Below are 55237 nucleotides of genomic sequence, written 5' to 3'. Positions count from 1 at the left end.
AGCTTTTGTGGATCACGAAAGCAAGAAGGTTGATATTCCCTTGCCTCCTGGCCCATTCAAGCCCTTGCTAGAGGCCTTACATAGGCTACAACGCTCCACCAGTGAAAACGGTATGCGCATTCGGACGGCATTAGTGACAGCACGCTCTGCACCCGCTCATGAACGTGCTATTCGCACGCTGATGGCATGGGGTATTGATGTGGATGAAGCAATGTTCTTAGGCGGCCTCTCTAAGAGCGAATTTTTACGAGAATTTGAACCAGATTTTTTCTTTGATGATCAAACCGGTCATTGCCAATCAGCAGCTTCTGTAGCCCCAACTGGACATGTTGTATCCGGCGTATCGAATAAGCCAAAAAACTAAAAACATAACGAGTCAAAACGAAAAGAAACAAAGTCATTCATGGCAACAATCCCACTCGGACAATCAACTCAATACCCAGATCAATATGATCCGAGTGTGTTGTTTCCCATCCCAAGATCTGAGAACAGAAAAAAGCTTGGCCTCAAAAAAGATCAGGCATTGCCATTTGTAGGTGTTGATATTTGGAATGCTTTTGAACTAAGCTGGCTTAATCCAAAAGGTAAACCGCAGATTGCCTTAGCTGAGTTTCAGATTCCCGCAGACTCACCAAACATGATTGAGTCCAAGTCATTCAAGCTGTATCTCAACAGTCTTAACAGCGCACGCTTTGAGGATGAAAATGAAGTTAAAGAGCGGCTTATTGCAGATCTCTCAGTAGTTGCTGGCAGCAAGGTCACCACCCGCATCAACCCAACAGAAGCAGTCTCCAAAAAAGGGATGCAAGAAATGGGTGGCATTTTGATGGATAGATTAGATATTGAAGTAGATCCAAACCTACCCGCAGACCCAGGCCTACTTGGCGTCAATGAATCCTTTGGCCCAATAGAGCAGTGTCTTGTCTCGCACCTTCTTAAGTCTAATTGCCCAGTGACCGGTCAACCAGACTGGGCGAGCGTGCAAATTCGTTACCAAGGCAGGCCGATCCTTGAAGAGGGTTTATTACGCTACCTCATTGGCTTTAGACAGTTAGGCGAATTCCATGAGCATTGCGTGGAAACCATCTTTACCGATATCAAACGTCAGTGCAAACCGGAGAAGCTATCCGTATATGCACGCTACACACGACGCGGCGGCTTAGATATCAACCCTTTCCGCACAGATCACAATTCACCCTGGCCAGATAACATTCGGCACGCAAGACAGTAGATTTATTGAAATGCAGGCAAATAAAAACCCCTTGTAGGAAATCCTAGAAGGGGTTTTTGCTATTTAACTCACCAGCTTATGACTAGGGAGTTTTTAGTAATACTTAAAACGGAATATCGTCGTCCATTGCACCTAATGATGCAGCGTTTGATGCTGCTGGAGCAGACTGCTCAGCCGGCTTTGAGCGGCTATAGCTCTCGCCACCATCACCACTTCCACCTACTGGCTTGCCACCAAGCATTTGCATTGTTTCTGCAACAATCTCTGTGGAATACTTTTCTTGGCCACTAGCGTCAGTCCATTTGCGTGTTCGCAAACGACCCTCAACATAAACCTGTGAACCTTTTTTGAGGTACTGACCAGCGATTTCTGCAAGTTTGCCAAAGAATGCAACACGGTGCCATTCTGTGGTTTCTTTCATTTCGTTAGTTTGTTTGTCTTTGTAGCGATCAGATGTTGCTACTGAGATGTTTGTAACTGCGTCGCCACTTGGCATATAACGCGTCTCTGGATCACGTCCTACGTTACCTACGATGATGACCTTATTTACCGAAGCCATGTTGTCTCCCGAAGAAAAATACTACTGTTATTACTGCTAAAAAATAAACTGCTCGCTTTAATTGAATCAATAAAGCTGCGGTTATGTCGTTGTGCTTACATCCTTGGAGCCTGTTGCTCTCGTTGGCATTTCACCCATCGACCAAGCAATTATAAGCCAGCAAACGAGGAGTGCTGCACCCATGGCAAAGACCGATAAATCACCGTGGCTATCCATCAAATAGCCCCCAATGACCGCCCCTGAAAACAAGCCAATGGATTGCGTAGTGTTGTAAACACCTAATGCGGTCCCTTTAGATTCTTTAGCAAAACGAGACACCAAAGAAGGTTGTAAGGCTTCGAGCAGATTAAAGCCTACAAAATAAACCAGTAATGCAGCTGCAATCGTCATGACTGAATTGGCTTGCGTAAAAATCAATTCTGCAACCAGCAATAAAACAATCGCGACTAACAAAATGGTTCTTAACTTCTGCTTCTTTTCACCGTAAATAATTGCGGGTGCCATGAAGACAAAAGACAGCAGCACGACAGGAAGATAAATTTCCCAGTGTGCAGAAAGTGGTAATCCCGCTTGCACTAACAATCTAGGAACCACCAAGAACATCGCGACTTGAGTTGCATGCAATACAAACACACCAAGATTCAAACGCATCAACTCTGGACGAAAGAAAACTTCTTTCAATGAAGCCTGCTGAACTTTCGCTTCAGACTTACTCGTTGGCAAAACATAATAAGTAACGAACATGGCAATCACGCCCAATGCCGCCAGAACGATAAAAATTCCACTAAGACTAATTGCGCGATAAATCGGTGCAGCAATGACTAAGGACAGCGCAAATGAAAGGGCAATACTGCCGCCCACCAATGCCATTGCTCTAGTGCGAACTTGCTCGCGAGTCAAATCAGCTACCCAGGCAGAAATCGCTGCTGAGACGGCGCCGGCGCCCATGACTCCCCTGCCAATCGCAATCCAAAGCAAATCATCTTTGGCAGCACAAATTAAAGCTCCAGCCACAAACAGGGATAGACCCCATAAAACAACGGGTTTACGGCCAATTCGGTCCGATAAACGACCTAAAGGGATGTAAAAACAGGCCTGCACAATATTGAAGATTCCAAGAGTCAAACCGACCCAGAGGGCATGCTCACCACCCGGCAATCCCCGTGCATGAATGCTAAAGATCGGCAATAGCAAGAAAAGGCCCAGCATACGGAGACCAAAGATGCCTGCTAAGGCCAGAGTGGAGCGGAGTTCAGAAGGATTCATGGGAAAGAGCTATATTAACAAGTTACGCTAAAAAATCATGAATAACGAAATCAAGATCCGCGGTGCCCGCACCCACAACCTCAAAAACATCAATCTAGACATCCCTAGAGAGAAACTCGTCGTCCTTACTGGCCTATCTGGCTCAGGCAAAAGCTCATTGGCTTTTGACACGCTGTATGCAGAAGGCCAACGCCGCTACGTAGAATCTCTCTCAGCTTATGCCCGTCAGTTTTTGCAACTCATGGAAAAGCCAGATGTCGATACGATTGAAGGGCTTTCTCCAGCGATCTCGATTGAACAAAAAGCAACTAGCCATAATCCGCGATCAACCGTGGGTACCGTTACTGAAATTCATGATTACTTGCGGTTGTTATTTGCACGCGCAGGCACGCCCCATTGCCCAGACCATGATCTGCCTTTAGAAGCGCAGAGCGTTTCTCAAATGGTAGACACCGTACTCTCGATGCCAGAGGATACGAAGTTGATGATTTTGGCTCCCGTCGTGAGCGAACGTAAAGGTGAATTCGTTGATCTCTTTCAAGACCTGCAAGCACAAGGCTTTGTTCGATTCCGTGTACGCTCTGGTGGTGGCACAGCAAACGTAGCAAAAGCCGAGATTTTTGAAGTGGATCAATTACCAACTCTCAAAAAGAACGATAAGCACTCTATTGAAGTAGTAGTAGATCGCATTAAAGTGCGCCCCGATATTCAGCAACGTCTTGCAGAATCTTTTGAGACAGCCTTACGTTTGGCGGATGGCAAAGCCATGATCGTCGATATGGATACCGGCAAGGAAATGATTTTCTCAAGCAAGTTTGCTTGCCCAGTTTGCTCATACTCTTTGCAAGAATTAGAGCCTCGCCTCTTCTCATTTAATAACCCAATGGGCGCCTGTCCATCATGTGACGGCCTGGGTCACCAGTCTTTCTTTGATCCTAAGCGCATCGTTGCTCATCCTGATTTGTCACTCGCTTCTGGCGCTATTAAAGGCTGGGATCGTCGTAATCAGTTCTACTTCAAACTCCTTCAGACCCTGGCCAAACATGGTGGCTTTGATGTAGAGAAACCATTTGAGACGCTGAATAAGAAGCAACAAGATTTGATTCTTTTGGGCTCTGGTGATGTCACCATTCCTTTTGAGTACATCAACGAGCGCGGGAAGAACAGTATTCGTGAACATGCCTTCGAAGGCATTGTTGCCAACTTTGAAAGACGCTATCGCGAAACCGATTCCATGACAGTTCGCGAAGAACTATCGCGTTATCAGAATGTACAAACCTGCCCAGAATGTAACGGCAGCCGTTTACGTAAAGAAGCGCGCTTTGTCAAAGTGGGTGAGAAGAAACAATCTCGTGCGATATACGAGATCAGCGCCCTCCCTCTCAAAGAAGCCAAAGAATATTTTGAAACACTGGAACTCAAAGGCGCAAAACGAGAAATCGCTGACAAGATCGTCAAAGAGATTGGCGCACGTTTACGCTTCTTAAATGACGTAGGCCTAGACTACCTTTCACTAGAGCGTAGTGCCGACACTCTTTCTGGTGGAGAAGCCCAGCGTATTCGCCTGGCAAGTCAGATTGGCTCTGGCTTAACGGGGGTGATGTATGTGTTGGATGAACCTTCAATTGGCCTGCATCAACGCGATAACGATCGCCTGATTGGCACCCTGAAGCACCTGCGTGATTTAGGTAACAGTGTTTTAGTTGTTGAACATGATGAGGATATGATTCGCGCCTCTGACTGGGTGATTGATATCGGCCCTGGTGCTGGCGTTCATGGTGGTGAGGTGGTAGCACAAGGCACACCAGCAGAAGTTGAAGCAAACCCGAATTCCTTAACCGGTGCTTACCTTGCCGGCCGTGAAGCAATTGCGGTTCCAGAAAATCGTATTCCTGTAAATGATCGCTTTTTAGAAATCATTGGCGCGCGCGGCAATAACTTGCAATCTGTTCATGCAAAAATCCCCGTTGGTTTGTTAACTTGCGTTACTGGTGTATCAGGCTCCGGCAAATCCACCTTAATTAATGACACCCTGCATCATGCTGTTGCTCAACACCTCTATGGTTCTAATGCAGAGCCTGCTGCGCACGATGCGATAAAGGGTTTAGAGCATTTCGATAAAGTCATTAGCGTTGACCAATCCCCGATTGGTAGAACACCGCGCTCTAACCCAGCTACCTACACAGGACTATTTACCCCGATTAGAGAGCTCTTTGCTGGTGTTCCTGCCTCACGCGAGCGTGGCTATGAAGCGGGTCGCTTCTCCTTTAACGTTAAGGGTGGTCGCTGTGATTCTTGTGAAGGCGATGGCGTACTCAAGGTAGAGATGCACTTCCTGCCAGATGTCTATGTTCCTTGTGACGTTTGTCATGGGAAGCGTTACAACCGTGAAACTTTAGACATTCGCTACAAGGGTAAGAATATTCATGAAGTACTGTCGATGACTATCGAACAGGCCCATGAGTTCTTTGAAGCGGTGCCCGTTGTTAAGCGCAAACTCAAAACATTACTGGACGTAGGCCTTGGCTACGTGAAGCTTGGGCAAAGCGCAACCACCTTATCCGGCGGCGAAGCGCAACGCGTAAAACTCTCTCTTGAACTCTCTAAGCGTGACACCGGTAGAACCCTATATATTTTGGATGAGCCAACTACTGGTTTGCATTTCCATGACATTCAGCTTCTGCTAACGGTAATTCAGACACTCAAGAAACAAGGTAATACGATTGTCATCATTGAGCACAACCTTGATGTCATTAAGACTGCGGATTGGATTATTGACTTAGGGCCTAAAGGTGGCGCTGGGGGCGGACAAATCATTGCTACTGGCACACCAGAAGATGTAGCTAAAAATGAATTGAGTTTTACTGGTCACTACTTAGCGCCATTATTAACTCGCAAAGCGCCTACCCCTGTAGCCAGCAAAAAGAAAAAGTAATGCGCCAAAAGATCTCAGAGTAATTTAGCTTCAGCCAAATCGGTTGCTTCCGAATTGCCTGAGATCACCAAAATATCGTTGGCCTCAAGCTTGAGATCCGGAATGGGGTCCAACTTTACATAATCTGCGTTTCGGCCCTTACGACGCACTGCCTGAACATTGACGCCTTCCTTCTCTAACTCGAGCTCGCCTAGCGTTTTACCAATTGCTTTTGAATGGGGCAGCAGCGTAATGGCATGTAAACGCCAAGACTCATTGGAACCAAAGTCATCGTCCGCAGATCCACGGAAGTAGCCCCTCAGCAAGCTATAACGCTCTTCCCTTGCTGTTGTGATGCGTCGTACTACCTTACGCATTGGCACACCCATGATCAATAGAACATGGGAGGCGATCATTAAGCTGCCTTCAATTAACTCAGGGACAACTTCGGTAGCACCCGCTGCCTGCAACTTGGCGATATCTGCATCATCTCTGGTGCGCACCAATACCGTCATCCCTGGGCGCAAGTGTTCGACTTGACGCAACACTCGCATACTTGCTGCGGTATCGGCATAAGTAATCACAACTGCCTTTGCCCTTGAAAGGCCAGCGGCTACTAAATAGTTTTCACGACTAGCGTCGCCATAAACCACATTATCTCCAGCAGCCGCAGCCTCTTTAACGCGATCAGGATCTAAATCCAAGGCAATATATGGAATTTTTTCTTGATCAAGCATGCGGGCCAAACTTTGGCCTGAACGACCAAAGCCGCAAATGACCACATGGTTTTCATTACGAACACTCTTGGCGGCAACACGAGTTAATGCAAGCGATTGCAACAACCATTCATTGCTGGAGAAACGCATCGCAATGCGATCGCTATATTCAATGAGGAATGGTGCGCAGAACATGGAGATCAACATCGCTGCTAATACTGCTTGACTTAAGGTGGGGTCAATTAAATCTAGGCCATCAATTTGATTCAACAACACAAAGCCGAATTCACCCGCCTGAGCCAAGCACAGTCCGGTTCTAATCGAGATGCCAGGACTAGAGCCAAAGCCTCGTGATAGCAAAGCAATAAGGCCAAACTTGAAGATGAGTGGCCCAACCAGTAAAACCAAAACTAATAACCACTGCTCACGAATGACGTTGAAATCCAGCAACATGCCAATCGTCACAAAGAAGAGGCCAAGTAAAACGTCGCGAAACGGCTTGATATCCTCTTCCACTTGATGGCGATAAGGCGTCTCAGAAATCAACATGCCAGCTAAGAATGCGCCAAGTGCTAATGACAAACCAAAGTGCTCAGTAAGCGCTGCCATTCCCAAAACAATCAACAATAGATTGAGCATGAACAACTCTTGTGAGCGCAACTTGGCAACCAGCCTAAACCAATGACTCATCACACTTTGGCCAATGAAGAAAATCAATACCAAGGCAACAATAATTTTGATAGACGCTGCAGTTAACGCAACGAACAAATCGGAAGGATTTTTTCCAAGGGACGGCAAAAGGATTAATAGGAAAACAACCGCCAAATCCTGGAATAGCAAAATACCCACGACATTACGACCATGCTCTGTCTCTAATTCCGCGCGATCAGAAATCAGCTTAGTCACAATTGCGGTTGATGACATTGCCAGCGCACCACCTAAAGCGATCGCAGCATGCCAAGAGATGGGATAAATCCAATTCATTAGCAAACTGGCAGGGATTGCTAAAAGCATTGTCAGAATGACTTGACTGCCACCAAGGCCAAATACGATCGATCGCATTGCCCTTAATTTATGCAGGTTAAATTCCAAGCCAATCGAGAACATCAAGAAAACCACGCCAAATTCAGCCAAATACTTCACTGTGGCTGAATCATTCGCCAAGCCCAGGGCATTAGGCCCAATCAGCACGCCAATGGCCAAATAGCCCAAAATGGGGGGTAAGCCAAAATAGCGGAAAATAACCACTCCGGCCACACCCGAGGCCAGGAGAATGAGAGTTAATTGAAGGACTGACGGCATATACTTACTCGATGATAGCTAAGACTCGTGAACGTACCCTAAAGCTTGCGCGCGACACCCTCACCATTGAGGCTGCTGCACTGCAAACCATGCGTGATCGCCTTGAAGGCGCGAATGCAGATGCCCTCGTCCTGGCGGTTGAGCTTTTACACGGCTGCAAAGGCAGAATCGTCGTTTCTGGAATCGGCAAATCGGGTCATATTGCCCGCAAAATTGCCGCTACTTTTGCTTCCACAGGTTCCCCTGCATTTTTTGTTCATCCCGCTGAAGCCAGCCACGGTGACTTAGGCATGGTTACTAGAGATGATGTTTTTGTTGCACTTTCTAATTCCGGCGAGACCGATGAGCTTTTGACTATCGTGCCAATCGTGAAACGCACTGGCGCAAAACTTATTGCCCTCACTGGCGCTCCAAATTCTTCTCTTGCCAAATTGGCAGATGCGCATCTTGATACCAGCGTTGAAAAAGAGGCTTGTCCTTTAAATCTGGCGCCCACAACCAGCACTACTGCTGCACTAGCTATGGGCGATGCACTAGCTGTTGCCTTACTAGATGCACGCGGCTTTGAAGCCGAAGACTTTATTCGCTCTCATCCTGGTGGCAGACTAGGTCGCAAGCAATTGATGCATGTCAGCGAAGTGATGCGCAGCCTTGCAGACACACCTAAGATCTCCATTGATGCATCGCTACAAGATGCCTTATTAGAGATGACCTCAAAACGCATGGGTATGGTGGTGATCCTAGATGCCAACAAAAAAGTATTTGGCATATTGACCGACGGTGACTTGCGTCGCCTTCTGGAAAAAACTACCGACCTTGGCGGCATCAAGCTCGAGAGCGCAACCACTGCTGATCCTCGCACTATTCCAGCGGAGCTTCTGGCTGAAGAGGCCATTGAGATGATGGAAAAACATCGCATCAATCATCTAGTGGTCACGGACAACCAAGGTCATTTATTGGGCGCATTAAATCTGCATGATTTATTTGCAGCCAAAGTCATTTAACTTCCATTAGCAATCGAGTTTCCCTTTCATGCCTAGCGCTTTCAATACTCACAAGACCAACCCTCTAACCCAATATCCACAAGCTTGGGAGCGCGCAGGCAGAGTGAAGCTTTTGGTTTTGGATGTTGATGGCGTGTTAACAAATGGACAAGTTTGGATTGGCTCTGACGGCAAAGAATCTTTAAAAGCCTTCGATATTCAAGATGGCTTAGGTATCAAATTATTAGAGCAATGCGGCATTCCGACTGCCATCATCACCGGTAGAAATTCCAAAATGGTTTTGGCGCGCTGCGAAGAGCTTGGCATTAAACATGTTCACATGGGTGTTGAAAATAAAGCCATTGCTTTGGAGGAAGTTATTAAATCCTTAGGACTGACTTCAGCCGATTGCGCTGTTATGGGTGACGATTGGCCAGACATGCAAATGATGAAAAATGCAGGCTTTCGAATTTGTCCGGCACAAGGTCACGAAGCTGTCCAAGAATTTTCCCACTTGGTGACGACACGCAATGGCGGTAATAGTGCGGTACGTGAAGTATGTGACCTGATTCTCAAAGCACAGAATCGCTATGAAGAATTACTCAACAAAGCTCTTAGCTAAGCAATGCAGTTAAAGCCTCAGCAAATTAAAGCTGGTATCGGTCGCACCCTGTTGCGCCTACTGCCCTTGATTTTGATGGGGGCACTCACGCTGGCCACTTTTTGGCTCGTCCAAAAAAACACCCCCCCAGAAAAGTCTCCCTTAGAGCGGGTGCGCCTACATGAGCCTGACTACACCATCAAAGATGGTGCACTGTCGGCCTTAAATGAATTGGGCAATACTAAATACCGAGTGTTGGGGGTCAAAGTCACTCACTATGATGACGATGCCTCTATTGATATCCTCACGCCGCGCATGCGCCTGTTCCAAGCTGAAAAAGCACCTGTAACAGTGAAATCGGATACCGGACATCTCGACGGCGATCTCACCATCCTCGATTTATACGATAACGCTAGCATCTTTCGCCCGGCTCAAGAGGCGACTGCATCACAGCCAGCTACTTTAAGAATGTTGGCCAGCTCAAGCTATTTTAAAGTGCTCATTAACGATGACATTATTGAAACCGATCGGCCAATTACCCTTGAGCAGGGCATGTCGATTATGAATTCCACTGAAGGTGGTGTATTTAACAACGTCGAACAAAGTATGGTGCTCAGCGGCCAAGTTAAAGGACGTATTGAACGCGCCCCACGGAGTCACCAATAAAATGGTGTCGATGAAAATCGTATCGGTTCGCCTTGCATTCCTGACCTTGGGGCTCTCCCTTGCATCCCTGTCGTTCGCGGAAAAAGCAGATCAAGATAAACCCGTCATTCTGGAAGCGGAAAAAGTTTCTGTAAACGACGTTAAGCAAATCTATGACCTCAATGGTCAGGTGCTATTGATCAAAGGCAGCATTATTGTGACTGGTGAGGATGGCCACATTGAAGTGGATCCTCAAGGTTATGAGTTTGTCGATGTCGTGGGCACTCCGGAAGCGGTTGCAAGCTTTAGACAACGTCGCGAGGGCCTTGCAGATGAGTTCATGCAAGGCCGTGGTGCCCAGGTTACCTATGATGCCAAGACTGAGTTTCTGACGTTGACAGGCGATGCCAGCTTGAAGCGCTTGCTCAATATGCAAATGCTCGATCAATTAAAGGGCTGGAAAATTGAGTACGATGATGTAAAGCAGTACTATCATGTCACGCCCCCTAAAGATGCAAAACCAGATGATCTGCCCTTAGCAAGAGCAATCCTTTCACCAAGACGAAAAGCAACCCTAGAGAAATGACAGCGGATTTAGCCCACATAGATAATGCGCCCACACTAAGCGCCCATAACCTACAAAAACGGTATGGCTCAAGAACCGTAGTTCGTGATGTATCCGTGCAAGTTAGATGCGGTGAAGTGGTAGGTCTACTCGGCCCAAATGGAGCAGGCAAAACAACTTCGTTCTACATGATTGTTGGACTAGTCCCACTCGATGGTGGAAATATCGTTTTAGATGGCGCAGATATTACGCATTTACCGATTCATGAACGCGCAAGAATGGGTCTCTCCTATTTGCCGCAAGAAGCCTCTGTATTTAGAAAGCTCAATGTCGCCGAAAATATTCAGGCAGTCTTAGAACTTCAGGCTCAAGGTGGTAAACCCCTTACTAAGGCTGAAATTGCCAACCGCCTAGATGAGCTCTTGGGCGAACTCCAAATCAGTCATCTGCGCAATAATCCAGCCCTTTCCCTGTCGGGTGGTGAACGTAGACGGGTGGAAATTGCGAGAGCGCTAGCTTCCCAGCCAAAATTCATCTTGCTAGATGAGCCCTTTGCTGGTGTTGACCCTATTGCCGTTGGGGAAATCCAGCGTATTGTGCGCTTCCTGCGGGACCGCCAAATTGGGGTGCTTATTACCGACCATAACGTCCGCGAAACCCTAGGTATCTGTGATCACGCTTACATCATCAGTGAAGGTAGCGTATTGGCCGAAGGCAAGCCTGATCAGATTATTCAGAACGATGCCGTGCGCAGAGTCTATCTGGGCGAAAACTTCAGGATGTAAGCCAGACAAGGCTTCCCGCTTTTAAAGTAATAAAAATTGCACTTCCCTCTTGGTTTTCGGCAAATTCGCTGATACGCTGGAGGCTCATGGTTTATTTTCCAAAAAAAACAGCACAAAAAATTTCAGGGGCTTGCTGCGTACCCCAGGCATGACTATGCGCACGCATCTATAAAAGGAGTCGCTAATGAATTTGAAAATTAATAGCCGTCACGTGGAAGTTACCCCTGCCATGCGCTCTCATCTTGAGGCGGGACTAGCCAAAATTCGTAAGCACTTCGATCACGTCATTGATGCGTCTGCCTTCCTGGTAGTAGATAAAGCCAAGGAGAAGGACCTACGTCAAAGCGCCGAGATCACCATTCACCTTAAGGGGAAAGATCTGTTCGCTGAAGCACACAATGCTGACCTCTATCACGCTATGGATGCAGTGGTTGATAAGTTAGAGCGTCAAGTTGTTAAACACAAAGAAAAGATCCAGGATCATCATCACGAAAAGCATTTTGAGTGATGAAGTTTGTCAGGACACCTATAATCAATTCACATGAATGCCCTGACCAATCTTTTTATTCCCGACTGCATTGCATTAGACGTCCCCGCCACAAGCAGGGCTGATGCATTTGCAGCCGCCGGAGAACTGTTTTCTAAACAAACAGGAATAACAGCTAACTCCGTTATAGAGTTCCTCAATGCTCGTGAAGATTTAGGCTCCACCGCCCTCGGTGCTGGCGTGGCCATCCCTCACGGTCGCGTGAAAGGCTTAAAGCAGCCGAGCGCAGCTTTTATGAGACTGCAAAATCCCATTGAGTTTGCAGCTCCGGATGGTGAAGCGGTGTCCATCTTGATCTTCTTGCTGGTACCTGAAAAAGCTACGCAACAACATTTAGAAATTTTGTCTTCGATTGCACAGTTACTGTCTGATGCCGATGTGCGCCAGACTTTATCGTCTACTGCAGACCCCTTAAAGGTTTGCGAACTCTTACAACACTGGGGTACAGCAAAATGACTCAGCCATTACTCCTAGAGGGAGTAACTGCTCAGCAGATTTTTGATGACAACGTTTCAGAATTAAAGCTGTCTTGGATTGGCGGTCTTGAGGGTGCCGACCGCACCTTCCCACCAGAAGCCGTAAAAATAGCTGCGGCCAGCTCCGACTTAGTAGGTCACTTAAACCTTATTCACCCAAGCCGTATTCAAATCTTCGGCGAGCAAGAGGTTGAATACCACGCAGATCTAGAGCCAAAACAAAGGCAAGAGCAAATTGCCAGCTTGATCTCCAAGATGCCTCCTTGTGTCATTGTGGCTGATGGTAAGAGCGCAGATCCAGACTTACAACTATTCTGCCAACGCTCCTCAACACCGCTATTCACCACCGCTATTTCTGCCGCGGAAGTCATTGATCATTTACGTACTTACTTAACCAAAATTGGTGCGCCTCAAATCACAATGCATGGTGTCTTCATGGACATTCTAGGCTTGGGTGTGCTCCTTACTGGCGAATCCGGCCTAGGTAAAAGTGAATTAGGTCTCGAGCTCATTTCTCGTGGACATGGATTAGTAGCCGATGATGCGGTTGACTTTGCACGTCTTGGGCCTGATTACATTGAGGGTCGATGCCCAGTCATCTTGCGCAACCTCCTTGAAGTACGCGGACTGGGATTGCTCGATATTCGGACAATCTTTGGTGAAACCGCAGTACGTCGTAAATTAAAACTACGCCTGATTGTTCAGCTTGTTCGCAGAACCGATGGCGAATTTGAGCGTTTACCCCTTGAAGCCCAGCATATCGACGTACTAGGCATCCCCATTCGTACGGTCAAAATTCAGGTAGCTGCAGGTCGCAACTTAGCCGTACTAGTTGAAGCTGCTGTACGAAATACCATTTTGCAATTGCGCGGCATAGATACCTTAAAAGAATTTATCGAGCGTCAACGCATTCAGATGAATGCGGAGTCAGAATCCTCAAAGTCCCAAGGACGCCTACTCTAAGCCATGCAGATTAATCTGATTACCGGAATCTCAGGCTCAGGTAAATCAGTAGCCCTGAGGGCTTTTGAAGATGCAGGCTATGACTGCGTTGACAATCTTCCTGTCTCACTTCTCGAAAACCTCATCTCCACACTTGAAAAAGAAAAGTGCGAGCAAGTTGCAGTCGCTATAGATGCTCGTCGCGGTCAATCTATTGCAAACTTGCCGTCCATTCTCGAGAATCTACGCAAAAATCATCAGGTCAGAGTGGTATTTCTAAATGCCGATACCAATACCTTGGTGCAACGCTTCTCAGAAACCCGTCGTCGTCACCCCTTATCTACTAATGGCAAACAATCTCAATCGGCAACTCTGATTGAGGCAATTGATAAAGAGCGTAATTTGCTCGAGCCCTTGCGTGCCCAAGCGCACAGCATCGATACGAGCAACCTACCCGCCCATGCATTGCGTTCCTGGATTCAGGATCTCCTCAAAGACAAGCCAGTAGGCCTTACGGTAGTGTTTGAATCATTTGGCTTTAAAAAGGGCGTGCCCAGCGAAGCGGACTTAGTTTTTGATGTGCGTTGTCTACCAAACCCCCACTATGACAAAGCGCTCAGACCACTTACCGGCAATGACAAGCCCGTTAAGGAATTTCTTGAAAAAATTCCAGAAGTCATGAGCATGGAATCAGATATCACCCAATTCATTAACAAGTGGTTGCCCCATTACATTGCTGATGGTCGCAGTTATTTAACGGTTGCTATTGGTTGTACTGGCGGCCAACATCGTTCTGTCTATCTCGTAGGCCGCCTGAGCGAACACTTCCGCGCCCAAAAAGACCTGATGGACTTGCAGCTTAATTTTTTAGATCGTCACCGCGAACTAGATTCAATCCCTGCAGCAAAAGCTTAATCGGCTGCGGCAGGCCATGGCGCCCTAGCTGAGCCAAGGGGACCCACTTCAGATCTGGATTTAAAAAGGCTAACTCCTTTGGAGCGCTTACCTGCCATATTTGCATCCACAAGCGTCTGTGCGTAAAGACATGCTTAATTTCTTCGGCTCGCTTTAATGATTTACAAGCTTTTGTAAGGGCTGCCAATTTTTCTTCGGGCAATGTAGCTGCAAACAATTCCTGTGGGCTTATCTCAACAACTTTTGCACGAGCTACCCTAGGGCTCCACGGCCCTTCAGGCAAAGACCACAGACCGCCCCAGATAGCTTTACTTGGGCGCTTTTGCAAGAGGATGGAGTTACCCGAACGCATCAACAACATATTGCAATCAAATTCTGGGGATTTGGTCTTCTTGGTTTTTTGTGGAAGCAAAAGGACTTGATCGCTTAAATTGGCTTGGCAGTCTTTTGCGAATGGGCATTTTTTTTCAGACCCCAAACACACTGGTTTGCGTGATGTGCACCAAGTGGCGCCAAAATCCATCAGCGCCTGGGTATATACCGGCATATCTGTAGACTTAATTGGTAGCAAATCGATTGCTAAATCCCATAAGCGATCGTTGATCCTCTTATCTTGTATCGCACCATCAATCGCAAATAGACGCGCCAGAACACGTTTCACATTGGCGTCCAAAATAGGAGCGCGCTCATGAAAAGCAAAAGCAGCAATCGCACCTGCAGTAGAGCGGCCGATACCTTTCAACTGCTCAAGTAAGGTAGGATCACTTGGAAACTTGCCGCCAAACTCTGTCATGACCTGCTTTGCACACGCGTGTAGATTTCTAGCGCGCGAGTAATACCCTAATCCCGCCCACTCGGCCAATACTTCATCGATATCAGCGGAAGCTAATTTTTTGACCGTAGGAAAGCGTTTCATAAAACGTGGGTAGCGCTCAAGGACTGTAGCAACTTGAGTTTGTTGCAACATGATTTCTGAAAGCCACACTGCATAAGGATCTCGATTGCCTTGCCAAGGCAAGCCTGAGCGCCCACTGATCGCATGCCAAGCAACAAGCTTTGATGCAAATGTGTTGATCAGCGTTTTTGACATTGAGTACAAAAATAAGTGGAGCGTTGACCCTGCACTATCTGACTAATAGGCGACTTACACACCTTACACGGCAAGCCTTTGCGATCATAGACCTTGGTTTGGACCATAAAGTGCCCAGGATCACCATCGCTATTTACAAAATCTTTCAAACTACTGCCGCCAGCTGCAATGGCTTTTTTCAGAATCAATCTCACCGCTTCAGCCAGGCGAGAGCATTGTGGACGTGTGAGTTTTCCTGCAGCTTTAGCTGGATGAATGCCAGCCTCAAACAAACTTTCAGAACAATAAATATTGCCAACACCGACAACCGCTTGCCCTGCCAAAAGAAACTGCTTCACAGCGACACTGCGCTTGCGGGATTTTTGATACAGAATGTCTGCTCCCAACTCACCCGCAAACTCCGGAGAAAATGGCTCAACGCCTAACTTTTGCAAAAGCGCAAATGTTTCAATGGGACCTTTTGATTTGGGATGCCATAAGACGGCGCCGAATTTTCGTGGGTCATGCAGACGCAAACTCAACTTACCAAACTCCAGCGTTACTCGATCATGAATCTTGAGAGGGTCTGAGCTTGGAAGGACACGCAAAGTTCCCGTCATCCCCAAATGAACCAGCAAATAGCCCGTATCCATTTCCAATAGAAGATACTTCCCACGCCTCTCAATGGCATGCACTGTTTGCCCAGGCAAGCTTTTAGAGAGGTTGGCGGGCACTGGCCAACGCAAGCGTCCATCAATAATCTTGACGGCGCTGACCTTGCGCCCCTTAAGATGGGGAGCGATTCCTAATCGGGTGACTTCTACTTCTGGAAGTTCTGGCATAAATGGATTGTAGATTCGCGGATTAGAATGTGCTTATGAGTAAATTCACAATGAAACCCCTATTAAAGGGTTTATTCTTGGCGGCCTTAGCTGGTGGAGTCATTTCATCAGCCCATGCCCAAACCCAGGCAAATGGATTGCAAACTGGCGAAGCGGTCTTTGAGGTACTCGCCTCCGAAATCGCCCTTCAACGGGGTGAGGCTGGCTTGGCTTACAACACCTATCTGGAGATGGCGCGCCAATACCAGGACCCCAGGCTTGCCCAAAGAGCGATGGAAATTGCGATTGCAGGCGGCTCCCCAGATTTAGCCATGCAAGCAGCGAAAACTTGGGATGAACTCTCTCCAGCCTCAGATACCAAACCTAAAGAAGTCCTGGTAACACTATTGATCTTAAGCAATCGTTGGTCTGATGCTATCAAGCCAGCAATTACTTTATTGCGCCAACAAACTCCCGCCCAACAAGAAAACACTCTTTTGCAATTGCAAGCATTGCTTGCTAAAGCGAAAGATGAGTCAGATGCTTTGCGCGCTTTTTATGAAATCGCATCTACTGTCAAGATTCCACCCAAAGATCCGGGCCTTCTTTATACCTATGCCATGTCTGCTGAAAAAGTAGGTCGCATGGATGTGATGGAAAAAACTTTGCGCGATATTTTGCGGAAGAACCCTAACGATGTAAATTCCCTGAATGCTCTTGGCTATTCTTTAGCCGACCGCAATATGAAGTTACCTGAGGCATATGCGCTCATCAGTAAAGCGCATCAACTATCTCCAAAAGATAGTTTTATTTTGGACAGCTTGGGCTGGGTGAATTTTCGTCTTGGTAAAAACGCCCTTGCGTTAGAGCAATTACAACAAGCCTTCGCTATGAAACCAGAAGCTGATATTGCTGGTCATACTGGTGAAGTATTGTGGGTCATGAATCGTCGCGCTGAAGCCGAAGATATATGGCGTCAGGGACAAAAATTAGACGCTAATAATCCAACCCTGAAAGAAACCTTACAACGCTTAAAGCCAGACTGGACAAGAGATGATCAATCCTCTAAGGGCTCATGGGATGGACGTTTTGCCGTCAAAGTCATTGGCCTAACCGAGTCACAAAACCAAGGCGGATCCGGTGGCTTCACCTTAACCCAAGAAGCTTTAAAAGATGTTTTAGAGATACGCAATCCTATGGGTGGATCGATTGCAAAAATTACGATTACGCCCGGTGAAGCCACTCTCGAAAGTGATGGCAAAGTAGTTACTGCAATTGATGCAGACACCTTGATGCAAAACACATTGGGCCTACCACTTCCTGCGCGCGGATTATCAAACTGGTTAAGAGGTGAAGTACGCCCAGGAAGTGAAGCAAGCGTTGATAGAAACGCGAAGGGCCAAGTGAACAAAATTAGCCAGGATGGCTGGGACTTGGTATACACATGGAGCAACGCCAATCGCCTCGAAAAACTCACCATGACACGCAGCTCGAATATCGGCTCGATTGATATTCGCCTCGTGTTTGACCGACCGAATGACTAAGCAAAATATCAATGGCGAAACTCGATTCTTTATCTCTTCGTTCGCCCGCTAAGCTCAATCTTTTTTTGCACATCGTCGGACGTAGAGCAGATGGCTATCACCTACTCCAATCCGTCTTTCAACTGATTGATTGGTGCGACACAATCCACTTAAAAAGAATTTCTGAAAATGAAGTGCGCCGCATTAATCCCATTCCCGGAGTTCCGCCCGAACAAGACTTAGTGGTTCGCGCAGCAAACTTACTTAAGGATTTTTGCAAGATTGAGGCTGGTGTTGAAATCCATCTTCACAAAGAAATTCCGATGGGTGCAGGCATGGGGGGTGGATCCTCTGACGCAGCAACTACATTGATTGGTCTAAACACCCTTTGGGATCTCAATCTCCCCAAAGAAACGCTTAGCACCCTAGGGCTTCAGCTCGGGGCCGACGTCCCCTTCTTCATTTTTGGTCAAAATGCCTTTGTTGAAGGCATCGGGGAGAAAATTCAAGGAATTCCCCTCCAAACCCCTGACTTTTTGGTGATATTTCCCAATCAGGGCATCGCAACCGTAAGCATTTTTCAAGACCCGGAATTGACCCGAGATCACGCTCAGATTACAATTGATGGCTTTCTTGCATCGCCATTGTTATATCAATCGAATGATTGTCAGGCTGTAGCGATGCGGATTTGCCCAGAAGTGAAGCAAGCTTTGGATTGGATTACCCAGGCAGTACCGGGCTCTCAGCCCCGAATGTCTGGTTCTGGAAGTAGCGTTTTTGCAGCCTTAGACTCTAAGACTGATACCGCAAAACTAGAAAATCTTCTGCAAAATCTTCCTGAAGGGTGGGTAGGTCGGGTTGTTCGGGGGCTAAATAAAAATCCCGCTTACAATTTGATTTCTTCAGATTGACCTGTAGGGGAATCGCCAAGCTGGTTAAGGCACTGGATTTTGATTCCAGCATGCGAAGGTTCGAATCCTTCTTCCCCTGCCAAGTACTGTAGAAACGATAAAGATAACCTTTTGACCCCACAAAACCCATAAGACTATGTCCTCCACAAACGCAGATTTATTGACTCTTTTCACAGGCAACGCAAATCCCGTTTTGGCTGAGGCTGTAGCCAAAGAACTCAAACTCCCAATGGGAAAAGCCTTTGTTGGCCGATTCTCTGATGGTGAGATTCAAGTAGAAATTCAAGAGAACGTCCGCGGCAAAAATGTCGTGGTGATCCAATCAACCTGCGCACCTACAAATGACAGCTTGATGGAACTCATGATCATGATTGATGCTCTGAAACGAGCATCTGCAAGCCGCATAACCGCAGTGATTCCTTACTTCGGTTATGCCCGTCAAGACCGCCGCCCTCGCTCTGCTCGCGTAGCTATTTCCGCTCGCATTGTGGCCAACATGCTTCAGTCAGTAGCTGGCATTGAGCGTGTTTTGACCATGGATCTGCATGCCGACCAAATTCAGGGTTTCTTCGATATCCCGGTAGACAACATTTATGCTTCCCCAGTCCTTTTGGCTGACTTAGAAGCGCAGAAAACTAAAAAAGATCTGATCATCGTGTCTCCAGACATTGGTGGTGTGGTTCGAGCCCGTGCAATGGCTAAGCAATTGGGCACTGATTTGGCGATTATTGATAAACGCCGTCCTAAAGCAAACGTATCCGAAGTAATGCACCTTATTGGCGAGGTAGAAGGTCGCCATTGCGTCATCATGGATGACATCATCGATACCGGCGGAACCCTCTGTAAAGCCGCTGAAGCGCTTAAAGAGCGTGGTGCTAAGGGCGTTACCGCCTACTGTACTCACGCCGTGCTCTCAGGCGGCGCTGTAGCTCGTATTGCTGCTTCTGAATTGGATGAGCTAGTTGTCACCGATACCATCCCCCTAACCGCAGAGGCAATGAAAGTATCCAAAATTCGCCAATTGACCGTAGCCCCGCTACTAGCTGAAACCCTTTCCCGCATTAGTAAAGGTGATTCAGTAATGTCTATGTTTGCTGAATAAGCCAAAAATCACCGCTTTACCCCGGTTTTTGGCAGTTTTAAGCCTTTTGTAGGCAAAAATATCCTTTCCCACGATATAATTGAAGGCTTTTCTGTTTGGTCGCGAACGGAAATTAACCTTAACTAGGAAATTCATCATGAAAGTAGTTGCCTTTGAAAGAAGCGTACAGGGAACGGGTGCGAGCCGCCGTCTGCGCAATTCCGGAAAAACTCCGGGAATCGTTTACGGCAGTAAAGATCCAGCCTTGGTCATCGAGTTAGACCACAACGCGTTGTTCCATGCTCTCCGCAAGGAAGCATTCCACTCATCCATTTTGGATTTGGAAATTAGCGGCAAGACACAAAAAGTGTTGTTGCGCGATTACCAAATGCATCCATTCAAGCCATTGGTATTGCACATTGACTTCCAGCGCGTATCTGCGACTGAGAAAGTTCATATGCGCGTTCCATTGCACTTCACTAATGCTGACACTTCAGCTGCTGTGAAATTGCAAGGTGCAGTAGTTAGCCACATCATGACTGAACTCGAAGTTTCTTGCTTACCAGCAGACTTGCCAGAGTTCATTGAAGTGGACTTGGCGAAGATTGAAGTTGGTCACGGTATTCACGCTAAAGACATCGCATTACCAAAAGGCGTTACTTTGGTATTGCATGTTGAGCAAGAAAACCCAGTGCTTGCAAACGCACGTGTCCCTGCAGCTAAATCTGCTGAGCCTACTGATGCGCCTGCTGCACCAGCAGCGGCAGCTCCTGCAGCTGAAGCACCAAAGGATAAAGCTTAATTATTTAGCTCAATCGCTTGTACAAGAAGGCCTGCGCAAGCGGGCCTTTTTTATTGCCCCAAGTTTTCATTCTTTTTTGGCGAAATGCTTTTATATCTTTAAACTCTCAGCATGACTAAATTAATTGTTGGCCTAGGCAATCCTGGAGATGAGCACGTAGAAGATCGGCACAATGCTGGCTTCTGGTTTGTTGACGCCCTGGCAAAAAAACTCAGCACTCGTTTTGAATCCGAAAAACGCTTTCATGGCAAAGTGGCTAAAGCTAAATGGGAAGGTGAAGATCTTTACTTACTAAAGCCCAGCACTTATATGAATCTCAGCGGTCAATCTGTAGGCGCGCTGTGCCGCTTTCACAAAATCACCCCTGCAGATATTTTGGTAGTCCAAGATGAGCTGGATTTAAAGCCTGGTACTGCACGACTGAAGTTAGGTGGTGGCACTGGCGGTCACAATGGCTTAAAAGATATCCAAGCGCATTTAAGTACCCCAGATTATTGGCGCTTACGCTTAGGTATTGGCCACCCCAGAGATGTGGCTGGTGATGGACGCCCTATGGATGTTGCAGATTATGTATTACGTAGACCTCAATTAGCCGAGCAAAAACTCATTGATGCCAGCATTGAAAATGGCCTACAAATTTTGCCACTCTTTTTGAAAGGCGATGCTCAAAACGCCATGATGGAGCTGCACTCCAAGGGTTAAGCTGTATTGGCTTTTTTGGCAGCAGTTAAAAGCGTGAACTTCATCATTAACTGTTCTTGAGTTTCGGTGTGCTCAGGATTAAATGGAATGCAGTCGACTGGACAGACCTGGCGACATTGGGGGGCATCATAGTGACCTACGCATTCAGTACATTTATCAGGATTGATTTCATAAATCTCCAGGCCCATGTAAATGGCATCATTCGGACACTCTGGCTCGCAGACATCGCAGTTGATGCATTCGTCCGTGATCATTAATGCCATGATTTACTCGCCAAATTTCATTTGGTCACTCTTTATTCTGAGTACCTGAAGCAATTTTCCTGACGAGCCATTTTTCCACTGATGGAAAAACAAACTTACTCACATCACCACCCATTGAAGCAATCTCACGTACGAAAGTGCCTGAGATAAATTGATACTGATCGGATGGGGTTAAGAACAGCGTTTCGACATCAGGAAGCAGGTAACGATTCATACCTGCCATTTGGAACTCGTATTCAAAATCGGATACGGCGCGCAAACCCCGTACGATCACGCGCGCTTGATGCTCGCGTGCAAAATCTTTTAATAAGCCAGTAAAGCCAACGACTTTTACATTCGGATAGTGGCCAAGCACTTCCTTAGCGATAGCAATGCGCTCTTCTAAATTGAAGAATGGACGTTTGCTGCGACTGTCGGCAACACCCACAATCAACTCCGTAAAAATGCTCGATGCGCGGCGAACCAAGTCCTCGTGACCACGAGTAAATGGATCAAATGTTCCAGGGTATACGGCAACTGTCATAACGTTCCTAAGGCTTTATCGGCTACAGGCAAGAGTTTAGCCTCTTCCACTCCGAAATAGACAAGCTTTTACCTGTCCAGCCTCTAAGTATTTTCCACAATGCCAGTCCGGTAGTAGGGCCTCTACCTCCTCGCGTGGACGACTAGAGGGAAATTCCACATAAATACCACCGCCTGCAGAGTCATCACACACCCTAGCTGCCTGGATAACGGCGCGATCTAATAAGCCCGAATCTTGGAATGGTGGATCAATAAAAATTAAGTTGCTGGAACGATCTGCCTGCTGCTTCAGAAACTCAAGACTATCTCGTTGCAAAATTTCTACCAGGCCAGCGGCTGGTGAAGACTGCAATAAGGCAAAATTGGCCGTTAAATTTGCGCAAGCTTTTTTTTCTTTCTCAAGCAATACTACCAATACAGCACCTCTTGATGCAGCCTCAAAACCCAAGGCACCGGTACCCGCAAAAAGGTCTAGGCATCGCAAACCTGTTAAATCTTGTCCCAGCCAATTAAATAGCGTTTCCCGAATACGATCAGTTGTAGGGCGTAGGCCGGGAAGATCCAAAACCGTTAGCAAACGGCTTCTCCAGTTGCCCCCAATAATCCGCACCTTCTTCGGCGGCTCAGTCTTTAGAGGCTTGTTTGCTTTATTGGACTTATTTATTTTTTGCTCCCAATACAACAATCTTCATACGATCCATTGCAAGATATTTTTGGAATGCGGTCTTGACCTGCTCCAAAGTAACTGCCTCAACTTGCTTGGTCCACACATCCATCGTATCAAGCGGTAAGTCATTCCATGCAATTGAAGAGACGTTATCCAACAACTTACGATTGTTATCAATCCGCAGCGGGTAACCATTCACTAAGTTTGCCTTAGCAGCCACAAGCTCAGATGGAGTTGGGCCATCAGCGATAAATTGAGCAGTGGTAGAACTCATCACCTCTAAAGCCAGCGCAGCCTGATCATTCTTAGTTTGTAGGCCCGCTTGAAAAATGCCATTCTCTTTTCCGGGGATAAAGTAACTAAACACGCTGTATGCCAAACCGCGCTTCTCGCGCACCTCAGCCATCAAGCGAGAGACGAAACCGCCGCCGCCTAAAACATAGTTACCAACCAGTAAGGGGAAGTAATCAGGGTTGTTACGAGCAACCGCCGTCATCCCCATAGCAATGTGGGCCTGCTGAGAGTCAAAAGGAATTTGAATTTCTCTTTGTGCCAGAGGCTCCACAGGAGAGCGCTCGAGTTCAGGCAACTTCGCAATAGGCTGACCTGAAGCAGGAATCTGCTTTAACAAAGCTTTGACAATTTCCTCCGCTTGAGCACGGTCAACATCGCCAACAATACTCACAATCATGCGATCACCGCGATAAAACAGCTTATGAAATTGAACCAAGTCATTCACGCTTACAGCTGCAACTGATTTCACTGTTGGCGAATCAGCTAGGGGATAGTTTCCATAAACTGATTTTTTAAAACGACGCTCGAGAACAAACTCGGGTTTTGTTTCCGCCTCAAGCAAACTTGTTATCGTTCTTTGTTTCTCACGCTCAACAATTTTTGAATCGTAAGTCGGCGCGCTCAACATAGCAGCAGCTAGTTGTACTGCTCTATCGCGCAAGTCTTTTCGACTCAAACTGCGAATGCGCAAGATTGCTCGCTCGCCGCTCACAGATAAGCCAATATTTGCTCCAAGATCAGCGATTTCATCAGCTATTTGAGCTTCAGTGAGAACCCCTTTTTCGCTCTTAACCCCATAATTCATCAGGCCTGCAACCATATCGGCTAGGCCACTTTTGCCAGCAGGGTCATAGCGATCGCCTGCATCAATGCTCACTTCAATGTCTACCATCGGCAACGCTTTGGTTTGTACTAAATATGCCTTGGCGCCCTTATAAGAATCTAACTTCTCGATCGGCAAGATGGCGTGCGCATTACCAAGCAAGCCAAAAGTAAAGAGGCAAACTGATATACCTTTAATGAAGAGATTCATCATTTGCCCTCCTTACCGGCAGCTTGACGCACCTGAGGATCTAATACCGCAATCGTGAGACCTTCATCAACTAGGTATTTCTTAGCAACAGCTTGAACTTGTGCGGGAGTAATGGATTGCATTTTTTCTAACATGTAATCGATGTCCTTCCAAGAAAATCCTGCCATCTCTGTGCTGCCAATTTCCATTGCTTGGCCAAAGATAGAATCCCGTTTATAGATTTGCTCAGACAGAATGCGCACCTTAATTCTCTTGAGCTCAGACTCCAGAATCCCTTTTTGCTTTAATTCGGCAAGCGCCTTCCGGATGCTTACCTGAGCCTGATCGACTGTTTTTCCTTTAGCCATCGTGGCGCTAATTAAGAATAGTTCTGGCCCACGAGAAATCATGTCGTAGCCAACACCCACATCATTCACTACTTTTTCCTGCTTAACGAGAGTGCGATTTAAGCGGGCATTGTCATAGCCATCCAGCACTGCTGTCAGAAGCTCTAAGGCATATGGCTCGGGGTCATCCAGCTTGCCAGACTCGAGACGGGGCACCTTCCAAGCCATGGTTAGTTGAGCGCTATCAGCTGGCGCCCTTACCTGAACCTGCTTAATACCTTTTTGAGGTGGCTCAATTTGTGGCTTACGCACTGGCAACTCATGAGCAACGGCAGCGCCGTAATACTTCTCCGCCATATTCAATACTTTTTTAGCATCCACATCACCGCTGATGACTACGGTTGCATTGTTTGGCTTATACCAACTGCGATACCAATCTCGCGCATCGGATGCCTTCATATTCTCTAAGTCATTCATCCAACCAATAACGGGGTGGCGATATGGAGAACTCATATAAGCAGTTGCCATTAATGATTCGTTGAGCAAACTACTTGGATTGTCTTCTGTTCGTAAGCGACGCTCTTCCATGATGACCTGAATTTCTTTTAAGAATTCTGCATCATCAAAATTGAGGTTAGACATCCGATCTGCTTCAAGCTTGATTACGTCTTCTAATTTTGATTTTTCAACTTGCTGAAAATAAGCGGTGTAATCGCGCGAGGTAAATGCATTTTCGCGCCCACCGACCGCGGCTACCAAGCGAGAAAATTCGCCTGCCTTTACTTTGTCAGTACCTTTAAACATCATGTGCTCAAGCACATGAGCCACTCCAGTCTTACCATTGACCTCATCCATGGAGCCAGCACGATACCAAGCCATATGAGCTACTGTTGGCGCACGATGATCTTCCCTGACAATCAATTTGAGGCCATTGCTCAACCGATACTCATGCGTATCCCCTGAATCAGGACCAGCAGCCCAAGTCAGCTGGCTAAATACGAAGAATAAAAAGGAAATTCGGAGTAAATTGGAAAGCATCTGCTAAATCACCATATCCCTAGAATTAAATTGATAAGATGCAAGGTTTAAATTGTATCGATTATGTTCGGCTTACGTAAAACCCTCGGATCCCTTTTCAAATCAAGCAAGATTGATGAATCTTGGTTTGAAACTTTGGAAGAATCACTCATTCAAAGTGATGTGGGTCTGCCTACGACCGAACAACTCATCACCAAACTACGTAAAGCAGCCAAATCCGAAAAGGCTTCTAGTCCAGAGGAGTTGCAGGCTCTTCTAATTCAAGAAGTCAGCGCCCTATTGACTGCTATTGAATCTTCACCAAACCCACTATTTACAAGTGATAAGCCTAACATCCCAGAGGTGTGGTTGGTTGTAGGGGTAAATGGAGCGGGCAAGACTACGACCATTGGCAAACTCTGCCGACTCTTTCAGTCTCAAGGTAAGTCAGTTCTTTTGGCTGCAGGCGATACCTTTAGAGCTGCGGCACGCAATCAGCTTCAGGAATGGGGTGGGCGCAATCAGGTTGACGTTATTACTCAAGAAGGTGGTGATGCAGCCGCCGTTGCTCACGACGCTATTCATGCTGCCATCTCTCGCAAGAACGATATTCTCATCATTGACACTGCGGGCCGTCTTGCCACCCAGGACAACCTCATGGAAGAGCTCAAGAAAGTAAAACGTGTCATTGGCAAAGCGCTTCCTGGGGCGCCTCACCACACCCTGCTTGTTTTGGATGGCAATACCGGGCAGAACGGCTTGAGCCAGGTAAAGGCATTCCATGCCGCTCTTGGCCTCACCGGAATCATCGTTACCAAGCTTGATGGCACCGCCAAGGGCGGCGTGATCTGCGCCTTAGCCCACACCCTACAAGACGACCCAAAACCCGCTGTTTTAGCCCTAGGCAAGGGTGAAGGGATTGAAGATTTAGCCCCCTTCACAGCGGGACAATATTCTTCCGAATTATTCAATTAAATCAATAGCTTATAGCGCATTAAAAGAACGTCAAAACCATTAGCACTCTCTTGACAAGAGTGCTAAAATAGACTTCTATTAACACCTCATATTTATAAGAAAAAATGGTTCAAAAGAAATCCGACAAACCGAATTTGCAAACGCTGCCAGTCGCGCAGACTGCGTCGGCGTCTGCATTTCCAATGCTGCCAACTCTTGGGGTTGGCACTCTCGACTCATACATTTCGTACGTTAATCGCGTACCAATGCTTAGTGCTGCAGAAGAATTACATCTTGCGCAGGAATTTCGTCGTACTGAAAATGTCGATGCCGCTAAAACTTTAGTACTCTCTCATTTACGCTTAGTAGTTTCTGTTGCTCGCCAATATCTTGGCTATGGAATCCCGCATGCCGACTTAATTCAAGAAGGCAATATTGGCTTGATGAAAGCCGTTAAACGCTATGACCCAAACAATGGTGCACGTTTAGTGTCGTATGCAATCCATTGGATCAAAGCAGAGATTCATGAGTACATTCTCAAGAATTGGCGCTTAGTAAAAACTGCAACTACTAAAGCACAACGCAAACTATTCTTTAACTTACGCAGCAATAAACCTACATTAAGTGCCCTTACTCCGAGCGAAGTTGAAGCCTTGGCCAAAGCACTTGATGTCAAAGGTTCTGATGTTAAAGAAATGGAAATGCGCCTTGCTGGTGGTGATGTCGCTCTAGAGGGCGATGACAGCGATGATGAATCTGCTTACGCCCCTATTCAATGGCTAGCGGATAACTCACAAGAGCCTACTGCTCGCATTGCCAGCGCTGAAGCAGATGCCTTGCAAGGCCCCAAACTAGATCAGGCACTCATGGCTTTAGATGAGCGTAGTCGCAATATTGTGCAATCTCGTTGGCTGGCTATGGATGCCGAAGGCAATGGCACTAAAACGTTACATGATCTTGCTAACGAATATGGCATCTCAGCAGAGCGTGTTCGCCAAATTGAAACGGCCGCTCTCAAAAAGATGCGTGGCCTGTTGCAAGCAGCTTAATCAATCAAGAAGTTTGCTGTCTGCAAATTTCTTTCATTCCCCTACTTCAGCAGTTCCTTCAAATCATGCGCCAAGGTCTCTGGACCTTGAGCGTGCTTGATATACAAACGTAGATGACCCTCAGGATCAAATGCATAGCTACCCGCTGTGTGATCCATGGTGTAAGAGCCTGGCTTAGATCCTGGAACCTTCTTGTAATAAATCTTGAAGTCTTTTGTCACTTTCTCCAAAGCCGCCTCATCTGCCGGACGCAAACCCAAGAAACGAGGATCAAACGCAGGGACGTACTGCTTGAGAATCTCTGCAGTATCGCGCTCAGGATCTACGGTGACAAAAAGTACCTGTACCTTATCGGACTGAGGCCCCAAGAGCGTCATGACTTGCTGCATTTCAGTTAAGGTTGTTGGGCAAATATCAGGGCACTGGGTATAACCAAAAAACATCACTACTACTTTGCCCTTAAAGTCTGCCAAGGTTCTGACCTTGCCATCAGGATCCACCAAACTAAAGTCTTTGCCAAAAGCAGTGCTGCCAGTGATATCAATATTTTTAAACTCTGGTTTTGGGCTGCAAGCAGTCAATAGGAAACAAAGAATTGCTAAAAAGCAAATGCGCAAAAAATTCATATGACTCTCAGAGGAAATAATGGTCTATCAAAAGCGCCGCAAAGAGTAGCGAAAGATAGGTAATAGAAAAACGGAAGGTCTTTTTGGCTAAAGCATCGCTATAGGAAATAAATAAGGCAATGACATAGGCCAGGAACATTAATCCCAGGATGATTGCCGATACTAAATACACCATACCGCTCATGCCATAGATATAAGGCAGCATCGTAGCTGCAATCAATATGAGGGTATAGAGAACGATATTCAGAAGTGTGAAACGCTCGCCATGGGTCACTGGCAGCATTGGTAAACCCGATTGAACATAGTCATCGCGACGATACAAAGCGAGTGCCCAGAAATGTGGAGGGGTCCACACAAAAATAATCAGAACCAAAAGCCAAGCTTCTGCAGAAAGGGTGTTAGTCACTGCAGCCCAGCCCAAAGCCGGCGGCATCGCACCGGATAAACCGCCAATCACAATATTCTGCGGCGTGGCAGGCTTTAGTAGCCAGGTATAGATCACTGCATAACCAACGAAGGTAGCAAGGGTAAGCCACATCGTTAATGGGTTACAAAAATTCCACAAAATAATCATTCCGAGTGAACCCAGAACAATTGAGAAAATAATGATGTGAAAAGGTGCGACTTCGCCGGTGGCTGATGGACGCCAAGCAGTACGCTTCATCTTGGCATCAACAGCTTGCTCAATCAAACAGTTCACTGCAAATGCAGCGCCAGCTAAAAGCCAGATACCAACAATGCCGCCAAAGAGCACTGGATACGGAACCATGCCAGGCGTCGCTAAGAACATGCCAATTACTGCACAAAAAACGGCGAGCTGAGTCACTCTGGGTTTAGTTAAAACCCAATATTGACGCCAACGTGGCATAGCCACTGGTGCGCTTGTTTTAGAGTCGCTCATATTTATGCCATCTTCTTTTGAATGAAAGGCTTCCAAGAAGCCCAATAACTCATTCTGACCAAACAGAATACCAAAGCCGCAGAGCCGGCAGTGTGTAATAAAGCCGCCAATAACGGCCACTGAAACACTACATTAGAAATACCAGTGATGACTTGCAATAAAAGCACTCCTAGCAATAGCTTGGCCACTTGACTAAGGCCTGATAGAACTGGGGTTGCCAGCGCAAGAGCACTCCAGCCCAGAGTACCAAGCACGACCAATACCAGCATGGCAAAAAGGCGATGCGCCCAGTGGATTGTTTGCAAGGCCGCAGGAGAGATAAATTCTCCTTGCGCATTAAGGCCTAACTGACGCCAAAGAGTAAAGCCCTCACTCCAATTGGTCTCAGGCCAAGCACCTCCCAAACACATCGGGAAATCAGGACAGGCTAGTACTGCGTAATTAGTACTCACCCATGCGCCCAGGAAAACCTGGATGAATAAAACTATAAAAGAAAGGGTGAGAAGTTGCGCAGAAAGCGGCCGTACCCGAATAGTACGAATAGCAGAGGACTTGCTCTCCCATGACTGCTGCGCATACGCCGTTAAGCAAGCCAACAAGACTAAGGCCAACATCAGGTGTGTTGTAACAATGATTGGCTGCAATTTCAGGGTGACAGTCCAAGCACCAAAGGCGCCTTGAATGCAGACCAATAAGAGCAAGCCCAAGCTGCCGAGCAAAGGATTTTTTCCTAAGGACTTCAGTTTAGAAAATGCAATAGCCACTTGTACCAAAATCAATGTACCTACTGTCATGGCTAAGTAGCGATGAATCATTTCGATCCAAGCCTTAATGACCGTCACAGGCCCAGTAGGCAGGGCGCTCTCGGCCTGTTGAATATCACCAAGCGCATGAAAAGGATTGGAGGTACCGTAACATCCAGGCCAATCTGGACAACCCAGCCCAGAGTCAGTGAGGCGTGTAAATGCGCCAAATACAATTAGATCAAAAGTCATGAAGACCAAGACCCAATTGAGTTTTTGCAACAAGCTATAGCCAGGCTTTTTCCAAATGAAGAAGAGCGGTAGGCCAGCAAAAATAATAGCGATGGCTGCCAGCTCCAGAAATAAAACGAAACTGGGCATTACAAATTCTCGCCCTTGTGATTTAACTTCAGAAGCTTTTCCAAGTCTTTCTTCATGCTAGAAAATTCTTTAGGAGAATTTGTCACTGGGAAATACATCATCTTGGCAGGACTTGGATCAATCAACTGAATTTCCTGTCCTACACCTTCTTTATTTAACCAAGTCTCAAAGTCAGCCCTTTGCTTTGGGTCGGAGGGTAATGTAAGCACCTTAAGTCCCGCCGTCTTTTCGTCATAAATCTTGAGGACTTCAGGGTCAACAGGTTTGCCATCGGTATTCACCCAGATCAACTGCAAGCGTTCGCTTTCTCTACCCATGGCAACTTTGGTTTGGCGCATCAGAAATAAAGCCTCAATGCATTGCTTATCTTGGATGTGACATTCGCCAGCTGGGCGAGCGACTAAGAGAGTCCACTTACCCTGGAGAGGAGTATCAAGCCACGTCGCATTGAACTCTTGCGCTGGATATACAAGCGTTCCAAAATTGGTTTTTCCACCCTCAGGCTTGATAACGTAATAAGCAAAGTAAGAGGCAAGAACTGGGGAGGCGCAGGCTAGCAATAGCAACAACATCTGAATGCGGCCACGACGCGTACGCGCATTAATAGCAGATGCATCTATCTGTGAAGCCGGAATTAATAACTCTTTATCACTCACTCTTGATCCCCATTCGCTAATTCCTGTCGTTTATATTGCCGCAGGCCATTTAGTAACCAAAATAAAAATCCAGCAAGAGCCAAGGCAAACCACTGGAATGCATAAGCATAATGGCGATCGACTCCGCTTGTCAGGGGTGCCCAATCGCGGATTAAGCCATCCACCGCACCAACCTCAAGCTCACGCAAGATAAAGGGCGCTTGGCTCCAACCATGCAGCTTGCCTTCAGCCGTTAAATCAAAATTTTGCTCAATTCTTGGCTTGTTGATATCAGTAGAAATCTTGCTACTACCCAGCTCATAGACTTTCCCCGGATGAGCAAATACGATACCTTCAATATTGACTACCTTGTTTGGAGTTTGCACTGGCGGCAGCGTTTCACGATTTTCATTGTTACGCGGTGCCCAACCTCGATTGACCCAAAGGACCTCATGCCTCCCCTCAAGCATCAAAGGCATCATCAGGTAAAAGCCGGACTGTGCAGTAGCGCTACCAACAGAAGGAATGGGTCTTGGCCTGTTATCCAGCCAAACTGCTGCCTCAGGAACATATCGCCCACGAGCAATCATACGGCGCTCACTAGCCTCTTCCAAAGTCCATGGTGTTGCATTGGCACTTAAGATGGGCATTTGTTGGCGGGCCTGTAAATTCGCTGCCAAGGCAATTTTGGTATTAGCCCTGCTCAGTTGCCAGACCCCAGCACCACAGCCGATCGCAATCACCAGCAAGGCTGATAAAGTAGCGACTATGCGCTTGGCAACGAGGGCAAAAAACAGCTTATTCAATTGAGGGATTTGAGATGAAGTGGATTATTCCTATTGTCCTACTAATGATTGTTTTTAGCTTAGGATCGGCTTTGTATTACATGATGAAAGATAGGGGAAATAGTTCCCGAATGGTTCATTCGTTGATGCTGCGCATTGGATTATCGGTCGCACTATTTTTAGGCATCCTCCTGGCCCATTACTTTGGCCTCATTGAGGCTACCGGCATCAAGGTTGGAACTAATTAATCGTTAACGCACAAAACAAGAGCACTAAAACAAATCGGGGCTTTTAAGCCCCGATTTTTATTCAACTTACATCCAGTAAACAGCGATGTACAGGCCAAGCCAGACTACGTCAACGAAGTGCCAGTACCAAGCAGCACCTTCAAAAGCGAAGTGATGTTTAGCAGTAAAGTCGCCACGAATCATACGGCGCAATACGATCGCCAGCATGGTGCCGCCAAGGAAAACGTGGAAACCATGGAAACCAGTCAACATAAAGAATGTGGAACCGTAGATACCTGATGTGAGCTTCAAATTGAGCTCATGGTAAGCATGGTAGTACTCAAAAACCTGGAAGCACAAGAAGATGAAACCCAGACCAACAGTTGCAGCCAAGCCAATAATGGCCTTCTTCATGTGGTTCGCTACCAATGCATGGTGAGCAATAGTAATCGTCACGCCAGAGCTCAACAACAACAATGTATTGATGGTTGGAATCGGCCATGGACCCATAGTGGTGAATTTCTCAACCAATCCAGCAGGACCATCGTTTGGCCAGACAGCCTGGAAATTAGGCCAAAGTAATTTGCTTGTAACATCACCCATCCAAGGCATTGCAATATTGCGTGCGTAAAAGAGGGCTGCAAAGAATGCTCCGAAGAACATAATTTCTGAGAAGATGAACCAAGCCATTGACCAGCGATAAGAAATGTCAACGTTGACACCATTCTTGCCAGCATTAGATTCAGCAATCGTATCGCCAAACCAGTGGTAGAGCACAAACAGAACCCATGCCACACCAACTAAGCTCAGAGCACCGCCCCAAGAAGTGTGATTTACCCAGCCAGACATACCAGCGCCAAATGCAATTAAGCCGGCAGCAGCCATGGCAGGATGCCTAGATAGTCCAGGGACGAAATAGTATGGGGTTGAATTGGATGACATCTTATTCTCTCTATTCAATCAAAAAATAATCAATGGGACACAACTGCTTTCACTATCAACAGGAGGACACCCATAAAAATCAAGGCGCCAACAACACCTGCAATGATAATGTGAACAAAACTGAGTGAAGCTACATCTTCCTGCAAACCTGATTGTTTACGCACGCCCAAGAAGCCCCACATCACGGCCTTCATAGACTGCATAAAACTACTTTTTTTCTTCACGACACCACCTTTGACTTTGGAGCAGGTGGTGTACCACCCATACCCAACTCAAAGAAGGTATACGACAAAGTAATGGTTTTCACATCGTCCGGTAAACCCGCATCGATCACAAAAACTACCGGCATCTTTTTAGTTTCATTTGCCGCTAGTGTCTGCTCCTGAAAACAAAAACACTCTAACTTTGTAAAAAATTCTGTTGCGCTTTTAGGCGCATAACTTGGTATTGCCTGTGCTCGCACTTGGCGATTCTGATTATTAGTGACCTCATAAACAATCTCAGTCATTTCACCAGGATGCACTTCTAAAAAATTCTTTACCGGCTTAAAAGTAAACGGGCCTCGGCTATTAGAGTCAAACTCAATCGTCACCGTACGTGCATAGTTAACTTGGGTATTGCCAACCCTATTTGGGCTGAAAGCTCTGACACCATAGTCATTTTTGCTTGTTACAACATTAATCCCGGTAACCTCACACAAGGCTTTATACATTGGGACTAGTGCGTAACCAAATCCAAACATCATTACCGCTGCAATTAAGAGCTTTAATAAAATTTGGCGATTCAGTGATTGAGTTGAAACCATTGTCATCGCGGGATTAACCCAACATACTCCGTTTAATCACAATTCCAATAAAAAATACCAATACAACACTCAAAAGAATGAAGCCCATCCTGCGATTATTCGCAGCAAGGGCTTGCTTCTCTGAAGACTTAAATTCCGGCTTCACGCATTTGCTCTGCACTAGGCGGAGTTTCAAAAGTGTGATGTGGCGCTGGAGAAGGAATGGTCCACTCCAAACCTTTGGCTCCATCCCATGGCTTCATCGGTGCTTTTTCACCTTGGCCACGGTATGCAGGAAGCACAACAAAGAACAAGAAATAGACTTGCGACAAGCCAAAGCCCAATGCGCCGATTGAAGCAACCATATTGAAATCAGCGAACTGCGTTGGGTAGTCAGCGTAACGACGTGGCATACCCGCCAAGCCTAAGAAATGCATTGGGAAGAAGGTCACATTAAAGAAAATCATGGAAGTCCAGAAATGGATCTTGCCGCGAGTTTCATTGGCCATGCGACCAGTCCACTTAGGACACCAGTAGTAGAAGCCGGCGAACATGGCAAACAATGAGCCCGCTACCAATACATAGTGGAAGTGAGCAACAACGTAGTAAGTGTCCTGAACACCAATATCAATTGGTGCCATTGCCAAGATCAAACCAGTAAAGCCGCCCATGGTGAAAACGAAGATAAAGCCGATAGCCCACAACATTGGAGTTTCGAAAGTCATCGAACCTTTCCACATTGTTGCAACCCAGTTAAAAATCTTCACGCCAGTTGGCACAGCGATCAACATTGTTGCGTACATGAAGAACAGCTGGCCTGTTACAGGCATACCAGTTGCAAACATGTGGTGAGCCCAAACGATGAATGACAAGATCGCAATAGATGCGGTTGCATAAACCATTGAGCTGTAGCCAAACAATGTTTTTCTGGAGAATGTTGGAATGATTTCACTGACGATTCCGAATGCAGGAAGAATCATGATGTAAACCTCTGGGTGACCAAAGAACCAGAAAATATGCTGGAACATGATTGGGTCGCCACCGCCAACTGCGGAGAAGAATGAGGTACCGAAATGACGGTCAGTCAGAACCATAGTGATTGCGCCAGCCAATACAGGCATCACAGCAATCAGCAAATAAGCAGTAATCAACCAAGTCCAGCAGAACATTGGCATTTTCATCAAAGTCATGCCAGGGGCGCGCATATTCAAGATGGTTACGATGATGTTGATCGAACCCATGATGGAAGACGCACCCAATAAATGGAGGGCAAAAATAGCCATGTCCATACCAGGACCCATTTGCGATGTCAGCGGAGCATAGATAGTCCAGCCGCCTGATGGAGCGCCGCCAGGAACTAAGAATGAGCTGAATAACAATGTTGCAGCTACTGGAAGAATCCAGAAGCTAAAGTTATTCATACGAGCAAACGCCATATCGGATGCGCCAATTTGCAAAGGCACCATCCAGTTCGCGAAGCCTACGAATGCCGGCATGATCGCACCGAACACCATTACCAAACCATGCATGGTGGTTAGCTGATTAAAGAACTCAGGGCGGAAGAATTGCAATCCAGGCTGGAACAATTCCAGACGAATTCCCAATGCCATCACACCGCCAGCTAACAAGCTAACAAATGAGAAGATCAAATACATCGTGCCGATGTCTTTGTGGTTAGTTGCAAACAACCAACGACGCCATCCGTGTGGCGTGTGATCATCATGCGCGTGATCGTGTGCGTGGTCGTGGGTAGTAGAGACTGTGCTCATGGATTACTCCGGTTTCGTTTTATCTGTATTAGTTAATCTGATTTACTGGCCGCGTGCGGTAATAATTTCTTGGGTCTGAATCACTTCACCCGTTTTATTACCCCATGAATTACGGGTATAGGTAATAACGGCTGCGATATCTCCATCGGAAAGCACGCCTGCCCACTTCGGCATTGCATTTTTACCGTTCAGCAAAATATTAAATTGGCCTGCTTTAGGTCCGTTGACCACTTTGCTGCCATCCAATGCTGGGAATGCGCCAGCACCTTTGCCATTTGGCTGGTGACAAGCTGCACAGTTCGCTGCATAGACTTTTGCGCCGCGCTCTTTCTGTTCGTCCAAGGTATAAACCTTCGATGGATCATCGCCGCCTGCACCCATTGCTTTTTTCTTCTCAGCAACCCAAGCGGTGTAGTCCTCTGGTGAAACTACTTTGACAACAATAGGCATGAAAGCGTGCTCTGCACCACAAAGCTCAGAGCACTGACCGCGGAATGTGCCAATCTTGTCAGCTCTAAACCAGGTATCACGAACGAAGCCTGGGATGGCATCTTGCTTTACGCCAAACGCCGGAATAGTCCAAGCATGAATAACGTCGTTAGCAGTAGTGATCAAGCGAATTTTTTTACCTACTGGCACAACCATTTCATTGTCTACTTCCATCAAATAGGTATTTGATTTAGGTGCCAAGTTGTTAATTGCTTCGCGTGATGTTGATAAGGTAGATAAGAAGCTGATGCCTTCGCCTTCACCCTTGATGTAGTCGTAACCCCACTTCCACTGATAACCAGTGGTCTTAATAGTGATATCAGAGTTAGTGGTGTCTTTCATTGCCACAACAGTTTTTGTTGCTGGCAATGCCATGCCGATAACGATCAACAGTGGAATGACTGTCCAAATGATTTCAACAGTCGTGCTCTCGTGGAAAGATGCTGATTTGTGACCCAATGATTTACGGTGCTTCAAGATGGAATAAAACATCACTCCAAAAACACCAATGAAAATCAATGCACAAATTACCAACATCATCCAATGCAACCAATGGATCTCTTGCATGATTTTGGTAGCAGGAGGCGCAAAATTCAGCTGATTAACAGCTGGGCCACCAGGCATATTCTCTGCTGCATGAGCAAAAGCAGTGCCAAAAGCTACTGCGAAATAGAGCGAAGCCCTAGTGACTTTTCCAAATAAATTCATCTTATTCTCTGTTTATTGTCGTGAGCAAAGCAGCAAAAATGCCACAAAATGCCCAAAAAACGGTCTCAAGCCAATACATCCAGCCGTGATTATAGGGTTAATTAGGCGCAACAACAAACAGGGTTAACCCAGCTTGAACCAATCTTGGTCGAGGTTTAAATGATAGTAAGCACTTACACTTAGGCAGAATCTGACCTAGTCTTGTGCCCAATTTGATTTAGATCAATGTAGGCGACGTTGTCCTTTGCCTTTGCGAGGTGCTTTCCGAGTGCCCATGCATGCCCATAAACCACCTCTAAGGTGATTTTTTGCGGCAAAACCTCTTTTTCAGCGACTTCAGGAGGGGTGGAATGCATCAATTTCAGCGCACTAATGTCTGCTAGCAATAAGACTGGCTTCTCATAGTCCAAAGTGAGGCACTCCATATCCATTACGGGATCAGAAAACCGCTCGCCAAGCAAAGCATCTCCCATATCGTGCATATCCCAGGGATTCAATAAATTCTTCAGCTTTAGATCTGGAAGCTCCAAGGCGCGCAACTCTTTTCCGGTATCGGGCCCTAAATAGCTAAATGTGATTAAGCCGCCCTCGCGCAGAACGCGCCAACACTCCTGCAAAAAATGCTTCGGATCAGGTAAATCGTGCAGCAAAAGATCGCTGAACACTAAATCAACAGAATTGTCGGGAATATCAAATCTTCCAGACGAGATATAACTTGCGAAGGGGCTAGTGTTGCTGGCAAATAAGGATCGCCAATTACTCAGCGCTTTAGCGCGCCACATTTGAAATCCTGAAACACCGTGTTCGGCGATGCTAAAAATGCGCGCCTTTGGATAGCGTTTAGCAAGTACATCCAGATGCTTACCAGCAAAATCAGGCACCACCAAGATGTCTTTTACATCAAGCTTAACGATGTCTAATTTCTGCAGCATCCGATCTGCAATTTCATCTTGTAACCATCTAAGGGGCTGGGTCATTGGCTCAGTATACTCAGCGCCCCATGCGATTTCCAGAGAACATTTTTCAAACCATTTGTGAGCAGCTTTTGCCAACAGCCTGCATTGCTTGTCAGGAGTTTCAAAAATCATCCTTATGCGATCGCTGTCTCAATCAATTGCGAGATGATGGCTTAATGAACTACCAATGCTGCTATCAATGTGGCATAGCACTTCAGGCACCAGAAATTGCAGAGCAACGTTGTGTGCAATGCCAAATCTCTCGACCATACTTTGATGCAACCCATTGCTTGGATCGCTATGATGGATTGCTACAAACTCCACTGCATGAATTGAAGTATCAAAAACGCATTGCGTTTGCTAATGCCCTTGGCAGAACCTGGAACTTACTTCTCAGTAAGGAGCTTGAAGATATCTCTGCCGATTTTCTACTACCGGTCCCACTTAGTAATGAAAAGTTAGCACAGCGCGGCTTCAATCAAAGCTGGGAAATTGCTAAACGGATTCAGTGTGGGGTGCATATTCAAAAATCGCCTTATGTGCTGCAGCGCCATCACCATGTAGAGAAACAAGCGGGAAGCACTTTGAGCAAACGCCAACTAGCTATCCAGGGAATGTTTTACGTTGAAGAGCGCTACATTCAGCGGCTAGCTCACAAGACTGTAATTGTGTTTGACGATGTGATGACAAGCGGCGCAACTCTTAATGAAATTGCGCGCGTTCTGAAGGACAATGGTGTATCTCGCGTCATTAATTGGGTAGTACTGAGAGCTGCGCGACCAATTTAAAGAGTGCTACATGTTTAATATCGTTTTATTTGAACCAGAAATCCCGCCCAACACGGGCAACATTATTCGTTTGTGTGCCAATACCGGAGCAAAGCTACATTTAATTGAGCCGCTTGGGTTTCCGATGGAAGACGCTAAGTTGCGTAGAGCAGGCTTGGACTATCACGAGTTTGCACGAGTCAAAGTCCACAAAAATTGGTCACAGTTTTTAAAAGATGAGCAACCCGATCCTCAGCATCTCTTTGCATTGACCACTAAGGGCTCGGGAAAGTTTCATGAAGGCAAATACGCGCCAGATGATTACTTTGTATTTGGCTCTGAAACTAAAGGCATTACAGATGAAGTCAGGGACTCCATTCCGATTGAGAATCGTATGCGCCTAGCGATGCAAGATAGCAGTCGCAGTCTGAATTTATCAAATACTGTTGCAATCGTAGTGTATGAAGCTTGGCGCCAGAATGGCCTTGCAGGCGGTCAGTAAAAACCGATTCAGCTGCTGTACTTACGATTCGATTTTAGGATCGCGCCCCATAAGCTTTTTAACGGCATCATGCGGCTTCAACTTTCCAGAGAGCACTTCACCCATCATCGAAGTAATCGGCATCTCAACCCCTAGGCGTTTTGCCAAATCGCCAACCGCCTCCGCACAAAGCACACCCTCGGCAACGTGACCAAGATTTGCAAGAACCTCAGGTAGCGACTTGCCAGCAGCAAGCTCAAGACCAACGCGACGATTGCGAGAAAGGTCACCAGTGGCAGTCAAGATTAAATCTCCAACACCAGTTAAACCCATACAAGTTTCAGATTTGCCACCGGCAGCCTTCACAATGCGCATCATCTCAGCTAAACCGCGTGTGAGAACTGCAGCGCGTGCGTTCAAACCCAAATCTAAGCCATCACCAATACCTGCAGCAATCGCCAAGACATTCTTAATAGCGCCGCCTAACTCCACACCAATCAAATCATCACTTGAATACACACGCATATTGCCGTGATGGAAAGCGGTTTGCACTGCTTCACATAACTTAGGAGATTTGCTAGCAACAGTTAAAGCGCAAGGCATACCCGCACCAACCTCACGTGCAAAGCTCGGGCCGGATAAGGCACCATACGAATGCGTTATTCCATGAGAATGCATCTTGCTCTCACGCTCTACTACCTGGTGGGGCAATAAGGCGGTATTCGGCTCAAGCCCTTTGCAGAGCCAAATAATATTGAGTGGGTGCTCAGCAATTTTTAATGCTTTGGCGATTGTTTCTGAAAGCCCTGACATTGGTGTTGCAATAACCAATAAATCATCGCTAGATAGTCTTTTGATAGCAGTAGAAAAGTCACTCTCAAACTTGAGCCCCTCAGGCAATTGAATACCTGAAAGATAAGCGCGATTTTCCGCGCTCTCTTCAATTTCTTTTAACTGCTGCTTGCTACGAGACCATAAAACAACATCACCCTCTTGGAGATAGCGAGCGGCTTGTGCAGCCATCGCCGTTCCCCAGGCACCAGCACCAAGCAGCGTCACTTTCATGATCTGTGGGCTCGCTCGTTGAGCTTAGTGAGGCTTACTCTCAGCGGCTGCGCCGTCCTTAGCGGCAGCTTCTTGTTGAGCTTGCATCAAACGATGCTCATACATGCCATGGAAATTAATTTCATTCAAATGAATTGGCTGGAAGCCTGCGCGACTAATAATATCGGCAATATTTGAACGCAAATACGGATACAAAATCGTTGGGCAAGCAATGCCAAGCATTGGATCAATTTGCTCAACCGGAATGTTGCTAAATTCAAAGATGCCGGCTTGTTTTGCTTCCACCAGGAACAGAACTTTGGTGTCGACTTTCGCAGTCACGGTAGAACTTAAAGCTACCTCGAAGATTCCTTCGCTTAATGGCGCAACAGAGATATCAATCTCAACCTGAACTTGTGGCTCAGAAGCCACCAACAAAATCTGCGGAGCATTTGGTTGCTCAAGAGATACATCTTTTAAGTAAATTCGCTGAATACGAAATCCAGGTTCTTTAGCTTGATCGGCGCTTGCCTGAGGTGCTGAGGATTGTTCAGTCATTGCTAACTTTCTTTGTATGTTTAATCTATTGAGCCAATAAGGGATCAAGCTTTCCAGCACGATCCAATGCCACTAAGTCGTCATAACCACCAACATGCGTGTCACCAATATAGATTTGTGGAACAGTGCGGCGGCCAGTACGTGTCATCATTACTTCGCGCTGGGCCGGATCACGATCAATCAAAATCTTTTCTAGATTAGCAACGCCTTTTTTAGTCAGTAACTTTTCTGCCATGACGCAGTAAGGGCAAACTTGGGTGCTATACATTGTTACTGGAGGCATCGATTTTTCCTTATTTCACTAAAGGCAGGGCTGCCGCTTTCCAAGCCTGCACACCACCATCTAAGGCGCCTACTTCAGCAAAGCCCAGCTTTTGAGCTTCGGCCACGAGTTTGCGTGACTGGGAGCCAGTTTCACAAACCAAGACCACCGGGTGCTTGCGATCGAGCTTGAGCTTTTCAATGGCTGCCGTTAAACCAGCAGCATTAGCGAATTTGGCGCCAGGTAAATGGCCCGATTTAAAGGCCTCCTCCGTGCGCAAGTCCAAGACATAGGCTTTGCGACGATTAATCCAAATCGTCGCTTCGGTAGGCGATAAGCCTTTTCCGCCAATAAGCGTAGATAATGAGGGTAGGAAAAGTGCTATGCCTGAAACCAACAGTAGGGCAATAAGCGCTAAATTATCAATTTGCGTGAGAAAGTTCATCACCGGATTATAGAATGGCTCTATGAAACAACTTGTCCTTATTCGTCATGGCGAATCCGCTTGGAACCTTGAAAACCGCTTTACCGGCTGGGCGGACGTCGACTTAACCCCTAAAGGCGCAGAACAGGCCATCACAGCGGGTGAAAGCCTGAAAAAAGCAGGCTATGAATTTGATGTTGCGTATACCTCTGTTTTGAGACGTGCCATTCGCACCCTCTGGCACGTTCAAGATGCCATGGATTTGATGTGGCTTCCTGTAGTGCATAGTTGGCGCTTAAATGAACGTCACTATGGCGCACTCACGGGATTGAATAAAGCTGAAACAGCCACTAAATATGGTGATGAACAAGTTCATATTTGGCGTCGCTCCTATGATGTACGTCCACCGCTACTGGAGCATGATGATGAGCGTCATCCTAAAAATGATCTCCGTTACGCAAAGCTCAATCCTTCCGATATTCCTTTAGGCGAATGCCTGAAAGATAACGTTGAACGAGTATTACCCTTGTGGAATGAATCTATTGCACCCGCACTAAAGGCTGGTAAACGCGTATTACTAGTGGCACACGGCAATAGCATTCGCTCGCTCATTAAGTACTTAGATCAAATGTCTGATGAAGCGATCATGGAAGTGAACGTACCTAATGGTGTGCCACTTGTTTATGAGTTAGATGACAACCTCAAACCTATTCAACACTTTTATTTGGATTAAAGCAAAAGAGATATGCGCCAATTTCTAAAGAATTTCGCCCTAATAGCCGTTGGCCTTATTGCCGGCGTAGCAGCCACGATCCAGCTCTCCGCAACCGCCCAGCAAGGCGCCCAGCTGCCACTGGATGAACTTCGCACACTCTCTAATGTCTTTGCCCAAATTAAGCGTGAATACGTTGAGCCCATTGAAGATAAGCAACTGCTAACAGATGCTGTTAAAGGAATGGTGAGTAGTCTTGATCCACATTCCACTTTCTTAGATAAAAAAGATTTTGCAGAGATGCAAGAGATGACTTCTGGAAAGTTTGCTGGACTCGGCATTGAAATCACCTCTGAAGATGGTGTAGTTAAAGTACTCAATCCAATTGAAGACAGTCCTGCTGCACGTGCAGGCCTGCAAGCTGGAGACCTCATCACCCGTCTTGATGACAAACCCGTACGCGGCATGTCTTTAGATAAAGCGGTACGCACTATGCGCGGCACCCCTGGAACCAAAATTACTTTAACGGTATTTCGTAAGAGTGAAGAGCGTAGCTTTCCAGTAACGATCACTCGCGCAGAAATTAAAGTTCAATCAGTCAAAACAAAAATTCTGGATAACGATATTGCCTGGGTACGCATCACCAGCTTTCAAGAGCGTACCGTTCCTGATCTCGCCAGGAAATTGACTGATATTGCCAATCAAGATCCCAAGCTCAAAGGCATCATTCTTGATCTGCGCAACAATGGCGGCGGCCTATTACAAGGAGCCGTAGGGGTGGCTGCAGCATTCTTGCCTGCAGACGCAGTCATTGTCTCCACCAAAGGCCAGTCTCCAGATTCAAAACAGATCTTTAATGCAACACCAGCGATGTACCGCCTAAATGAGTCCGGTGATCCTTTGGCGGGCGTTCCAGCGATTTTTAAGAAATTGCCTATGGTGGTATTGGTGAATGCGTACTCTGCCTCAGCCTCTGAAATTGTTGCTGGCGCACTGCAAGATTACAAACGCGCAACCATTATTGGAAAAACGACCTTTGGTAAAGGCTCCGTCCAAACCGTTCGCCCCCTGACCAATGATTCTGCATTGAAGATTACTACTGCTTATTACTACACTCCAAGCGGCAAGTCGATTCAGGCTTTTGGCGTGAAGCCAGATATTCCAGTTGATCAAAATAAAGATGGCGATCCAGATGATGTACTAATCACTCGCGAGATCGATAGCGAGAAACACTTACGTAATAAGCAATCTGCTGAAGATAAGCTGATTAAAGATCGCGAACAACGTCGCCTCGAAGAGTTACAGCGCATTGAAGAGAAAAATGCCAAGAAGACTCCTGAAGAAAAAGAGAAGGATAAAAATAAGAAACCGCCTGAACTAGGTAGTGCAGATGACTTCATGCTTTCTCAGGCAGTAGCCTTTATTAATGGCCAGCCTGTGAAGCGCTCATCATCCAAGCTCGAATAATCTTTTAATCTCTGCGGCTGGCACATGAATGACGAGCAGTTACTTCGATACTCAAGGCACTTGCTGCTTGACGAGATTGATGTTGCTGGCCAAGAAAAGCTTCTCCAATCACATGCATTAGTCATCGGCACCGGCGGCTTAGGAAGTGCTGCCGCCCCCTATTTAGCCGCTGCCGGAGTGGGACACATCACCCTAGTAGATCATGATGATGTTGAACTCACCAATTTGCAGCGCCAAATCATGCATACCGAAAGTAGCGTTGGCAAAAGCAAAGCCGCATCAGGAAAAGAATTTTTACAACGCCTAAACTCCAGCATTCAGATTGAGACCATTCAGGCCAAAGCTACAGCTTCGCTATTAGATGAAATACTGCCGAGTGTTGATGTTGTTTTGGATTGCACGGATAATTTTTCAACTCGGCACCTAATTAATGCTGCCTGCGTTAAACATCAAATTCCATTGGTTTCAGGTTCAGCCCTCAAGTTTGATGGTCAAGTGAGTGTCTTTGATCTGCGAAATCCAAGCTCACCATGCTATGCCTGCATCTTTTCTCCCGATGAAGTATTTGAAGAGGTCAGTTGCTCCAGCATGGGCATCTTCTCGCCTCTAGTAGGGATCATTGGAGCCATGCAAGCCGCTCAAGCCCTGCAGGTATTAATTGGTTTTGGAGAGCCCTTGGTGGGCCGCATGTTGCTTTGGAATGGGCGTACGACCCAAATTGATGAAATCCGCATTAGCCGTAATGCTGATTGCTCGGTATGCGGCTCAGCCCACTAGGCAACGCACAAAATCATTAAGACAGTAGTCGCTCTAAAGCCTTTGCCTGCTCTTCGGGCTCATACGCCTTCAAGACCCTAGCAACGCGGGCTTTTAATAAACCTACATTAGCCTGAAGAATTTCCCGCTTAACCAGCAATAACTGGCTGAAGTGCATTGAGAAGTCGGTTAAACCCAAGGCAAGCAGTAACTTGGTTAATGCAGGATCACCGGCCATCTCACCACAAACAGCCACAGGCACATTTGCACGTTTAGCCTGCTCAATGATATTTGCCAATAAATTCAATATTGCTGGATGCAGGGGGTCATACAAATGCGCAACAGCATGATCCGCGCGATCAATTGCTAAGGTGTACTGAATTAAATCATTTGTTCCAATAGAAAGAAAATCGAATCGCTTAATAAACAAAGGCAGCACTAAAGCAGCAGCCGGAATCTCAATCATCGCGCCAACTTGGATATTCGGATTAAATGCTTTGCCCCGCTGATGCAATTGCTGTTTCGCTTTTTCAATCAACCTAAATGTTTCATCGATCTCTTTAGCATGTGCCAACATCGGAATCATGATGCGCGCTTGGCCATGTGCTGATGCACGCAAGATTGCTCTGAGCTGTGTTAAAAAGATTTCAGGCTCGGTAAGTGACCAGCGGATCGCCCGCAATCCCAGCGGTGATGTACCTGTTTGTGAAATATCGCCACCGCCACCCAATGCCTTATCTGCTCCAACGTCGATGGTTCTAATGTTGATAGGCAAACCATGCATTAAATCCACTACGCGTCGATATTCTTGATATTGCTGCTCTTCATCTGGTAAAGCCTGTTTACGGTCCATGAATAAAAATTCAGAGCGGAATAAACCAACCCCTACCGCACCCAACTTCACCGCCTGAATAGCATCTTCTGGCAATTCAATATTGGCAAACAACTCAATCTCAACACGGTCGGCTGTTTCTGTTTTTGCATGCTTTAACTGTTGGAGCTTACGAGCTTCTTTGAGCACCTGAGTTTGTAGTTTGCGATATTCGGCTAGCAGCTGCTCATCTGGGGCAACTACTACAACTCCTCGATCGCCATCTAGCACCAACCAATCGCCATGGCGAATCATTTCGCTCGCGTGGCGAACACCAACTACCGCAGGTATTTCCATGCTGCGGGCCACGATCGCCGTATGAGAAGTCTTGCCGCCAAGATCAGTTACAAATCCGGTAAAGGCATGCTCTTTAAAACGCAGCATGTCATGCGGAGCAATGTCATGCGCGACGATGATTGATTCAATACCGATATCGCTTGTTGGCAAAAAATCGGAATCGTTTAATGGATCTTTTTTCTGGGCATTTAAAGCCTTAATAACACGTTCAGCAACCTGGCGAATATCGTTGGCACGCTCCTTTAAATACGCGTCCTCAATATCTGCAAATTGCTCCAGAAGATCATTGAGCTCAGTAGTTAAAGCCCACGCTGCATTTAATCGTTGCGTACGAATTAATTTAATCGGCTTCTCAGCCAAAGCTGGGTCAGCCAATATCATGCCGTGCACATCCAAGAATGCCGCCATCTCTTGCGGCGCATCTTTTGGCAATCCTTGGCGCAATTGATCAAGCTCTAGGCGAACCTGATTAAATGCATCCAATAGCTTTTGTGCTTCGGCCTCTTCTTTGCCAGCTTCAATCAAGTGATGACTGACTTCTAATGCTGCGCGAGAAATCAGTACCGCCTTGCCTATGGCAATGCCTTTCGATACTGGAATTCCATGCAATGCAAAAGTCATGCTATTTACTCACCCTCACCAAATCGGTCATTAATTAAGGTAGTGAGTGCCTGCAGGGCTTCATCTGCCTTTTCGCCCACAGTCTCAAGGGTCACAGTACTGCCGATACCAGCCGCCAACATCATCACACCCATAATGCTCTTCGCATTAATTTGACGCCCATTACGTGACAGAAATATTTCACAAGGAAACTGAGCAGCTAATTGAGATAGCTTGGCAGATGCGCGAGCATGCAAGCCTAATTTATTGATAATTTCGATTTCTGCTGAAGGCATAGTGTGCTGGCCCTTATTTAATCTTGATTTACTTTTGCACCTAAGCGCAAGATGCCATTCTGTCCGCCAGCAAGGGCTTTTTGCGCCAACTCCTCCAGATTTTCTCCGCGATGAGAAATGCAACGCATCAGCATAGGTAGGTTTAATCCCGCCAACACGATGACAGGCGCATTTAAGCCTGATAAAGGGCCCAAGGCCTCTAGCTTAGAGGCCACATTAGCAGGGGTTGCACCCATAACATCTGTCAGGATCAGGACGCCGTTGCCTGTGTTCACACCATAAGCCGCCTTCATCACGCGATCAAAGCTTGCCTTGGTATCTTCATGAGGAGGAATATCCACTGCTCGAACGCGCTCAGGCAATACACCAAAAGTATGCTCAGCAAACCCCAGCATTGCACTGGCAACCGGTGTGTGAGCAACGATGACAATTCCAACCATATTTATGCCAATGCTTTCTCTAGTGCTGCCAACCAAAATTGCGCAACATTAAAGTTGCTTTGGTCAGTAATTTCTACAAAACAAGTCGGGCTCGTCACATTAATTTCAGTGAGATAACCACCAATTAAATCCAACCCAACTAAGAATAATCCACGCTGATTTAAAACAGGAGCTAATTTTTCAGCGATTCTTTTTTCGGCCTCGGTTAAAGGCATCGCCACGCCTTTACCGCCCGCAGCTAAATTACCCCGAATTTCGCTACCCTGCGGAATGCGAGCTAGTGCAAACGGCACCACCTCTCCACCAATTAAGAGCACCCGTTTATCACCCTGAGCAATTTCTGGCAGAAAACGCTGCACCATTAGGGTTCTTGCGCCATTCTCACCAAGCGTTTCTACGATACTCGCCAGGTTAAGGCCATCAGCCCCAACCCTAAATACACCCATGCCGCCCATGCCATCCAAGGGTTTAATCACGATATCGTGATATTCCTGATGAAAACGCTCTACCGCAGCTAGTTCACGCGTGACTAAGGTTGGCGGAATCAGCTCTGGAAATTCTGTAATAGATAGCTTTTCTGAATGATCTCGAACAGCGCTCGGTTCGTTAAATACTTTCGCGCCCTGACGTACTGCAGCTGACAACAACCAAGTGGTATTGAGGTATTCAATATCAAAAGGAGGATCTGTGCGCATGAGCACAGCAGAAAAAGATTGGAGTGTTCGAGACTCAAGATCATCCAACTCAAACCAGTTGGTGGAGCTAGGCTTAATCACCAAAGACTGGCAATCAGCCACTACGAAATTATCTCTCCACAAAACATTGCGACTTTGACAAAACCACAAGTGGTGCCCCGCTTCTTGCGCAGCACGCATCATTGCGAGCGTGGAATCTTTTTGAATCTTGAAAGATTCAAGAGGGTCTGCAATAAAAAGAAGGTTCATTATTTCTATTGAGAGGTTAGTATTTTATTTATGCAGCTTCAGCATTAGGATCAGTTCGCTCTAGCTCCAATGATGCAGCAAGCAGCGCCAAGCGAGCAACCACGCCATACAGGTAGAAGCGATTTGGAGCAGCACTGCCTGGCTTAGCTCCTAGATCAGGCATTGAGTTTTGCTCGAAGGCCAAAGGTACAAAATGCATACCTGGTGCATTGAGATTCTCATCAGGGCCGCGGTCAGTATGAACTCGATAGAAGCCACCAATGACATAGCGATCAATCATGTACACCACCGGTTCAGCAACCGCTTCATTGACCTTCTCGAAAGTATAAACACCCTCCTGAATCAATACATCACTGACCTCAAGGCCTTCCTTGACCACACTCATCTTATTGCGGTCTTTACGATTTAAGCCCTTTAACTGCACGGGATCATTGACCACCATCACGCCCATACCGTAAGTACCGGCATCAGCTTTTACTACGACATAAGGCTTCTCTTTAATACCGTATTCACGGTACTTCTTGGCAGTCTTTTTCAAGACTTGCTCTACAGCAGCTTGAAGTTCGTCTTCACCCTTACGCTCGTGGAAATTAATATTGGAGCAACTGGTAAAGTAAGGATTAATCATCCATGGATCGATATCAACTACTTTGGCAAATTTCTTCGCTACTTCTTCATATGCGGCAAAGTGCTTTGATTTACGACGCACATGCCAGCCAGCATGCAAGCCTGGCAGCAAGTACTGCTCATAGATATTCTCCAGAATCGGAGGAATGCCTGCGGATAAGTCGTTATTCAATAGGATCGAGCAAGGATCAAAATCTTTTAAACCTAGGCGTTGTTTCTTGAGGCCAAGTCGAGCAAGGGGCTCCATCAACAAGCGATTGCCATCAGGCAAATCAATCCAGGTTGGCTTCTTAATTTCTTCGGAGAAAGTACCCAGCCGAACATTCAATCCGGCTTGACGCAAAATCGAAGACAAGCGCGCAATATTTTGCAAATAGAAAGTATTGCGTGTATGTCGTTCTGGTATCAGCAATAAGTTTTTGGCCTCAGGGCAAATCTTCTCAATGGCAGCCATGGCAGCTTGAACAGCAAGCGGCAACATCTGCGGCGAAAGGTTATTAAACCCTCCAGGGAAAAGATTGGTATCAACTGGAGCTAACTTAAAACCAGAATTGCGTAAATCGACAGAACAGTAGAAAGGCGGGGTATGTTCTTGCCACTCCAGCCTGAACCAACGCTCAATGGTTGGGGTCGCTTCTAGAACCTTTGACTCTAATTCGAGCAAAGGGCCGGTGAGTGCAGTGATGAGATGTGGAACCATTCCACCATTGTAAGATTATTAAAAGAAAGACGCGGGATCCGAGGATCCCGCGCTTAAAACTAGGCAGCCAACCAGAGCCGCCCAGTGAGGGGTAAATCTACTGATTAAGACTCGTAAGCAGTCTCACCGTGTGAGCTGATATCCAAGCCTTCGCGCTCTTCTTCTTCCTTAACGCGCAAACCAATCACGATATCGATCAATTTGAAGGCTACAAAAGAAACTACGCCAGACCAAATTACAGTGGTAATTACGCCTTGAGCTTGGATCCACAATTGGCTAGCAATTGAGTAATCAGGAGCAACAGCGTTAGCCACATAATCCCAAATACCAGAGCCGCCTAATGCTGGGTCAGCAAATACACCGGTCAACAATGCACCAGTAATACCGCCTACGCCATGAACACCAAACACGTCCAAGCTGTCATCTGAGCCCAAAATCTTCTTGAGGCCAGTAACACCCCAAAGGCAAACTACACCAGCAACTAAGCCAATAATGATTGAACCCATTGGGCCAGCAAATCCAGCGGCAGGAGTAATTGCAACTAAACCTGCTACGCAACCAGATGCAGCGCCCAACATAGATGGCTTACCTTTGAGAACCCACTCAGCAACTGACCAGCCCAATACAGCGGCAGCAGTAGCTAAATAAGTATTCACGAATGCCAAGGCAGCACTACCGTTTGCTTCAAGAGCTGAACCAGCATTGAAACCAAACCAGCCGAACCACAAGAGAGCAGCGCCAGCCATTACATAAACTAAGTTATGTGGCTTCATTGCTTCTTTGCCGTAGCCCAAACGCTTGCCGATTACAAAGGAACCAACCAAACCAGCGATCGCAGCATTGATATGCACAACGGTACCACCAGCAAAGTCGAGAACACCTTTTTGCCACAACCAACCAGCACGAGCAGTAATTGCTTCGAGTGATGCAGCATCTTTGATGTCATCTGGACCAGGCCAGAACCAAACCATGTGAGCGATTGGCAGGTAGCTCAAAGTGAACCAAATCACCATGAATACCAAGATTGCAGAGAACTTAGCGCGCTCAGCAAAAGAACCAATGATCAAGCAGCAAGTAATAGTTGCGAACACTGCTTGGAAAGCCATAAATACATACTCAGGAATCACAACACCCTTACTAAAGGTTGCTGCTACTGAGTCTGGATTCATACCGCCCAAGAAGAGACGATCTAATCCACCGATGAATGCTCCGCCTTCCGTGAATGCAAAGCTATAGCCATAAATCGCCCATAGCACTGAAATCAAAGAAAAGACCATGAAACATTGCATACAAATAGACAAGATGTTCTTGCTACGTGTCAAGCCGCCGTAAAACAAAGCCAAACCAGGAAGCGTCATTAACAGCACTAATGCTGTACAGACCATCATCCAAGCAGTATCTGCTTTATTGCACTTTTCAGAGCAAAGAACTGGAGCAGGTTCTGCAGCTGCAGCAGCAGGAGCTGTTACAGCTGGTTTTTTTACTTCATCAGCATGCGCTGGCGAAGTAACCATTACACCAGTAGCGCCAATAGCCAAAGCCATAGCACCACCAGCAACGAGTCGTTTCATCCAAGTTAACATTTTGAACCTCTCTTTAAAGTGCTGAAGCGCCGGTTTCACCGGTACGAATACGAATGACGTGCTCAACTGGAGAGACAAAAATCTTGCCATCACCAATCTTGCCAGTACGTGCTGATTTTTCGATTGCTTCAATCGCACGCTCCAAGATGCCATCTTCAACAGCAGCTTCAATTTTTACTTTAGGTAAAAAGTCGACAACATACTCAGCACCACGATACAACTCGGTGTGGCCTTTTTGACGACCAAAGCCTTTAACTTCAGTGACGGTAATGCCCGAAACTCCCACTTCCGAGAGAGCTTCGCGCACTTCGTCAAGCTTGAAGGGCTTGATGATTGCGGTAATTAATTTCATGTGTTTCTCCGTTCAGAGTGGAAATTAGAAAGTTTTTGTCAAAGCTACAACTGCGTTAGCACGACCAGCGTTACCGCCGTTAGGGGTTGTGTACATATAGTTACCACCTGTCTTGGCAACAGATGTGCCTGTGTAGTAAGCAGTACCAGACAAGCCACCACCGAAGTCTTTAGTTAAACCAAATTTCCAGTCGGCATAGCTCAAGTTGTATGTACCAGCCATGCTAGCAGGATTACCAGCAGCAGCAAGCTGAGCAGTGCTAGAAACAATATTGTTTGGAACATACTGGTAGCCAACGTGGCCATTCAAAGTGATGCCGTAAAAACCAGTGTCATAGTTCGCTGTCAAGTCTGGGTAAAAAGCACCCTTAGAGTTGTAGATGCCAAACAAGTTGCTTAAAGCATATGAAACCTTAACAAAACCAACTACAGGGCCTGCAGTAAAGTTTTGTGCTGCATAAATTTCTGTTGTGCTTGGAGAAGCGCCTGAAGATTGGCGGTATGTTGGGTTGCCTTGCAGTTGAGCTGCGGTAGGTGCATTAGCCATCATTCCTGAAACTGGGTAGTAGTACTGCAATACACCGAAGTCAGAGGCAAAGCCTTCGCCAATCAACTCTTTCTTGAAACCAGCGTAAAAGTCCATTTCGATTGGCGCTGTTACTGCGCCTGTCCCGCTTCCAGGTTTGCCGTTACCGCCGCCGTAGCTGTCGCTGATCCAGCTAATGTTTGAGTTCCAGTTACCTACATAGAAACCGCTCTCATGAGCGTAGTCAAAGCCGCCTTGAATTGCTGGCTTGTTATTGGTTTGTGTCAAACCACGATAGATATAGTTGCTTGCAACAGTTACGTTGGCTGTGATTGGGCTAACTTCAGCCGCTGCTGGCTCATCAGCCGCGAATGCTACAGTTGAAAGGCCTGCCAACAAAGCTACTGCTGCTGCAGAGATTGCTGTCTTTTGCAAAGTTTTCATGAACTACTCCTTACTGGTTGTAATAAAAAAATGGGTTGAATGCTTAATGCATGGGGTGATATTGAATCCCCGGGGGTTCATGGCTTTGTCACAAATCCCCCAAATAAGGCAAATGCCCATTTTTGGTGCTAAATATTGCACCGAATGAGTGAATATGGGGCATTTTTCGGGTTTTAACCCCTTTTTGGGCAGTTTTACGCATACAACTTAAAATACGAATGTGTATCTTTTCTGCAACTCTCAATAGAACTGCGAACCCTCATCATGCAAAAACCAGGCGAAATTCTCGAGCAAATCCAACGTATCGCAAACGATATGCAAAACAAAGTTGGTGATGCGATCCGCAATTCGCCAGCTCAAGAAATTGAAAAGAATGTACGCGCCATGATGAATCAAGGATTTCAGAAAATGGATTTAGTAACGCGCGAAGAGTTTGATCTTCAAAGCAAAGTGCTTGCTAAGACACGTGAAAAGCTAGAAGCGCTTGAAGCTAAAGTTGCCGCGCTAGAAAAACAATAATTAAATGATCTTCTCTTCAGACTACTCTGGAGAAAAATCACTAAAGAAGTTTTCGTACTCTTCTGCGGATAAAAAAGTTTTCGCATTCTCATTTCCTGCATTGGCATGCAGGACAGAAATCTGATAAATCCAAGTATCTCCAGTTGGGCCTACTCGATTAATCCAACGAACGCGCATCAATTGCTGCGGATTACTATTCACCTTCAAATCCAAAAAATAATCTTTAATCGGTAAACGCTGTCGATCTGCTGTTTTATAAAAAGCATCCTCAACAGTGACGTCACCACCAGATCCTTTTGCCCTATCGATTAAGTTAGCCTGTAATTGCGAAAGTAACTTACTTAGTGAGGCACTTTGACTGGCCGGCAACTGGATAGTGCTGACCGAGTAAATATCATCATCAATTTTTACCGCTTCAAGCGTCTGTAAAAGTTCTTGATCAATATAAGGAATGCGGCGCTCTAATTTGTCTGGTTTGCCAGGAAATAAAGCGGTATATCTTTCTTGCGGGGATTGAACTGTACGCCAATCCAACCTAGGGCTACATGCAATAAGAAGGGCTAAAGCCGCTAGCAAAGTAGCGACTTTAGAAGCCCCTCTAAACAACCCCAGCTCCGAGTGCCTGTTGATCTGCGTGATAGCTTGAGCGCACCATGGCACCTACTGCCGCATGGGAGAAGCCCATTTCATATGCCTTTTCCTCAAACATCTTAAAGACGTCGGGATGAACATAACGCGTAACGGGTAAATGATGTCCTGACGGGGCGAGATACTGACCAATAGTGAGCATGTCGATATTGTGCTCACGCATGTCTCGCATGACTTCCAAAATCTCTTCATCCGTTTCACCCAGACCTACCATTAAGCCGCTTTTAGTAGGGACATGAGGAAAGCGCTCTTTAAAGTCTTTCAAGAGCTTTAAGGAATGTAAGTAATCTGCGCCCGGTCTAGCCTGCTTATATAAACGTGGCACTGTTTCAAGGTTGTGATTCATCACATCAGGCAAACCACTGGGCGCATGCTCAGCAAAAATATCTAACGCTTTATCTAGACGACCACGGAAATCTGGCACCAATACTTCAATACGGGTATTCGGGGAGAGTCCGCGTGATTGAGAAATGCAATCGACATAGTGCATTGCGCCACCATCGCGCAGATCATCGCGATCCACACTAGTAATAACTACATAATTTAATTTGAGCGCAGCGATAGTGCGCGCTAGATTAGCTGGCTCTTTTTCATCAAGAGGATCTGGTCTACCGTGACCAACGTCACAGAAAGGGCAACGACGGGTGCACTTATCACCCATGATCATGAACGTGGCTGTTCCTTTGCCAAAACACTCACCAATATTGGGGCAACTAGCTTCTTCACAAACAGTGACTAACTCGTTTTCACGCAAAATCTTTTTGATTTCAGAAAAGCGAGAATTATTAGATGCGGCCTTCACCCGAATCCAGTCAGGCTTTTTCAATACCTCTGTTAAAGGAATAATTTTGATCGGAATGCGCGCAGTCTTCTCGCTCGATTTTTGTTTACGTGACGCGTCGTAATTGAGGTCTTGGCGCGCCTCGATAGGTGTCTTGGTGTCAGGCTTATTTGTGGTCATGATGGCATCAGTTGCTTTTGTAAGTGCTGCAAAAGCCTTTGGCTAATAGTGTCTATATTGTCCTTGATCCCAAGGGTTTGCATGTCGACCGTCTTTAAACCCTCATACCCACAGGGGTGGATGCGCTTGAATGCCTCTAAATCGGTGGCCACATTCAAGGCTAGGCCATGATAGGAGCAGCTTTTGGAGACTTTGAGGCCCAAGGCAGCCACCTTGGCACCAACCCATTCTGAGGGCACTCCTGGCTGCTGAGAGACGTAAATTCCCGGAGCTCCCGGATGCCTTTCAGCTTTAATCCCGAAATCTGCCAACGTATCTATCAGCGCCTGCTCAATGCGAGAGACCAATTCTTTTACGAAGATCCCAAGACGCCTGAGATCCAGCAGAAGATAAACCACGATTTGGCCTGGCCCGTGATAAGTAATCTCTCCGCCCCGATCTACTTGAACGAGTGGAATTTGATTGCTGGGTGCATGCAAGTTACCTGCATCGCCCGCTAGACCTAAAGTGAAAACAGGTGAATGCTCTAGGACCCAAATCTCATCATTCGTTTCATTAGTGCGCTCTTTAGTAAAGAGCTTCATCGCCTCATACGTAGAGGCGTAATCTGCTAAACCCAGTTGCTTTACTAAAGCCGACATGAATTCAATTACAGGACAACACTGACCAATGGATGGGTGGATAAGGTTCTATACAACTCATCTAACTGTTCGCGGCTAGTCGCAGTAATTGGCAAAGTAATGCCTAAATAATTTCCATCTTTAGAAGGACGTTGCTCGATCTTGGTCTCGTCAAACGTAGGGTCAAATTGTTTGGCAATATGCACTATCGCAGGAAGATATTCTGGGTTTGCTTTACCCATGACCTTGATAGGAAATAATGATGGGTATTCGATTAATGATTTTTCTTCGGCCATATAGTCTCTCTATTCCTAATTACTTACGATGATCTGGCATACCCAACCACGTACCAGTAATAATGTTACGAATGCAGTGCAGTCGACGATGGAAAAAATGATCGGCACCAGGAACCACTTGTACAGTCAACTCTTGCGGGCGCGCCCAATCTAAAACATCAATTAAGGGAATGGTTTCATCCAATTCCCCGTGAATCAAAATCGTATCTGCGGGCACTGGAGCCAGAGTCCATTTGCCCGCGGCGCTACCCACCATCACTAAGCGCTCAGCTGGACGGCCCAATTCTGAAAGCCTTTGCACCAGGTGACTGCCAACAAAGCTTCCAAAAGAAAAACCGGAGACGACTAGCGGCAGGGTATTCGCATCTCCAACCCAGGAGTGATTCGCAGTTGCTTCAAATTGGCTCCAGCTTGATGGCGTACGCATCCAATCGGTTACATGGAGTAAGTCCTCTAACTCACCAACACCGTCGTCATGAACGCCTTCTGTTCCGCCTACACCGCGAAAGTTTGGGCGCACACTAACGTAACCTAACTGGTTAAAAGCACGCGCCATGGTTTGGGCCACTTTGTTGTCCATCGTTCCGCCCATCAAAGGATGGGGGTGTGCAACGAG

65 protein-coding genes and 1 tRNA gene (2 of these 66 only partly in view) are annotated in these 55237 nt (G+C 46.5%); 27 read left to right on the top strand and 39 right to left on the bottom strand.

Going from position 1 to position 55237, the window contains the following annotated elements; translation table 11 throughout:
- Positions 1-364, top strand: the 3' portion of a protein-coding gene (locus tag VC159_RS01590) for a 5'-nucleotidase (RefSeq protein WP_216152472.1). Its footprint begins 545 nt before the window's first position; 364 of the gene's 909 nt are visible here — the last part of the coding sequence; the start codon falls outside the window, past its left edge; the stop codon is at positions 362-364.
- A gap of 39 nt (positions 365-403) precedes the next feature.
- On the top strand, positions 404-1231 hold the full coding sequence (queF, locus tag VC159_RS01585; RefSeq protein ID WP_323472498.1) for an NADPH-dependent 7-cyano-7-deazaguanine reductase QueF: 828 nt from the start codon (positions 404-406) through the stop codon (positions 1229-1231).
- Positions 1232-1334: 103 nt separating this feature from the next.
- Here queF and ssb read toward each other — a convergent pair whose 3' ends face one another.
- Both ssb and VC159_RS01575 read right to left on the bottom strand, forming a co-directional pair.
- Complete coding sequence (gene ssb, locus VC159_RS01580) at positions 1335-1790, bottom strand: single-stranded DNA-binding protein (protein ID WP_215321062.1); 456 nt, start codon at positions 1788-1790, stop codon at positions 1335-1337.
- 81 nt (positions 1791-1871) lie between these two features.
- A complete protein-coding gene (locus VC159_RS01575; RefSeq protein ID WP_323472497.1) occupies positions 1872-3056 on the bottom strand; it encodes an MFS transporter in 1185 nt (394 codons plus the stop codon).
- Between the two features lie 37 nt (positions 3057-3093).
- Between VC159_RS01575 and uvrA the strand changes: the two genes are divergently transcribed.
- Positions 3094-5991: an excinuclease ABC subunit UvrA gene (gene uvrA, locus VC159_RS01570; RefSeq protein WP_323472496.1), complete on the top strand. Its 2898-nt coding sequence runs from the start codon at positions 3094-3096 to the stop codon at positions 5989-5991.
- A 14-nt stretch (positions 5992-6005) separates the two neighbouring features.
- Here the strand turns inward: uvrA and VC159_RS01565 are convergent, their stop codons facing one another.
- On the bottom strand, positions 6006-7988 hold the full coding sequence (locus VC159_RS01565) for a monovalent cation:proton antiporter-2 (CPA2) family protein (RefSeq protein ID WP_323472495.1): 1983 nt from the start codon (positions 7986-7988) through the stop codon (positions 6006-6008).
- 11 nt (positions 7989-7999) lie between these two features.
- Here VC159_RS01565 and VC159_RS01560 point away from each other — a divergent pair, with 11 nt between their 5' ends.
- The 9 genes from VC159_RS01560 (at position 8000) to rapZ (ending at position 14447) form a co-directional block, all read left to right on the top strand.
- On the top strand, positions 8000-8992 hold the full coding sequence (locus VC159_RS01560) for a KpsF/GutQ family sugar-phosphate isomerase (protein ID WP_323472494.1): 993 nt from the start codon (positions 8000-8002) through the stop codon (positions 8990-8992).
- Positions 8993-9020: 28 nt separating this feature from the next.
- Positions 9021-9593 (top strand): HAD-IIIA family hydrolase, encoded by a 573-nt coding sequence (locus tag VC159_RS01555; RefSeq protein ID WP_323472493.1) that lies wholly within the window; start codon positions 9021-9023, stop codon positions 9591-9593.
- Between the two features lie 3 nt (positions 9594-9596).
- On the top strand, positions 9597-10238 hold the full coding sequence (gene lptC / locus VC159_RS01550) for an LPS export ABC transporter periplasmic protein LptC (RefSeq protein ID WP_323472492.1): 642 nt from the start codon (positions 9597-9599) through the stop codon (positions 10236-10238).
- Positions 10239-10248: 10 nt separating this feature from the next.
- Positions 10249-10803, top strand: coding sequence for a lipopolysaccharide transport periplasmic protein LptA (gene lptA, locus VC159_RS01545; protein ID WP_323472491.1), 555 nt, complete (start codon positions 10249-10251; stop codon positions 10801-10803).
- On the top strand, positions 10800-11567 hold the full coding sequence (gene lptB, locus VC159_RS01540; RefSeq protein WP_072582701.1) for an LPS export ABC transporter ATP-binding protein: 768 nt from the start codon (positions 10800-10802) through the stop codon (positions 11565-11567). Before lptA ends, lptB begins: the two co-directional genes overlap by 4 nt.
- A 184-nt stretch (positions 11568-11751) precedes the next feature.
- Entirely contained in the window at positions 11752-12075 is a 324-nt protein-coding gene (gene hpf / locus VC159_RS01535) for a ribosome hibernation-promoting factor, HPF/YfiA family (protein ID WP_012358449.1), read from the top strand.
- 33 nt (positions 12076-12108) lie between these two features.
- A complete protein-coding gene (locus VC159_RS01530; protein ID WP_323472490.1) occupies positions 12109-12570 on the top strand; it encodes a PTS sugar transporter subunit IIA in 462 nt (153 codons plus the stop codon).
- Positions 12567-13553, top strand: a complete 987-nt coding sequence (gene hprK, locus VC159_RS01525) for an HPr(Ser) kinase/phosphatase (RefSeq protein ID WP_323472489.1) — start codon at positions 12567-12569, stop codon at positions 13551-13553. The genes VC159_RS01530 and hprK overlap by 4 nt, the downstream gene beginning before the upstream one ends.
- Positions 13554-13556: 3 nt before the next feature.
- Positions 13557-14447 carry an RNase adapter RapZ gene (gene rapZ / locus VC159_RS01520; protein ID WP_215358674.1) on the top strand — a complete coding sequence of 297 codons (891 nt, stop codon included), beginning with the start codon at positions 13557-13559 and terminating at the stop codon, positions 14445-14447.
- Here rapZ and mutY read toward each other — a convergent pair.
- Entirely contained in the window at positions 14392-15537 is a 1146-nt protein-coding gene (gene mutY, locus VC159_RS01515; protein WP_323472488.1) for an A/G-specific adenine glycosylase, read from the bottom strand. The genes rapZ and mutY overlap by 56 nt on opposite strands.
- Entirely contained in the window at positions 15522-16358 is an 837-nt protein-coding gene (gene mutM, locus VC159_RS01510) for a bifunctional DNA-formamidopyrimidine glycosylase/DNA-(apurinic or apyrimidinic site) lyase (protein ID WP_323472487.1), read from the bottom strand. Before mutM ends, mutY begins: the two co-directional genes overlap by 16 nt.
- Positions 16359-16393: 35 nt before the next feature.
- Between mutM and VC159_RS01505 the strand changes: the two genes are divergently transcribed.
- The 6 genes from VC159_RS01505 to pth all read left to right on the top strand — a co-directional run bounded on the left by VC159_RS01505 (position 16394) and on the right by pth (position 21356).
- Entirely contained in the window at positions 16394-17881 is a 1488-nt protein-coding gene (locus VC159_RS01505; RefSeq protein ID WP_323472486.1) for a lipoprotein insertase outer membrane protein LolB, read from the top strand.
- Between the two features lie 11 nt (positions 17882-17892).
- Complete coding sequence (ispE, locus tag VC159_RS01500; protein WP_323472485.1) at positions 17893-18771, top strand: 4-(cytidine 5'-diphospho)-2-C-methyl-D-erythritol kinase; 879 nt, start codon at positions 17893-17895, stop codon at positions 18769-18771.
- 5 nt (positions 18772-18776) lie between these two features.
- Positions 18777-18853 (top strand) — tRNA-Gln (locus VC159_RS01495).
- Between the two features lie 54 nt (positions 18854-18907).
- On the top strand, positions 18908-19873 hold the full coding sequence (locus VC159_RS01490; protein WP_216232561.1) for a ribose-phosphate pyrophosphokinase: 966 nt from the start codon (positions 18908-18910) through the stop codon (positions 19871-19873).
- A gap of 136 nt (positions 19874-20009) precedes the next feature.
- Positions 20010-20654: a 50S ribosomal protein L25/general stress protein Ctc gene (locus VC159_RS01485; RefSeq protein ID WP_323472484.1), complete on the top strand. Its 645-nt coding sequence runs from the start codon at positions 20010-20012 to the stop codon at positions 20652-20654.
- Positions 20655-20765: 111 nt separating this feature from the next.
- Positions 20766-21356, top strand: coding sequence for an aminoacyl-tRNA hydrolase (gene pth, locus VC159_RS01480; protein WP_323472483.1), 591 nt, complete (start codon positions 20766-20768; stop codon positions 21354-21356).
- Here pth and VC159_RS01475 read toward each other — a convergent pair.
- From VC159_RS01475 to VC159_RS01455, 5 genes are read right to left on the bottom strand one after another with little or no spacing between them, the layout of a single operon-like run.
- Positions 21353-21619 carry a YfhL family 4Fe-4S dicluster ferredoxin gene (locus VC159_RS01475; RefSeq protein WP_072582689.1) on the bottom strand — a complete coding sequence of 89 codons (267 nt, stop codon included), beginning with the start codon at positions 21617-21619 and terminating at the stop codon, positions 21353-21355. The two genes, pth and VC159_RS01475, sit on opposite strands and share 4 nt — an antisense overlap.
- Positions 21620-21644: 25 nt before the next feature.
- Positions 21645-22142, bottom strand: coding sequence for a pantetheine-phosphate adenylyltransferase (gene coaD / locus VC159_RS01470; protein WP_072582688.1), 498 nt, complete (start codon positions 22140-22142; stop codon positions 21645-21647).
- Between the two features lie 36 nt (positions 22143-22178).
- Positions 22179-22751 (bottom strand): 16S rRNA (guanine(966)-N(2))-methyltransferase RsmD, encoded by a 573-nt coding sequence (gene rsmD, locus VC159_RS01465; RefSeq protein ID WP_323472482.1) that lies wholly within the window; start codon positions 22749-22751, stop codon positions 22179-22181.
- A gap of 46 nt (positions 22752-22797) precedes the next feature.
- Positions 22798-24138, bottom strand: coding sequence for a pitrilysin family protein (locus tag VC159_RS01460; protein ID WP_323472481.1), 1341 nt, complete (start codon positions 24136-24138; stop codon positions 22798-22800).
- Positions 24135-25499 carry a pitrilysin family protein gene (locus VC159_RS01455; RefSeq protein WP_323472480.1) on the bottom strand — a complete coding sequence of 455 codons (1365 nt, stop codon included), beginning with the start codon at positions 25497-25499 and terminating at the stop codon, positions 24135-24137. The genes VC159_RS01460 and VC159_RS01455 overlap by 4 nt, the downstream gene beginning before the upstream one ends.
- Before the next feature lie 63 nt (positions 25500-25562).
- On the opposite strand from VC159_RS01455, the gene ftsY reads away from it, so the two are divergent.
- Both ftsY and rpoH read left to right on the top strand, forming a co-directional pair.
- Entirely contained in the window at positions 25563-26453 is an 891-nt protein-coding gene (gene ftsY / locus VC159_RS01450) for a signal recognition particle-docking protein FtsY (RefSeq protein WP_323472479.1), read from the top strand.
- Positions 26454-26557: 104 nt separating this feature from the next.
- Positions 26558-27481 carry an RNA polymerase sigma factor RpoH gene (rpoH, locus tag VC159_RS01445; protein WP_323472478.1) on the top strand — a complete coding sequence of 308 codons (924 nt, stop codon included), beginning with the start codon at positions 26558-26560 and terminating at the stop codon, positions 27479-27481.
- A 41-nt stretch (positions 27482-27522) separates the two neighbouring features.
- On the opposite strand, the gene VC159_RS01440 is transcribed toward rpoH, so the two are convergent.
- The 5 genes from VC159_RS01440 to VC159_RS01420 are packed head-to-tail and all read right to left on the bottom strand — an operon-like array spanning position 27523 to position 31573.
- Positions 27523-28107, bottom strand: a complete 585-nt coding sequence (locus VC159_RS01440; RefSeq protein WP_323472477.1) for an SCO family protein — start codon at positions 28105-28107, stop codon at positions 27523-27525.
- A gap of 7 nt (positions 28108-28114) precedes the next feature.
- Positions 28115-29008 carry a heme o synthase gene (gene cyoE / locus VC159_RS01435; RefSeq protein WP_323472476.1) on the bottom strand — a complete coding sequence of 298 codons (894 nt, stop codon included), beginning with the start codon at positions 29006-29008 and terminating at the stop codon, positions 28115-28117.
- 2 nt (positions 29009-29010) lie between these two features.
- A complete protein-coding gene (locus VC159_RS01430) occupies positions 29011-30132 on the bottom strand; it encodes a COX15/CtaA family protein (protein WP_323472475.1) in 1122 nt (373 codons plus the stop codon).
- Positions 30132-30788: a hypothetical protein gene (locus VC159_RS01425; protein ID WP_323472474.1), complete on the bottom strand. Its 657-nt coding sequence runs from the start codon at positions 30786-30788 to the stop codon at positions 30132-30134. Before VC159_RS01425 ends, VC159_RS01430 begins: the two co-directional genes overlap by 1 nt.
- On the bottom strand, positions 30785-31573 hold the full coding sequence (locus tag VC159_RS01420) for an SURF1 family protein (protein WP_323472473.1): 789 nt from the start codon (positions 31571-31573) through the stop codon (positions 30785-30787). The genes VC159_RS01425 and VC159_RS01420 overlap by 4 nt, the downstream gene beginning before the upstream one ends.
- A gap of 14 nt (positions 31574-31587) precedes the next feature.
- On the opposite strand from VC159_RS01420, the gene VC159_RS01415 reads away from it, so the two are divergent.
- Positions 31588-31800 (top strand): twin transmembrane helix small protein, encoded by a 213-nt coding sequence (locus VC159_RS01415; RefSeq protein ID WP_215358690.1) that lies wholly within the window; start codon positions 31588-31590, stop codon positions 31798-31800.
- A gap of 66 nt (positions 31801-31866) precedes the next feature.
- On the opposite strand, the gene VC159_RS01410 is transcribed toward VC159_RS01415, so the two are convergent.
- The 7 genes from VC159_RS01410 to VC159_RS01380 form a co-directional block, all read right to left on the bottom strand.
- Positions 31867-32721 (bottom strand): cytochrome c oxidase subunit 3, encoded by an 855-nt coding sequence (locus VC159_RS01410; RefSeq protein ID WP_323472472.1) that lies wholly within the window; start codon positions 32719-32721, stop codon positions 31867-31869.
- A 29-nt stretch (positions 32722-32750) separates the two neighbouring features.
- Complete coding sequence (locus VC159_RS01405) at positions 32751-32924, bottom strand: DUF2970 domain-containing protein (protein WP_083564235.1); 174 nt, start codon at positions 32922-32924, stop codon at positions 32751-32753.
- Positions 32925-32941: 17 nt separating this feature from the next.
- A complete protein-coding gene (locus VC159_RS01400) occupies positions 32942-33526 on the bottom strand; it encodes a cytochrome c oxidase assembly protein (protein WP_215360463.1) in 585 nt (194 codons plus the stop codon).
- A gap of 13 nt (positions 33527-33539) precedes the next feature.
- Positions 33540-33671 (bottom strand): cytochrome oxidase small assembly protein, encoded by a 132-nt coding sequence (locus tag VC159_RS01395; protein WP_323472471.1) that lies wholly within the window; start codon positions 33669-33671, stop codon positions 33540-33542.
- On the bottom strand, positions 33655-35274 hold the full coding sequence (ctaD, locus tag VC159_RS01390; protein ID WP_323472470.1) for a cytochrome c oxidase subunit I: 1620 nt from the start codon (positions 35272-35274) through the stop codon (positions 33655-33657). The genes VC159_RS01395 and ctaD overlap by 17 nt, the downstream gene beginning before the upstream one ends.
- 42 nt (positions 35275-35316) lie before the next feature.
- Entirely contained in the window at positions 35317-36387 is a 1071-nt protein-coding gene (coxB, locus tag VC159_RS01385) for a cytochrome c oxidase subunit II (RefSeq protein ID WP_416350437.1), read from the bottom strand.
- Between the two features lie 263 nt (positions 36388-36650).
- A complete protein-coding gene (locus VC159_RS01380; protein WP_323472468.1) occupies positions 36651-37448 on the bottom strand; it encodes a class I SAM-dependent methyltransferase in 798 nt (265 codons plus the stop codon).
- Between the two features lie 23 nt (positions 37449-37471).
- On the opposite strand from VC159_RS01380, the gene VC159_RS01375 reads away from it, so the two are divergent.
- The gene (locus VC159_RS01375) at positions 37472-38215 is read left to right on the top strand and encodes a ComF family protein (protein ID WP_323472467.1); all 744 of its coding nucleotides are present in this window, start codon (positions 37472-37474) and stop codon (positions 38213-38215) included.
- A 10-nt stretch (positions 38216-38225) separates the two neighbouring features.
- On the top strand, positions 38226-38696 hold the full coding sequence (trmL, locus tag VC159_RS01370; RefSeq protein WP_323472466.1) for a tRNA (uridine(34)/cytosine(34)/5-carboxymethylaminomethyluridine(34)-2'-O)-methyltransferase TrmL: 471 nt from the start codon (positions 38226-38228) through the stop codon (positions 38694-38696).
- Between the two features lie 21 nt (positions 38697-38717).
- Here trmL and VC159_RS01365 read toward each other — a convergent pair whose 3' ends face one another.
- Genes VC159_RS01365 through VC159_RS01350 form a run of 4 tightly spaced genes read right to left on the bottom strand, consistent with a single transcriptional unit; the run spans position 38718 to position 40984 of the window.
- Positions 38718-39740 carry an NAD(P)H-dependent glycerol-3-phosphate dehydrogenase gene (locus tag VC159_RS01365; RefSeq protein ID WP_323472465.1) on the bottom strand — a complete coding sequence of 341 codons (1023 nt, stop codon included), beginning with the start codon at positions 39738-39740 and terminating at the stop codon, positions 38718-38720.
- A gap of 24 nt (positions 39741-39764) precedes the next feature.
- Positions 39765-40277 carry a protein-export chaperone SecB gene (gene secB / locus VC159_RS01360; RefSeq protein ID WP_323472464.1) on the bottom strand — a complete coding sequence of 171 codons (513 nt, stop codon included), beginning with the start codon at positions 40275-40277 and terminating at the stop codon, positions 39765-39767.
- Positions 40278-40302: 25 nt separating this feature from the next.
- Positions 40303-40560 (bottom strand): glutaredoxin 3, encoded by a 258-nt coding sequence (gene grxC, locus VC159_RS01355; RefSeq protein ID WP_215358700.1) that lies wholly within the window; start codon positions 40558-40560, stop codon positions 40303-40305.
- A 10-nt stretch (positions 40561-40570) separates the two neighbouring features.
- A complete protein-coding gene (locus VC159_RS01350; RefSeq protein WP_323472463.1) occupies positions 40571-40984 on the bottom strand; it encodes a rhodanese-like domain-containing protein in 414 nt (137 codons plus the stop codon).
- 22 nt (positions 40985-41006) lie between these two features.
- On the opposite strand from VC159_RS01350, the gene gpmA reads away from it, so the two are divergent.
- Genes gpmA through VC159_RS01335 form a run of 3 tightly spaced genes read left to right on the top strand, consistent with a single transcriptional unit; the run spans position 41007 to position 43919 of the window.
- A complete protein-coding gene (gene gpmA, locus VC159_RS01345) occupies positions 41007-41696 on the top strand; it encodes a 2,3-diphosphoglycerate-dependent phosphoglycerate mutase (RefSeq protein WP_323472462.1) in 690 nt (229 codons plus the stop codon).
- Positions 41697-41708: 12 nt separating this feature from the next.
- Positions 41709-43142: a S41 family peptidase gene (locus VC159_RS01340; protein ID WP_323472461.1), complete on the top strand. Its 1434-nt coding sequence runs from the start codon at positions 41709-41711 to the stop codon at positions 43140-43142.
- A gap of 24 nt (positions 43143-43166) precedes the next feature.
- Positions 43167-43919: a HesA/MoeB/ThiF family protein gene (locus VC159_RS01335; RefSeq protein ID WP_323472460.1), complete on the top strand. Its 753-nt coding sequence runs from the start codon at positions 43167-43169 to the stop codon at positions 43917-43919.
- A 16-nt stretch (positions 43920-43935) separates the two neighbouring features.
- On the opposite strand, the gene ptsP is transcribed toward VC159_RS01335, so the two are convergent.
- From ptsP to VC159_RS01295, 8 genes are all read right to left on the bottom strand, one after another.
- Complete coding sequence (gene ptsP, locus VC159_RS01330; protein WP_323472459.1) at positions 43936-45687, bottom strand: phosphoenolpyruvate--protein phosphotransferase; 1752 nt, start codon at positions 45685-45687, stop codon at positions 43936-43938.
- A 5-nt stretch (positions 45688-45692) separates the two neighbouring features.
- Positions 45693-45962, bottom strand: a complete 270-nt coding sequence (locus VC159_RS01325) for an HPr family phosphocarrier protein (protein ID WP_323472458.1) — start codon at positions 45960-45962, stop codon at positions 45693-45695.
- Between the two features lie 17 nt (positions 45963-45979).
- Positions 45980-46402, bottom strand: coding sequence for a PTS fructose transporter subunit IIA (locus VC159_RS01320; protein ID WP_323472457.1), 423 nt, complete (start codon positions 46400-46402; stop codon positions 45980-45982).
- A gap of 2 nt (positions 46403-46404) precedes the next feature.
- Positions 46405-47346 (bottom strand): glutathione synthase, encoded by a 942-nt coding sequence (gene gshB, locus VC159_RS01315; RefSeq protein WP_323472456.1) that lies wholly within the window; start codon positions 47344-47346, stop codon positions 46405-46407.
- A gap of 28 nt (positions 47347-47374) precedes the next feature.
- Positions 47375-48673, bottom strand: coding sequence for a glutamate--cysteine ligase (gene gshA / locus VC159_RS01310; RefSeq protein ID WP_323472455.1), 1299 nt, complete (start codon positions 48671-48673; stop codon positions 47375-47377).
- Positions 48674-48777: 104 nt separating this feature from the next.
- On the bottom strand, positions 48778-50256 hold the full coding sequence (locus VC159_RS01305; protein ID WP_323472454.1) for an ammonium transporter: 1479 nt from the start codon (positions 50254-50256) through the stop codon (positions 48778-48780).
- Between the two features lie 13 nt (positions 50257-50269).
- Complete coding sequence (locus VC159_RS01300) at positions 50270-50608, bottom strand: P-II family nitrogen regulator (protein ID WP_011903792.1); 339 nt, start codon at positions 50606-50608, stop codon at positions 50270-50272.
- Positions 50609-50632: 24 nt separating this feature from the next.
- Positions 50633-51577, bottom strand: a complete 945-nt coding sequence (locus VC159_RS01295; protein WP_323472453.1) for a TorF family putative porin — start codon at positions 51575-51577, stop codon at positions 50633-50635.
- Between the two features lie 264 nt (positions 51578-51841).
- Between VC159_RS01295 and VC159_RS01290 the strand changes: the two genes are divergently transcribed.
- Positions 51842-52096, top strand: a complete 255-nt coding sequence (locus tag VC159_RS01290) for an accessory factor UbiK family protein (RefSeq protein ID WP_072582658.1) — start codon at positions 51842-51844, stop codon at positions 52094-52096.
- Between the two features lie 21 nt (positions 52097-52117).
- Here VC159_RS01290 and VC159_RS01285 read toward each other — a convergent pair whose 3' ends face one another.
- The 5 genes in view from VC159_RS01285 to VC159_RS01265 are tightly spaced (at most 19 nt apart) and all read right to left on the bottom strand, a layout consistent with a single transcriptional unit that may run on beyond the window.
- Entirely contained in the window at positions 52118-52702 is a 585-nt protein-coding gene (locus VC159_RS01285) for a hypothetical protein (RefSeq protein WP_323472452.1), read from the bottom strand.
- Complete coding sequence (gene lipA, locus VC159_RS01280) at positions 52695-53705, bottom strand: lipoyl synthase (RefSeq protein WP_416350419.1); 1011 nt, start codon at positions 53703-53705, stop codon at positions 52695-52697. Before lipA ends, VC159_RS01285 begins: the two co-directional genes overlap by 8 nt.
- Complete coding sequence (lipB, locus tag VC159_RS01275) at positions 53702-54346, bottom strand: lipoyl(octanoyl) transferase LipB (RefSeq protein WP_323472451.1); 645 nt, start codon at positions 54344-54346, stop codon at positions 53702-53704. The genes lipA and lipB overlap by 4 nt, the downstream gene beginning before the upstream one ends.
- Positions 54347-54354: 8 nt before the next feature.
- Positions 54355-54621: a YbeD family protein gene (locus tag VC159_RS01270; RefSeq protein ID WP_323472450.1), complete on the bottom strand. Its 267-nt coding sequence runs from the start codon at positions 54619-54621 to the stop codon at positions 54355-54357.
- A gap of 19 nt (positions 54622-54640) precedes the next feature.
- A protein-coding gene (locus tag VC159_RS01265) for an alpha/beta hydrolase (protein WP_323472449.1) crosses the window boundary here: on the bottom strand, positions 54641-55237 show its 3' portion. It continues 117 nt past the right edge of the window; only the last 597 of its 714 coding nucleotides appear in the window; its start codon lies off the right edge, out of view; the stop codon is at positions 54641-54643.

This window comes from Polynucleobacter sp. JS-JIR-II-c23 (genome assembly GCF_035011225.1).
GTDB lineage: Bacteria > Pseudomonadota > Gammaproteobacteria > Burkholderiales > Burkholderiaceae > Polynucleobacter.
Note: the sequence above shows the minus strand (reverse complement) of the source record. Positions and strands in the feature narration are given on the sequence as shown.

What these genes read in the sequence shown, in the direction of transcription:
- queF (WP_323472498.1), top strand. Translation starts at nt 404, where the DNA reads ATGGCAACAATCCCACTCGGACAATCAACTCAATACCCAGATCAATAT.
- ssb (WP_215321062.1), bottom strand. Translation starts at nt 1,790, where the DNA reads ATGGCTTCGGTAAATAAGGTCATCATCGTAGGTAACGTAGGACGTGAT.
- VC159_RS01575 (WP_323472497.1), bottom strand. Translation starts at nt 3,056, where the DNA reads ATGAATCCTTCTGAACTCCGCTCCACTCTGGCCTTAGCAGGCATCTTT.
- uvrA (WP_323472496.1), top strand. Translation starts at nt 3,094, where the DNA reads ATGAATAACGAAATCAAGATCCGCGGTGCCCGCACCCACAACCTCAAA.
- VC159_RS01565 (WP_323472495.1), bottom strand. Translation starts at nt 7,988, where the DNA reads ATGCCGTCAGTCCTTCAATTAACTCTCATTCTCCTGGCCTCGGGTGTG.
- VC159_RS01560 (WP_323472494.1), top strand. Translation starts at nt 8,000, where the DNA reads ATGATAGCTAAGACTCGTGAACGTACCCTAAAGCTTGCGCGCGACACC.
- VC159_RS01555 (WP_323472493.1), top strand. Translation starts at nt 9,021, where the DNA reads ATGCCTAGCGCTTTCAATACTCACAAGACCAACCCTCTAACCCAATAT.
- lptC (WP_323472492.1), top strand. Translation starts at nt 9,597, where the DNA reads ATGCAGTTAAAGCCTCAGCAAATTAAAGCTGGTATCGGTCGCACCCTG.
- lptA (WP_323472491.1), top strand. Translation starts at nt 10,249, where the DNA reads ATGAAAATCGTATCGGTTCGCCTTGCATTCCTGACCTTGGGGCTCTCC.
- lptB (WP_072582701.1), top strand. Translation starts at nt 10,800, where the DNA reads ATGACAGCGGATTTAGCCCACATAGATAATGCGCCCACACTAAGCGCC.
- hpf (WP_012358449.1), top strand. Translation starts at nt 11,752, where the DNA reads ATGAATTTGAAAATTAATAGCCGTCACGTGGAAGTTACCCCTGCCATG.
- VC159_RS01530 (WP_323472490.1), top strand. Translation starts at nt 12,109, where the DNA reads ATGAATGCCCTGACCAATCTTTTTATTCCCGACTGCATTGCATTAGAC.
- hprK (WP_323472489.1), top strand. Translation starts at nt 12,567, where the DNA reads ATGACTCAGCCATTACTCCTAGAGGGAGTAACTGCTCAGCAGATTTTT.
- rapZ (WP_215358674.1), top strand. Translation starts at nt 13,557, where the DNA reads ATGCAGATTAATCTGATTACCGGAATCTCAGGCTCAGGTAAATCAGTA.
- mutY (WP_323472488.1), bottom strand. Translation starts at nt 15,537, where the DNA reads ATGTCAAAAACGCTGATCAACACATTTGCATCAAAGCTTGTTGCTTGG.
- mutM (WP_323472487.1), bottom strand. Translation starts at nt 16,358, where the DNA reads ATGCCAGAACTTCCAGAAGTAGAAGTCACCCGATTAGGAATCGCTCCC.
- VC159_RS01505 (WP_323472486.1), top strand. Translation starts at nt 16,394, where the DNA reads ATGAGTAAATTCACAATGAAACCCCTATTAAAGGGTTTATTCTTGGCG.
- ispE (WP_323472485.1), top strand. Translation starts at nt 17,893, where the DNA reads ATGGCGAAACTCGATTCTTTATCTCTTCGTTCGCCCGCTAAGCTCAAT.
- VC159_RS01490 (WP_216232561.1), top strand. Translation starts at nt 18,908, where the DNA reads ATGTCCTCCACAAACGCAGATTTATTGACTCTTTTCACAGGCAACGCA.
- VC159_RS01485 (WP_323472484.1), top strand. Translation starts at nt 20,010, where the DNA reads ATGAAAGTAGTTGCCTTTGAAAGAAGCGTACAGGGAACGGGTGCGAGC.
- pth (WP_323472483.1), top strand. Translation starts at nt 20,766, where the DNA reads ATGACTAAATTAATTGTTGGCCTAGGCAATCCTGGAGATGAGCACGTA.
- VC159_RS01475 (WP_072582689.1), bottom strand. Translation starts at nt 21,619, where the DNA reads ATGGCATTAATGATCACGGACGAATGCATCAACTGCGATGTCTGCGAG.
- coaD (WP_072582688.1), bottom strand. Translation starts at nt 22,142, where the DNA reads ATGACAGTTGCCGTATACCCTGGAACATTTGATCCATTTACTCGTGGT.
- VC159_RS01460 (WP_323472481.1), bottom strand. Translation starts at nt 24,138, where the DNA reads ATGATGAATCTCTTCATTAAAGGTATATCAGTTTGCCTCTTTACTTTT.
- VC159_RS01455 (WP_323472480.1), bottom strand. Translation starts at nt 25,499, where the DNA reads ATGCTTTCCAATTTACTCCGAATTTCCTTTTTATTCTTCGTATTTAGC.
- ftsY (WP_323472479.1), top strand. Translation starts at nt 25,563, where the DNA reads ATGTTCGGCTTACGTAAAACCCTCGGATCCCTTTTCAAATCAAGCAAG.
- rpoH (WP_323472478.1), top strand. Translation starts at nt 26,558, where the DNA reads ATGGTTCAAAAGAAATCCGACAAACCGAATTTGCAAACGCTGCCAGTC.
- VC159_RS01440 (WP_323472477.1), bottom strand. Translation starts at nt 28,107, where the DNA reads ATGAATTTTTTGCGCATTTGCTTTTTAGCAATTCTTTGTTTCCTATTG.
- cyoE (WP_323472476.1), bottom strand. Translation starts at nt 29,008, where the DNA reads ATGAGCGACTCTAAAACAAGCGCACCAGTGGCTATGCCACGTTGGCGT.
- VC159_RS01430 (WP_323472475.1), bottom strand. Translation starts at nt 30,132, where the DNA reads ATGCCCAGTTTCGTTTTATTTCTGGAGCTGGCAGCCATCGCTATTATT.
- VC159_RS01415 (WP_215358690.1), top strand. Translation starts at nt 31,588, where the DNA reads ATGAAGTGGATTATTCCTATTGTCCTACTAATGATTGTTTTTAGCTTA.
- VC159_RS01410 (WP_323472472.1), bottom strand. Translation starts at nt 32,721, where the DNA reads ATGTCATCCAATTCAACCCCATACTATTTCGTCCCTGGACTATCTAGG.
- VC159_RS01405 (WP_083564235.1), bottom strand. Translation starts at nt 32,924, where the DNA reads ATGCAGTCTATGAAGGCCGTGATGTGGGGCTTCTTGGGCGTGCGTAAA.
- VC159_RS01400 (WP_215360463.1), bottom strand. Translation starts at nt 33,526, where the DNA reads ATGGTTTCAACTCAATCACTGAATCGCCAAATTTTATTAAAGCTCTTA.
- ctaD (WP_323472470.1), bottom strand. Translation starts at nt 35,274, where the DNA reads ATGAGCACAGTCTCTACTACCCACGACCACGCACACGATCACGCGCAT.
- coxB (WP_416350437.1), bottom strand. Translation starts at nt 36,387, where the DNA reads ATGCCTGGTGGCCCAGCTGTTAATCAGCTGAATTTTGCGCCTCCTGCT.
- VC159_RS01380 (WP_323472468.1), bottom strand. Translation starts at nt 37,448, where the DNA reads ATGACCCAGCCCCTTAGATGGTTACAAGATGAAATTGCAGATCGGATG.
- VC159_RS01375 (WP_323472467.1), top strand. Translation starts at nt 37,472, where the DNA reads ATGCGATTTCCAGAGAACATTTTTCAAACCATTTGTGAGCAGCTTTTG.
- trmL (WP_323472466.1), top strand. Translation starts at nt 38,226, where the DNA reads ATGTTTAATATCGTTTTATTTGAACCAGAAATCCCGCCCAACACGGGC.
- VC159_RS01365 (WP_323472465.1), bottom strand. Translation starts at nt 39,740, where the DNA reads ATGAAAGTGACGCTGCTTGGTGCTGGTGCCTGGGGAACGGCGATGGCT.
- secB (WP_323472464.1), bottom strand. Translation starts at nt 40,277, where the DNA reads ATGACTGAACAATCCTCAGCACCTCAGGCAAGCGCCGATCAAGCTAAA.
- grxC (WP_215358700.1), bottom strand. Translation starts at nt 40,560, where the DNA reads ATGCCTCCAGTAACAATGTATAGCACCCAAGTTTGCCCTTACTGCGTC.
- VC159_RS01350 (WP_323472463.1), bottom strand. Translation starts at nt 40,984, where the DNA reads ATGAACTTTCTCACGCAAATTGATAATTTAGCGCTTATTGCCCTACTG.
- gpmA (WP_323472462.1), top strand. Translation starts at nt 41,007, where the DNA reads ATGAAACAACTTGTCCTTATTCGTCATGGCGAATCCGCTTGGAACCTT.
- VC159_RS01340 (WP_323472461.1), top strand. Translation starts at nt 41,709, where the DNA reads ATGCGCCAATTTCTAAAGAATTTCGCCCTAATAGCCGTTGGCCTTATT.
- VC159_RS01335 (WP_323472460.1), top strand. Translation starts at nt 43,167, where the DNA reads ATGAATGACGAGCAGTTACTTCGATACTCAAGGCACTTGCTGCTTGAC.
- ptsP (WP_323472459.1), bottom strand. Translation starts at nt 45,687, where the DNA reads ATGACTTTTGCATTGCATGGAATTCCAGTATCGAAAGGCATTGCCATA.
- VC159_RS01325 (WP_323472458.1), bottom strand. Translation starts at nt 45,962, where the DNA reads ATGCCTTCAGCAGAAATCGAAATTATCAATAAATTAGGCTTGCATGCT.
- VC159_RS01320 (WP_323472457.1), bottom strand. Translation starts at nt 46,402, where the DNA reads ATGGTTGGAATTGTCATCGTTGCTCACACACCGGTTGCCAGTGCAATG.
- gshB (WP_323472456.1), bottom strand. Translation starts at nt 47,346, where the DNA reads ATGAACCTTCTTTTTATTGCAGACCCTCTTGAATCTTTCAAGATTCAA.
- gshA (WP_323472455.1), bottom strand. Translation starts at nt 48,673, where the DNA reads ATGGTTCCACATCTCATCACTGCACTCACCGGCCCTTTGCTCGAATTA.
- VC159_RS01305 (WP_323472454.1), bottom strand. Translation starts at nt 50,256, where the DNA reads ATGTTAACTTGGATGAAACGACTCGTTGCTGGTGGTGCTATGGCTTTG.
- VC159_RS01300 (WP_011903792.1), bottom strand. Translation starts at nt 50,608, where the DNA reads ATGAAATTAATTACCGCAATCATCAAGCCCTTCAAGCTTGACGAAGTG.
- VC159_RS01295 (WP_323472453.1), bottom strand. Translation starts at nt 51,577, where the DNA reads ATGAAAACTTTGCAAAAGACAGCAATCTCTGCAGCAGCAGTAGCTTTG.
- VC159_RS01290 (WP_072582658.1), top strand. Translation starts at nt 51,842, where the DNA reads ATGCAAAAACCAGGCGAAATTCTCGAGCAAATCCAACGTATCGCAAAC.
- lipA (WP_416350419.1), bottom strand. Translation starts at nt 53,705, where the DNA reads ATGACCACAAATAAGCCTGACACCAAGACACCTATCGAGGCGCGCCAA.
- lipB (WP_323472451.1), bottom strand. Translation starts at nt 54,346, where the DNA reads ATGTCGGCTTTAGTAAAGCAACTGGGTTTAGCAGATTACGCCTCTACG.
- VC159_RS01270 (WP_323472450.1), bottom strand. Translation starts at nt 54,621, where the DNA reads ATGGCCGAAGAAAAATCATTAATCGAATACCCATCATTATTTCCTATC.